This window comes from Paracidobacterium acidisoli (genome assembly GCF_003428625.2).
GTDB lineage: Bacteria > Acidobacteriota > Terriglobia > Terriglobales > Acidobacteriaceae > Paracidobacterium > Paracidobacterium acidisoli.
Genome location: NZ_QVQT02000003.1, coordinates 804,359 through 846,090, shown reverse-complemented (window position 1 = coordinate 846,090; position 41,732 = coordinate 804,359). Strand labels below are relative to the sequence as shown.

The 41,732-nt window shown below is 61.3% G+C and carries 25 protein-coding genes and 3 tRNA genes (1 of these 28 cut by a window edge); 12 read left to right on the top strand and 16 right to left on the bottom strand.

All coding sequences use genetic code 11. From position 1 onward, the window contains the following. The 12 genes from D0Y96_RS11065 to D0Y96_RS11010 form a co-directional block, all read right to left on the bottom strand. Positions 1 to 437, bottom strand: a 437-nt coding sequence (locus D0Y96_RS11065) for a carboxypeptidase-like regulatory domain-containing protein (RefSeq protein ID WP_147325026.1), incomplete at its 3' end; no start/stop codon positions are given. Positions 438 to 449: 12 nt separating this feature from the next. Then, positions 450 to 3,308 carry an RNA polymerase sigma factor gene (locus tag D0Y96_RS11060; protein ID WP_147325025.1) on the bottom strand — a complete coding sequence of 953 codons (2,859 nt, stop codon included), beginning with the start codon at positions 3,306 to 3,308 and terminating at the stop codon, positions 450 to 452. A 305-nt stretch (positions 3,309 to 3,613) separates the two neighbouring features. Next, positions 3,614 to 4,951, bottom strand: coding sequence for a hypothetical protein (locus D0Y96_RS11055; protein WP_117299650.1), 1,338 nt, complete (start codon positions 4,949 to 4,951; stop codon positions 3,614 to 3,616). An 84-nt stretch (positions 4,952 to 5,035) separates the two neighbouring features. After that, positions 5,036 to 9,184, bottom strand: coding sequence for a TonB-dependent receptor (locus D0Y96_RS11050; protein WP_117299648.1), 4,149 nt, complete (start codon positions 9,182 to 9,184; stop codon positions 5,036 to 5,038). A gap of 71 nt (positions 9,185 to 9,255) precedes the next feature. Continuing rightward, entirely contained in the window at positions 9,256 to 11,154 is a 1,899-nt protein-coding gene (locus D0Y96_RS11045) for a hypothetical protein (protein WP_117299646.1), read from the bottom strand. Between the two features lie 68 nt (positions 11,155 to 11,222). Further along, complete coding sequence (locus D0Y96_RS11040; RefSeq protein ID WP_117299643.1) at positions 11,223 to 13,304, bottom strand: hypothetical protein; 2,082 nt, start codon at positions 13,302 to 13,304, stop codon at positions 11,223 to 11,225. 72 nt (positions 13,305 to 13,376) lie between these two features. Further along, a complete protein-coding gene (locus D0Y96_RS11035; RefSeq protein WP_117299641.1) occupies positions 13,377 to 17,171 on the bottom strand; it encodes a hypothetical protein in 3,795 nt (1,264 codons plus the stop codon). 149 nt (positions 17,172 to 17,320) lie between these two features. Then, positions 17,321 to 19,090 carry an anti-sigma factor family protein gene (locus D0Y96_RS11030; protein ID WP_117299639.1) on the bottom strand — a complete coding sequence of 590 codons (1,770 nt, stop codon included), beginning with the start codon at positions 19,088 to 19,090 and terminating at the stop codon, positions 17,321 to 17,323. Positions 19,091 to 19,094: 4 nt separating this feature from the next. Continuing rightward, positions 19,095 to 19,604, bottom strand: a complete 510-nt coding sequence (locus D0Y96_RS11025) for an RNA polymerase sigma factor (protein WP_158562351.1) — start codon at positions 19,602 to 19,604, stop codon at positions 19,095 to 19,097. Between the two features lie 609 nt (positions 19,605 to 20,213). Next, the gene (locus D0Y96_RS11020) at positions 20,214 to 23,843 is read right to left on the bottom strand and encodes a chitobiase/beta-hexosaminidase C-terminal domain-containing protein (RefSeq protein WP_147325024.1); all 3,630 of its coding nucleotides are present in this window, start codon (positions 23,841 to 23,843) and stop codon (positions 20,214 to 20,216) included. Between the two features lie 855 nt (positions 23,844 to 24,698). Further along, positions 24,699 to 24,775 (bottom strand) — tRNA-Pro (locus D0Y96_RS11015). A gap of 175 nt (positions 24,776 to 24,950) precedes the next feature. Then, positions 24,951 to 25,517 (bottom strand): DUF4112 domain-containing protein, encoded by a 567-nt coding sequence (locus tag D0Y96_RS11010; RefSeq protein ID WP_252263653.1) that lies wholly within the window; start codon positions 25,515 to 25,517, stop codon positions 24,951 to 24,953. A 72-nt stretch (positions 25,518 to 25,589) separates the two neighbouring features. On the opposite strand from D0Y96_RS11010, the gene D0Y96_RS11005 reads away from it, so the two are divergent. From D0Y96_RS11005 to D0Y96_RS10985, 5 genes are all read left to right on the top strand, one after another. After that, positions 25,590 to 25,664: transfer RNA gene (locus D0Y96_RS11005), tRNA-His, on the top strand. Between the two features lie 34 nt (positions 25,665 to 25,698). Beyond that, entirely contained in the window at positions 25,699 to 26,439 is a 741-nt protein-coding gene (locus D0Y96_RS11000; RefSeq protein ID WP_199480238.1) for a DUF72 domain-containing protein, read from the top strand. Next, positions 26,436 to 27,533 carry a YheT family hydrolase gene (locus D0Y96_RS10995; protein ID WP_117299630.1) on the top strand — a complete coding sequence of 366 codons (1,098 nt, stop codon included), beginning with the start codon at positions 26,436 to 26,438 and terminating at the stop codon, positions 27,531 to 27,533. The genes D0Y96_RS11000 and D0Y96_RS10995 overlap by 4 nt, the downstream gene beginning before the upstream one ends. Continuing rightward, complete coding sequence (locus D0Y96_RS10990; RefSeq protein WP_117299628.1) at positions 27,523 to 28,143, top strand: hypothetical protein; 621 nt, start codon at positions 27,523 to 27,525, stop codon at positions 28,141 to 28,143. The genes D0Y96_RS10995 and D0Y96_RS10990 overlap by 11 nt, the downstream gene beginning before the upstream one ends. Further along, a tRNA-Arg gene (locus tag D0Y96_RS10985) sits at positions 28,134 to 28,210 on the top strand. The genes D0Y96_RS10990 and D0Y96_RS10985 overlap by 10 nt, the downstream gene beginning before the upstream one ends. 186 nt (positions 28,211 to 28,396) lie before the next feature. Here D0Y96_RS10985 and D0Y96_RS10980 read toward each other — a convergent pair. Continuing rightward, positions 28,397 to 29,560, bottom strand: coding sequence for a hypothetical protein (locus D0Y96_RS10980; RefSeq protein WP_147325023.1), 1,164 nt, complete (start codon positions 29,558 to 29,560; stop codon positions 28,397 to 28,399). Positions 29,561 to 29,646: 86 nt separating this feature from the next. Between D0Y96_RS10980 and D0Y96_RS10975 the strand changes: the two genes are divergently transcribed. Both D0Y96_RS10975 and D0Y96_RS10970 read left to right on the top strand, forming a co-directional pair. Beyond that, positions 29,647 to 29,877, top strand: coding sequence for a hypothetical protein (locus D0Y96_RS10975; protein WP_147325022.1), 231 nt, complete (start codon positions 29,647 to 29,649; stop codon positions 29,875 to 29,877). A gap of 96 nt (positions 29,878 to 29,973) precedes the next feature. Continuing rightward, entirely contained in the window at positions 29,974 to 30,294 is a 321-nt protein-coding gene (locus tag D0Y96_RS10970) for an RcnB family protein (protein ID WP_117299623.1), read from the top strand. A 113-nt stretch (positions 30,295 to 30,407) separates the two neighbouring features. Here D0Y96_RS10970 and D0Y96_RS10965 read toward each other — a convergent pair whose 3' ends face one another. Beyond that, positions 30,408 to 32,633, bottom strand: a complete 2,226-nt coding sequence (locus tag D0Y96_RS10965) for a beta-galactosidase trimerization domain-containing protein (protein ID WP_117299621.1) — start codon at positions 32,631 to 32,633, stop codon at positions 30,408 to 30,410. A 202-nt stretch (positions 32,634 to 32,835) separates the two neighbouring features. On the opposite strand from D0Y96_RS10965, the gene D0Y96_RS10960 reads away from it, so the two are divergent. Beyond that, positions 32,836 to 33,735, top strand: coding sequence for an NAD(P)-dependent oxidoreductase (locus D0Y96_RS10960; RefSeq protein WP_117299619.1), 900 nt, complete (start codon positions 32,836 to 32,838; stop codon positions 33,733 to 33,735). A gap of 81 nt (positions 33,736 to 33,816) precedes the next feature. Here D0Y96_RS10960 and D0Y96_RS10955 read toward each other — a convergent pair whose 3' ends face one another. Together D0Y96_RS10955 and D0Y96_RS10950 are read right to left on the bottom strand one after the other, a co-directional pair. Then, a complete protein-coding gene (locus tag D0Y96_RS10955; RefSeq protein ID WP_117299617.1) occupies positions 33,817 to 34,140 on the bottom strand; it encodes a hypothetical protein in 324 nt (107 codons plus the stop codon). Between the two features lie 9 nt (positions 34,141 to 34,149). After that, the gene (locus tag D0Y96_RS10950) at positions 34,150 to 35,085 is read right to left on the bottom strand and encodes a hypothetical protein (protein WP_147325021.1); all 936 of its coding nucleotides are present in this window, start codon (positions 35,083 to 35,085) and stop codon (positions 34,150 to 34,152) included. Between the two features lie 230 nt (positions 35,086 to 35,315). On the opposite strand from D0Y96_RS10950, the gene D0Y96_RS10945 reads away from it, so the two are divergent. The 4 genes from D0Y96_RS10945 to D0Y96_RS10930 form a co-directional block, all read left to right on the top strand. Then, positions 35,316 to 35,933 (top strand): nitroreductase family protein, encoded by a 618-nt coding sequence (locus D0Y96_RS10945; protein ID WP_117299612.1) that lies wholly within the window; start codon positions 35,316 to 35,318, stop codon positions 35,931 to 35,933. Positions 35,934 to 36,031: 98 nt separating this feature from the next. Continuing rightward, a complete protein-coding gene (locus D0Y96_RS10940) occupies positions 36,032 to 36,634 on the top strand; it encodes a YdcF family protein (RefSeq protein ID WP_117299609.1) in 603 nt (200 codons plus the stop codon). Between the two features lie 196 nt (positions 36,635 to 36,830). Continuing rightward, complete coding sequence (locus D0Y96_RS10935; RefSeq protein WP_199480237.1) at positions 36,831 to 40,643, top strand: patatin-like phospholipase family protein; 3,813 nt, start codon at positions 36,831 to 36,833, stop codon at positions 40,641 to 40,643. Positions 40,644 to 40,762: 119 nt separating this feature from the next. Further along, positions 40,763 to 41,732, top strand: partial view of a DUF4139 domain-containing protein gene (locus D0Y96_RS10930; protein ID WP_350449037.1) — the 5' portion only. It continues 527 nt past the right edge of the window; the window shows 970 of its 1,497 coding nt (coding positions 1-970); it begins with the start codon at positions 40,763 to 40,765; the stop codon falls past the right edge of the window.

Genomic DNA, 41,732 nt, shown 5'->3' with positions numbered 1-41,732 from the left:
GAGACTTCCTTACCGGTGATCGTGCCGCCGACCTCCGCATTCTCCGTATTCACCTGCGTCACTTCGCTGCCCGCATTCACCGTGACGGTAGATTGAGATTGCCCCACGGTAAGCTGCACGTTGAAGAGGAAGGCCTGTCCCACATTCAGCGAAATCCCGCCATGCACAGCGGTGTTGAAACCCGGTGCCTTCACTTCAATCCTGTAGTGTCCCGCCGGAAGATACGGAATCGTATACGATCCGGTGGCGTCGGTCTTTGTCTGGACCTGAACGAGCGAGTCTTCGTTGACAACCTGAATCTGCGCACCAGGGATGGCTGCATTCTGCTGATCGGTGATCTGGCCGGAAAACCGCGCAGTCTGCGCGAAAGCAGAGAACGCTGCCGCAAAGAACAGCAGAGCGGCACACGTTGCCTGTCGAAGTCTCTGAAAATCCATGTCGCATCATTCCTAATTTTTTTTGTTAGGAGCCGGGGAGCTCGGGGAAGAATCCTGGAGTGGCTGCAAAGCTGGTTGTAAATTGAGCAGATCGGTCCGCAGTTGAGCCACAGAGCCTGCCAGCTCGGGCACGATGGCTTCGACGGAACGGGGTTGTGAGCCGTCGGTTGAAATGAGTTCTTTAGTGAGGCTCACGTTTGCCCGTGCATCCGCGGCGAGTACTTCCAGAGTTTTCAGGGATGCCGGCGGACGCGCCTCGGGGGACGCAGTCAGTCCCACAGCGGCGATGCTGTGTTCCTCCGCGGACAGCGCGTCCAGCAATCGGCTCTTGTGCTCGGAAATCAGTTGTTCGAGCGAATCATCGGCGGCACGGCTCAGCCCGCTTTTCGAGGAGAATCGCTGCAGCAGGTCAGTGATCGTCTGGCTTTCGCGGTCGATGGTCGCGGAGCTGTCGAATATCTGGTGGGAAATCTCGCCAATGTTATCGCGGCTCCAGCCGCGGGTGGCCAGATATTGTTCGAGGGGCGTCGGCTGCGGCACGAAGGAAGACGACTGGATGCTGTTGATTTCGGATGCGGCGCCGCGTCGGTTATCCATGTCGCGGTAGCTGAAGATCGCCGGAATGACATGCGGGACAAGATGCAGCTGCGTCTCCAGCTCCTGCTTACGCTCGTCCGTTTCGACAATCCCTTTGACCTGCACGCCGCTCTCCGTGCGAACAACCTCGATGCGCTCTCCGTTGTCCGCGTCGAGCCGGTTCAGCACCAGGCGCGCCGAGAGTTCCGCCATATCCAGTTGTGCGTCGGTGAGCGGGGCCGGCACATGGATCGACAGCGATGGATGAATGGGAGCTCTTGCGCCGGAGAGAGCAGCCTCCGGTTCAAACAGGCTGTCGTTCACCGCGCTCCATGGCAACACGTCATAGTTCAGTTCGGCGATTTCGATCGTGCCCGCATCCCGCAGCTCGACGGTACGCCCGACGGGGTGAAAATCGCTTTCCCGGACCGTGAAGGTCTCCTGCCTGATCTGCGGATCGGACGGGGCGGTCGTGGTCAGCGTCAGAAGTCCCCGGTCGGCGCGCACAACCACGTCCCTGCTTCCCTGTTCCCGGGCGCGCCACTCTTCATAGCTTGTGGCCGAGAGAGGCTGATCCCAGTTGACGCCGGCGAGGGCAAGCCGGTCTCTGATCTGTCCATCCTCGGGGCTGAGCGGCTGGCGTTTCGGCCTGCGCCTGCCTGCCGAGTCCCTGTAAATCGCTCGCTCAATAGCGCGGCGCGGCGTCTGAATCCGCACCTTCTGATAGATCACTCTGGATTCGCCAGGCTGAGAAGCTGCATCCCATCGCTCGGCATTGTGCAGCAGGGCACTGGCCGTGACCGAAGGAGCGCGGCGCATCCACGCGAAGAAACAAAGAATGGATGCAAGACCAAGAATCAATGCGCTGGCGAGGAGGGGGTTCATAGCCGACGGTATTTCGTTGAGGCGCGACCACAGCCATACCAGTCGTGGCCCCGACTTCGATTTCGACCCGCCCCTGCCGGGGCGGATGGGATGGCTGCCGAATGCCTGATCTTCGTGAACACCTTCCTGAGTGGCCGGCTGATCTTCGACAAGAATCGGCACGGCCTGCTCCTCGGCTTCGAACAGTGTCGCAGTAACAGCCGGCAGCGCCGGATCGAAATAGACGACCTCGGCATTCAATCCCTGTCCATCAATCGTGAGCGCCAGGTCGATCCAGCGGTCATTGCTCAGGCTTGTCCGGTGAATCTGCTGATGCGGCCCATGCGGAGGCTGCTCATTGAGCGAGAGCATAGCGATGCGTAGTCCCTGCTCGCTGAAGACCTCGACAAAACCAGGCTTGTCCGCCAGTGCGACCCGCGCCGCCAGCATGTTGCGCTGCGCCTGAACCTCATGAAGGGCCACAATCCTGCCATCGACAGCGATCGAGAGCGTCTGGGGGCGATGGTCATACACATCGTCACGATGCCTTTGCGCCATGCGCAGCAGGGCACGATGCTCGGAAGCTGATCCTGAAGAAGTCTTTTCGCTGCCTCGCCTGCCCGCCATTCCATCCATGCCGTCAAGCGGCTCGCGGTCCTTCAGGGTCGGACGCCGGAAAATTCCATCGATACGCGCCAGGCACTCCTCGCAGCTGGCAATATGGGAGAGCCTGGAAGTGGATACGGGCTTTGGGGTAAGAGAGCGGTAATGCGCCTGCAGCTCTTTTTCAGACAGGCATGGTCCCGTTTTGCTGTTGAGGATGGAAGCGCGCAACTCCTGCACCAGGCGCTGTGACGATACCGGGCTCCAGCACTGTACTGGTTCAGGGGGCGCGGTGCGGAATGCAGGCTGCATCGTATGTGGCCCTGCGAGATAGGCTCGTACCTCAGTCCGTACCTCGCTCAGCCTGGGCTGGATGGCCGCGATCGGCACGCAGGCAATTTCCGCAATCTCCTGGATGCGATAGCCATGAAAGAAGCGCAGCACGAAATAGCTGGCGCCCCGCACCTGCGGCTTGCGCCACACGGCATAAGAACAGATGCTGCGCAGCTCGTTCTGCTGCTGCAGCATGTCGTGGTTCGGCTTTACCCACAATGCAACCTGAACCGAATCGAAGTCGGCCACGGCGACGGACTGCATCGCCTCCCGCGAGGTGCGGGTCAAAGCCGAGAGGTACATGTGACGCAGGGACTGGTAGAGATAGTTGTCGAGATTCTCAACCCGGCTGAAATCGGGTTTGGTCAGCGCGACGTATAAGTACAAATCGTGAACGATGTCCTCGGATTGGGTGCGATCTCCACGGGTGAGAATAGCGGCCCACTCTCGCAGCTGCGGGTAGTAGCGCTCCAGAACCTTTTCCGGACGCGGCACTGGCGCGAGAGATTTTCTTTTGGACGGCGTAAGCTGCATTCGATCCTGAAGAGAGCAATTCCTTCCAATAGTTCGCTCCTGTCAGGTGAATATCCGATGAAGAATCCTAGAGCGCATGGAAGTGTTGCTTTCGTTCGTGACCTGTCTCGCAACTGCCTGTTCTCAGTGGCTTGAGGATCATGCTCTTGCCGGGCCATCTTTCTGCGCCTCTTCTTTCCGGGATTTTTCACAAAAAAATAATGCCCGGCCAGGCGAAGTTTTACGCCTGTTTTTACTCTCCGTTCACGACGAAACTCAGACGCCGTTCAATTCGATTGCAGAAGATAGATGGCCCACTGCTGGCCGGTATTCGCGCCCAGGACGAAAAGAGCGTATTTGCCATTGAGCTGTCCGGCGACGCCAACGGCAGAAAATGAATTGTTTTTGTTCGAGGTATTTGCGGCATATCCTGCGCCCATCCAGACCGTCGCATTGGGATAGAAGCCGTTGTTCGTCGAGTCCTCTGGGCCAAGGTCGATGGCAAAATCACAGTTGCCGAAGCCATTGGGTGACGCGGAAGGATTGTCGTTCGTGAAGTCGCCGCCGTAGATCAGAGTGGTGGTCTGTGCGGCTACGGAGGAACAATTCGACGGCAGACTGGTAAAGCCGAAGGAAGCGACGTGCGACGACCAGCCGGTGGGAGCGCCAAAGTTTCCGCCAGTCGGGGCTCCAAAGATAAAGCCGAGATACTGCGCGCCAACGACAGTACCCGTGTCCAGTGGCTGAGAGGGCCGCGGCAAACCGATAGCTCCCGTTCCGCCACTGAGCGAAGTTTGATACGTCAGCCCATTGCTGCCGAGGCCATTGTCTTCAACCAAAAGACCGGACGGCCCGATTGCCAGGACGGCTGGCGGCGGAGTTGTCTGACCACCTCCTGGGTTTGTGATGGTAACCGGATAAGGAATGCTGATCGTGTTTCCATAGGAAGTTGTCCCGCAGGCTCCCGTCACGGGTGTCGCGGCCGGTTGTACCTGCGCTCCCGCTCCGCCCGTCGAAGACAGCGTGAATTGCTGAATATTGGTGAGGTTCACGGTGCTGCCGCTGGTGCCGATGTCCACGCTGCCATAGGCAGTTTCGTTTGTACCGGCGGAAGCCCCGTTCGGAATCGTGACGAATTGATAGGTCTGCGGGGTGGCGAAATTCGGGCATTGTGCGGTGGCCGCCACCGGCGCCGCGGGTTGTCCCGGCAGCTGCACAAGCCCCCCGGCCTGCCCTGCCAGCTCGACGGCGAAGCCTCCTGTCTTAGGCGTGCTGTAATCGGTGGTCACCCAGGCGCCGGTGTCGTTGCTGAAGGAGTAGTTTGCGGTTACTCCCAGGCTCAGCAGTCCACGCTGCAAAGCTGTAACCTCCCCGGCGTTGATCACCTGAGCGCCTTCCTGATTTGCATTGAGGAGATAGGTCGTTTGCTTAAAAGCGCCCGCAGAGCCGCTGCCTGCGGGATCGCTGATGGTATAGGTCTGTGGCCCTCCGACAGGCGTACCGCCGTTCGAGGTCCCTTCGACGAAAGGCGCAAAATATGTCTGCGTGCTTTGCTGTTGTGCAGTCGAAGTGCCCGGCCCCGTCTTTCCGCCGCATCCGATCATGGAGACAGCCGGCAGAATCACGCCCAGGAAACAGATCTTCCATGCGAATTTTCGAGACCGGCCTGTTCCTCGTTTAAGGCAATGCATAACCCTCTCCCTGGTCATTCAGAAACTTCCCTTCAGGCCGAATTGCAGAATGCGCGGATCATGCGCATCGACCGGATGCAGAAAGGAGTTGCCCGCCAGACAACCTGACGCTCCCGCTGAGTAAAGCTCGGTCTGCGTACCGTAGCAGTTGATGACGTTGTTGCCGGTGTTTCCGGGGTTCGCCGGATCGGTAATGCGGAACTGGGTATGGTTGAAGACGTTGTATGCTTCGGTACGAAACTCAATATCGAGACGCTCGCGAAAGGGCTTAAAGTGCTTGAAGAGCGACATATTGAAGTTCACGCGTGATGGGTTTCTCAGGTAGTTGCGGCCCGAGTCGCCAAAGGTAAGGCCGCGCGGCGCGGCAAAGGCTCCCGGATTGAGGAGCAGAGGGCCGACGTTACCCCCACCATGCGCGACTAATGGCTTGCCCGCGTGCGCACTGACACCGGGCATGAGATCGGCGTAGGAACCGACACCCAGACCATCCCCGACGCCGGCGTTATCCGCCGCGCCTGTACCATCGGAGCCGCCGCCATTGATAACGCTGAAAGGCGTTCCGGTCTGGAAGGTGGTAATACCGCTGAACTGCCAGCCCGCGAGAAGAGTCTTCCCGATCGGAGCAAGCTGCCCAGGCGTCGTTTTCCTGGTCCCCGCAGAGGCTGAATCATCGTCCGGATCGAAACCGGTCCCCAGCAGATGCGTGAATCCCTCGAGCAGGCGGGGCAGCGGCAGATCGTAGATGTAGTTGACGTTCAGGATATGCCGCTGATCGAAGTCCGAGCTGGCGTGGTTCGAGTGGATGTCAAGCGAGTTGGCGAAGTTGGCCGAAGACCGGTCGGAGGAGTCGTCAAGCGAATGGCTGTAGGTGTAGGCGACGCCGATGGTCAATGAGCCGGTGGTCTGGCGCAGCGTGGCCTGCAGAGCGTTGTATTCGGAATCGGCGACGTTATCGACGGAGATAATGTTGCTGAATCCTGGATAGGGGCGCACCGAGTCGGCGCTGATGCCAAGTTTATGGGGTGGGCTGCCACCCCCCGCAAAGCCGGGATTGCCTGTGCAGGCGACGAACATATTGACATAACCGGGCGAGCCCGGCCCAATGCCTGGCGAGTTTGGAATGGTGACTGGATAGCCGTACACTCCGGAATTTTCGCCATCGACGGAGAAGTAGTTATAGTTCGCTCCGGTCGAACAGACGCCCGCAGTGATTGGCTGCCCAGGACCAAACGGATTGAGAGCATTGCTGAGCGGCGGCAGTTGATTGAGATCGCGGACGGCCGTCAGATGCGTGCCCTTCGTGCCGACATAGGCGATCTGCGCCACCATCTGCTTCCGCACTTCACGCTGCACGCTCAGGCTCCACTGCTGCGTATAGGGGTAGACGGCTTTGGTAGGGATCGAGGTTACGTTCAGAGGAAAGGTCACCCCGCCCGCGGGGCTCACCAGGTTGCCGCACTGCGCGCTTCCCTGCTGGCAGGAGAGACCAATCAGGTTGAAGGGGCTGGAGATGGTGCTGCCGCTGATATGCGATTCAATATTCGATTGGGTCTCGCTCAGGATCAACGGAGCGCTTCCGATCAGCGATCCAACGTTGGCTTCATATCCGGTGCCATGCTCCCAAAAGATGCCGTAGCCAGCGCGGACCGCGGTCCTGCCGTTGCCCCACGGGTCCCACGAGAATCCTATGCGCGGCTCAGGATGAAACAGATGGTTGGTCATGCAGCCTGAAGGTACGCCGCTCTGCCCGCCGCACTGCACCAGACCATTGCTGATTGCGGGATTAAGCGCGTTGGGGCCGCTCAGGCTATACGGTCCTGTTCTGGGCAGCGGAACGGGAACACCGCTGCCGCTCTGCACCAGATACCCATAGGTGGGATCGATGAAGAGAGAGGCTCCGAGCGATGTGTTGTACAGCTCCGGTCTCCAGTTGTACGCAGTGCCTTTGGGGTTGTACCACGCACCGAACAGACTTGCCCGGAGTCCGGCATTCAGCGTGAACCGCGGATGGATGCGCCAGTCGTCCTGCAGGTACAGCTCCGCGATCTTATACCGGTTGTAATATTTCGCCTGGCCGCTGTCCTGTGTGTAGCTCTTGATCGCACCCTGCGTCAGAGCGCCGCTCACATTGTTCACGACGCCCGGGCCGGCCAGAAAATCAGCAAAGGCGTTGCCTGTGGTGTAGATCGATTGCTGATTACTGAAGGTGAGCAATCCCTGCTGGTCGCCTGAGTTCGCGCCGCTTACCGCGCTCAGCTCGTTCTGCTGGACGAAGGTTCCTTCAAAGCCCCATTGCAGGTCGTGCCTGCCCACCGTCATGCTGACGTCGTCACGAATGTTGAAGGTTGGATTCGCCTGGTTCCAGGGAGCGTAACCGGTATCGGCAGCAAAACCGTGTCCTCCATAGGCTCCGTTAGAACCCTGGAAGACGAGACCGGGCAGCTTGTTTCCACCGAAGCGGTTATTAAAGATATAGCCCATCGGGCACTCTGTCAGTTGCCTGCCCGCGCTGCTCGCCGGCGCGCATGGATCTCCCAGAATGTCCGGCCGGTCGAGCGAGCTGACGCCGGAGCCGGGCTGCGGGGTCAGCGTAATATGTTCGACTCCATAGCTGAGGGCCAGACGATTGAGCATGCCATGCGGCAGCGTCTGCGCAAGACTCAGCACCATATTCAGTCCTGGACCGTTGAGCCGGTTTTCCACCGTGGGAAAGCTGTTCTGCACGACGCCCCACTGCGGCGCCAGCGTCACTGTATTCCAGGCGTCGTGAATGTAGCGGAACGACAGCCGCTCGCCGGGCGTCAGATTCTGGTCGATGCGGAACAGCTCCTCGCGCCAGTCAGTAGGCGGCGAAACAGAGGCCACATAGCAGCGGTACAGAGGGGATGGGTTAGTCGTATTGCAGCCATTCACGGAATTCGCCTGAGGAATAAGCCCGCTGTTGAGAACAGCCTCGCTGGTGTAATTCACTTCGACCGCGCTGCCTACGTTCGGCTCCCCGTTACCGCCGGCAGAAATACCTCCCTGCGGGCAATCCGGATACTCCACCGGATTGAAGGTTCCGGAACCGCCGGGCACAAGCGTGGGACAAACGTCTGAGAAGTTCCCCGACCGTTCGGCATTCGTTGGCACGGACTGGTTGTAGTCCACCGGAGTCTTCTCGCGCCGTATCTCTTCTGAGAAGAAAAAGAATGTCTTCTGCTTATCGGTGTTGAAATGGTTCGGAATGAACAGCGGTCCGCCGAGGGTTGCACCGAAGTCCTGGCGGCGATACAACGGTGTCCTGTAGACAGGATTGCCCTGATATCCCAGCGGCTCCGGCTCGGGCTGATCGAAGTAATTGCGGGCGTTGAACATCTCGTTGCGGAGAAACTCGTATACATCGCCGTGCAGTCTGTCTCCGCCGGATTTGGTGCTTACCAGCACGCTTCCCGATGCGCTCTTGCCGTACAGGGCGCTGTAATCGGCGGTAAGCACTTTCATATCCTGGATGGCGTCGATGCTGGGATATACCATCAGCGGCTCGCCCTGCCCGCGGCTGGCGTTGATGCTGGTGTTCAGCACGTCACTGCCGTCCACCTCGAAGGTGTTGTATTCGACCCGTCCCCCGTTCACACTGAACTTCGCGCTTCCGGCGACCCCAACCTTGGCCTCATCCTGGCCGGTCTGATTGCTCACGCCAGGCGCCATGGTGATCAGTTGCGAGAAGTTTCGCCCGTTTAGTCCGTAGCCTGTGACCTCCTTTTCAGACAACGTCGTAGACAGAGAGGCGGTGTCCGACTCCACCAGTGGAGTCCCGCCTCCATTGACCTCGACGCTGGTTTTCACTCCCCCCACGGACATTTTCGCGTTGAAGACGAATGTCTGTTCTGCCGCAAGCGACACGGCCTCGCTCGATATTCGATTGAAGCCGTCCGCGTCGATGATGACCTGATACCTTCCCGGTGGAAGAGAAACCACCGAATAGTTACCCGTGGCATCTGTCTTTGTCTCCCGTTTCACCAGCGTGTCCTGATTGACGACCTGTACCGTCGCTCCCGGGATAACTCCTCCGCCCTGATCGGCAACCTGTCCCGAGAAGCGGCCGGTCTGGGCGGCTGCCGGTACGCTGGCCAGGAGCGTGAGGAGGATCGTCGCGGACAGAAGCCGTTTAAGTGATCGAAGCATCGTTCTCTGTAACTCCAGTTCCCTCGTGCGGACTCAATATTGCGTTTCAGCATCCATGGCAGACCGAATCATTACTGCGGCAGGTAGTAACGGAATGAGGTGAACCACATGTTGTTGATGGCCTTGGGAGAGAATCCAAGCCCGTTCAGGCCGATGCCCTCCCAGGTATGCCGCACCGCGTAGGAGTATTGAATTCCCTGCTGAAAGGTTCCGTGCGCGCCCCTGTAGAGGCGGAACCAGTAGCCGGCAGTGGCCTCCTGGATGTTGCGGTTATCGGCGTTGCAACTGGACGCCGCGCCGGGCACATTGCCGCCGCCGTTGGACGACGAGACAGGCAGCACCTCGGTATAGCAGCCGCTGACGATATTGTTTGGAGCGCCGTAACCTTCAAGAATCGGCTGGCCATCGGTGGGTCCGGCCGTCGTTACGAAATAACCGCTGGGGTAGTAAGCGCGCCTGACATACTCTCCGCCGTAATAGGAGTAGAAATCAAAACGCGGAGCGGCGTGCCACTCAAGGCTTCCGAGCGCCGAGCCGCCCGGCAGCAGTTCCAGGGAGCCGTCTTCGTGGGCCGTCGCATCGGGCAGGGTCGACGTGCTGTAGCGCCCTATGCCGTTACCGGCCAGAACGTGCGCGCCCAGATCGAGCGTCTTCGAGAAAAGGGAGACACGCGCGTTGGCGCCGACTCCGCCGCCCTCGGTCTTCGAGGTAAAGGCGCCAAGCGCCGAAGTTGTGGACGGCTGGGACGCGCCGGCGGGTGCCGGACCGTTCGGGAACACACGGTCACGGAAGAAGCGGCCTATGCCGAACACTTCAAAATGGCCAAAGCCTGGTTCATACGCCACCTTGGCGATCAGGTCCGGCGCATAGTTGAAGCTGTAGTTCGCCGAAGGGTTATAAAGGCCGCTGCCGTTGCCCGCCTGCTGATAGGCGATCGTCGGAAGATTGTGTCCGCCGACGTTGAGAGTCTGCGCCTCTTCCAAAGCACCGCCAATCCAGAACCGGCTTCCAATGCTCTTCACTGCCCGGAAGCCGTACTGGCGCTCCCAGGTAAAGCCGGCGTTGTACTGCGCGTCGATGGTCAGCGGAATCGCTTCCGCCCTGTTTGAGAGACCCGACTTATATTCCGTTGCCAGGGACCACATCTGCCCCGCTGTCAGCGTCCATCCGCTTTGCAGTGCCGCCTGCGCCCATGCCTGGCGGATGCGCATCGTATAGCTGTTGCTCTGGTTGTCATTCGAGGTTGTTCCCGCCGAAAGAAAATCCGATTCGTAATAGCCGCGCAGCGTAGCCGACGGCAGTCTGCCTTCGGCAAGCAGGCTGATTCGAGACTGGCGCCCGCTGGCATTGAATTCCGAAAGCACACCCGCAGTCTGGCCGCCAAAGGGAATACTGGAGAACGGTGTATTCACATCGCTTCCGGTCCCTCGCTGGCGATTCACGGTCTCCCCTGCGACGAATCCGCCCGGCGTTAAGTCGACACCCCTGAAGTGAAGGACATCGGGATTTTCCAGCTTCTTCGTCTCCTTCTGGTTAGCTTCGACCGCGGTGACGAGCGATGAGGATGCGGCCTTAAGGCTCGCGACATCGCTTTGCAGTGCGGCCACGCTGGAGCCGTCCGGTCCTGCCGTCTGATGCGCCGCCGCCAGCTCCTTTTTCGCCTCCGCAGCCGCGGCCTGAGCATCGGCTGCGGCCTGCAGTGCAGCCGCAAGCCTGGCATCGTGCTCCGTCAGCTCCTTCTGCACACTGTCGAGACGCTGTTGCAGCTGGCTGTACTTGTCAGTCAGTTCATCGAGCTTTTCAAACTTCTCGTTCAGCTGCTGCAACAGTATCTGCTCCTGGATCTTCGGCTTTGCCGCGGCGGCCTTTGTCTTTGCCGGCTTCGCGGTCTGCTGATTCGCATTCTGTGCTGAAGCCGCAACACAGCCTGCAAGCGCCAGGACACTCAGAATCTTTTTCACCGTCATCATCCAACCTCTCCTTCGTGTCATTTCAGAATGGTTTGCGCCGTATGGTTGTTTCGGAGTCCGGTGGATCGTCACGGCTGGTTCTCCGTCCCGGCGGCGCGGGGAATCGGCGTGCTCAGATCCGCTGCGCCAGGTGCCGCGCCGACAAATTCTGTTGCACCATTCCCGCCGCTGCGAATCCAGACATTTCCGGCGCTGTCGACGGAGACTGTTCTACCCTCCGGAAGCGCGCCCGGCGGCGCGTTGCTGAAGCTCACCGGAAGAGTCCAGTCGGCCGGCTGCGCTGCGAGCTCCGGTTGGAAGGAGGTATTCGAAACGGCAAGCCGGTGCAGTCCGGCAGCGTCAACAACCCCGGTTCCGCTTCGAGCGAGAGCAAGCGTTGCCTGAAGCGTGTTGATGGGCCGCTCGGCCGGCGTTGCCTTTGGATTGCTGGCCGTGAAGAACTGATCGCAGACACTTCCGTCTCCGGGAACCGAGCCGGCCGTCGAGGCGCAGGCGGCTATGATGTCCGCCAGCGTATCGACCTTCGCCTGCGGGTCAACGCCGATGCCGGAAACGGTGCGCGAGCGAGGCAGCCCTGTCGTGACATCGACGAGGTCCTTTGCCGTTGCGAATGCAGCGGCGACTCCCGCCGGCGATGCATTCTGCGAGCCGATGTGCAGGTAGTCCGTGGTGAAGACGGAGAGGGCGTAAACCGCGGCCACCGTTGTCGCCTCGTTCACGGCAAAGCGCGATGCGTCAAGATTCGAGCAGGAGCCGAGCGCGGCCATGAGCGCGAGATTGTCATTCGTACCCTCGCCGGCATTTCCGCCCGTCGAGACCAGGTACATCTGCGTATCGGGCGTTGGGCACTCATAGCCATACGGAATCGTGAAATTACCATCCTCGTCCGTTGTTGTGGATGTGACAGCGGACGCATCGTCGGCATTGGCCGTGGAATTCAGGACTGTTTCGCTGGTCGTCACCGCATAGAGTGAGACCCGTGCGCCGCGCAGCGGGTGCTGGGCAGCCTGAGCGATGCCGGAGACAAGCTGACCCTTGACGGCAGTAACGGTTGCGGTCGCGCTTTTCGTTGGGTCGGTGCTCGAAGTCGCAGTGATCGCAATGGTGCTGCCCGCTGCGATGTTCGCAAGGGCCGGAGCCGTATAGGTGGTCGAAGCGCCACTGGCTGTATGCTGCGGCGAGACCGAGCCGCACTTTCCGGGATCGACCGGGTTTGTGCAGCTCACGCTCCAGTCGACGCCGCGATTCTCTCCGTCATTCGTCACCACAGCGGTCAGAGCGCCTGTTTCGTTTGTTCCCACGGAAAGCGTTACGGGAGAAATGCTCACGCTGATCGGCAAAATTGTAATCGTCGCGCTTACATATTTAGTTGGGTCGGCAACCGATGTTGCAGTGATCGTCACGGCTCCGCCGGCCGGCACAATGGCCGGCGCGGTGTATGTCGTCATCGCGCCGCTTTCCGTCTGCATCGGGCCGAACGACCCACAGGCGCCGGGACCGGCCTGACAGGCCACCGACCAGGTCGCCCCCCCGGCGTTGTAATCGTTGCTCACCACTGCCGTGAGCTGGACCGTTCCGGCCAGAGCGATCGATGCGGGCGGCTGAGGCGCGAATCCGACGGAAATCGGCAGGCCGGTGATGGGCAGCGTGATGCTGGAGAACCGGGAGGGATCGGCGGTCGAGCTGGCATAGAGTGTGACGACCCCGGCCTTCGGTGGTGCGGCCGGCGCCGTATAGAACGCCACATAACCCGCGCCGCTCGTCGCATAACCCGGCACAGGACCGCTCGCTGTGTGCGTCGGGCTGAACGAGCCGCAGGACAGGTCTTGTGTCTGCCCCGGCGGCAGCGGCGTACCCGGAGGCAATGCGCTCCCGCAGATCACGCTCCAGTCCGCACCCAGCAGCTCCGTGTCGCCGGTCAGCGTCACCATCACATACGCTCCCTGGTTCACGCTCAGCGACGTCACCGGACTTGATACTGATACCGGCTGCCCCTTGATGTTCGTAAACTGAATCGGATCGACTACCAGCTTTCCCGAAGGTCCGGTCCCGCAGCCACCGAGGGTCAGGACTCCCAAAGCAAGCAATGACAGAGGCGTCTTCACGAATCGCAGGCCGCCAGTGACACGCATATCAATGGAGATGTTCATTGCATCCCTTTCTGTAAAGCTATTGAGTGATTCGAAGATGATGGCTTGAGACAGGCATGGCGGAGGACGTGCTCATGGCCTCGCCCCCAGCTTGTTCTTCTGCTCCGCAAGCGCGATGGGCTGGACGACGGGCGCTCCCAGTCCCACATACTCCGTTACCGTGTTGTTTGCCTGCAGGACCCACACGCTGCCGGAGCCGTCGACTGCGGCCTGCAGAGAGCCTGCGGCGACGCCGGGAGAAACAAAATCGGGAGCATTGGAGCTGCCGGCGATGCTCGATACGATCTCCCCCAAAGCCGCCTGCTGTGCTGAATTGCCTCCGGTGCCGGCGACCCAGGCATTCCCCGCTCCATCGATTGCTGTGCCTCGCGGACTGTCGATCAGCACATTCGGAGAATCTGAGCGATTGGTGCTGGCCGTGTAGCAGCTCTGAAGCAGTATCGTGGTTCCGCTGTAGGCAGATACTTTGCAGATTTCGTTATTCCCCGCGTTCCATATATCGCCGGAGCCGTCCGCGGCCAGTTGCGTGTTGGGGCTGATCGAACTGGCCGACCCTTCGAAGATGAGCTGGCCGCCTGCATTGCTGAGCTCAGCCAGTCCGATCGGTACGCCAGTCCCGGCCTGCTGGTTACTGACCCAGATATTGCTGGAGCTGTCGACAGCCACCGATGTCACATTTGTGATTTCGGGGTTGGTGTATCCTGCGCCGGGAGAAAGCTCCACCCCAAAGTTATTGAATTTTGCAACGCCGTCTCCGGAAGTGATCCAGACGTTGCCCTGGGCGTCGATGGCCATGTCCATCCCCCCGCCAGGCACTCCGGTGAACGGGCTTCCGGGAGAGGGCGTGCCGAGATTCGTCAGCTCTGTGAGGCTGCCGTCTCCGGAGATCCAGACGTCGCCCGCGGCATCGATGGCGAGCGGCCCGCCGCCCGCCTCGAAGCCGTTGGACGGAGAAAGAGCAGCACCCTGGCCGTTCCACTCAATCACACTGCCCGCTTTGGTGTCCGTGATCCAGAGATCGCCGGAGGAATCGATCGCAAAAGAACCCACGGCGCTCGAAGCAGACAAGCCGCCGCCCCCGGTGTAGTTGAGCGAAAGCGACCAGTCGTTGGGCTGCGCAGCAAGAATCGGCTGGAACGGAGCCGCAGGTGTGGCGAAAGTGAAGAGATCGTTGAAGTCGAATTCATAGCCAAGCCCTGCGTCCGGATGCTGCGCAATATTGAAAGCAGCCTGAAGCGTGTCCGTGGGCGAAGTTGGATTGAGCGCAGGATTGTAAGAGAGCGGATCGACATAGGAAAGCAGGTTGCCGCAGGGACTTCCGTCTCCCTCCGCGCCGCCGCTTGTTGCCGTGCAGGCATTCAGAATGTCGGCCATAGTATTGATCTCGACGTAAGGCGCGGTTGCATTGCCTGCAGGAACGGTATAGAGCGCCTGGCCCGTTGCAATGTCGATCAGGTTATTGACTGTGGCGAAGGCATTCGCCAGACCCATGACATTTGTGCTGCTTGTGCCGATGTAGAGATAGCTGGTGTTTCCGGTGAGCGCATCGTTCGCCGCGAAGGGCGCCAGCGCCCAGACGGAAGCGACGGTCGTAACTTCGTTCACGATCACCGAAGAGGAGCTGAGAGCGTCACAACTGCCGAGCGCCGTCATCATGGTTAACGCATGGTTCGGATCGTTCGTGCCCACTTGTCCACCGATGGCCACCAGATACACCTGGCTGTTGGGCTGCGCGCAGCTGTATCCGGCGGGTATGGTGAAGTTGCCGTTTTTATCGGTCGTCGCGGCTGGAGGTTCTCCCGGCGCCGAAAGTTCTGAGGAGGCTGACGCGTAACCGCTGGTCCCGGCAGCGTACAGACCCACGGAAGCTCCCGCAACGGGCTGCGCTCCGGCAAACACCCTGCCGTGCAATGCCGGTCCGTCTGAACCGGAAGTAATGGCGATCGTCGCGGAGACAGCCGTCGTGGAATCTGCATGAGCCGCTGCAATGATCGCCACCGGGCCGGATGCGGGCTGCTGAGAGGGCGCGGTGTATGGGATCGGAAGTCCATCCGCCCATGCCGGGACGCTCGTCGCCGTCACTGCCGGGACTGCGGGGACATACGGGGTTGTCGCTGTGGCAGGAATTGCCGGGACGGCCGGCCTGGTCGTGAAGAAGCCGCAGCCGCTGGCACACACCTGCCAGTCCACACCCGCGCCGGTGGAGTCGTTGCTTACCGCTGCATTCAGATTCACCGTGCTGTCGGGTTGCATCTCTGCCGGAGCTGCAGGGATGAAACCAATCGAAAGCGTGGTCGAAGGATGGATGGCAACAGAGGCCGAGCTTATCGTCACGCTGGAATCTGCATTCGAAGTGGCGTGGATCGTCACTATGGTTCCAGCGGCGGTCACAGGAGGCGCGGTATAAGTCGCAGTGGCCCCGCTTGCAGTCTGGTACGGCAGGATCGCACCGCAGCCTCCTGCAACTGTGCTGTTGCACTGCACCGTCCAGGTGACGCCCCCGGGCGGAATGTCGTTCGTAACGGTGGCGCTGACGGGCGCCTGCGCGCCGCCTGTCAACGACGCAGGGGGCGACTGGGAAAATGCGACCGATGGCGGCTGCGTCACGATCGTCGTGGTTCCGATAGCGGGATTGGCGGGCGTCGTGGCCGGAGAAGCCGCGGTGATCGTCACCACATTGCCGCTGGGAATCGCCGCGGGCGCAGTGTAGAGGATGGAGCCGCCACTGACTGTATGCGCCGGGGACACACTGAAGGTTCCACATGCTCCCGCGCTGCCGCAGGTTGCCGTCCAGTTCACGCCAAGATTCTGCGTATCGTTGGCAACGGTTGCGGTGAGACTCGACTGCGAGCCTGCGGGCATGACCGCCGGCAGAGCGTTCGACAGGGTCACCACAATGGGCGCATTCGTGACGATCGTGACGACAGCGGACGCAGATTTGCCTGGATCGGCTGTTGAAGTCGCTGTGATGGTTACGGTCCCACCGGTCGGAATCGCAGTCGGGCCAACAAAGGTACTGACGGTTCCGCTGGCGGTGTGCGCGGGGGAGATTGAGCCACAGGCGGCATTGCCGCACTTCAGTGTCCAGTCCACACCCTGGTTTGCGGAGTCGTTGGCCACCGTGGCCGTGAAGTGCGCTGTTTTTGCCAATCCGATCGTTGCCACATACTGGCTCGCGGGAGAGACGCTGACCGCGATCGGACCAGGCGGCGGCGGGGCCACAATCGTAATGGTCGTGCTCGCGGATTTGGTGGAGTCGGCAATCGACGTCGCGGTGATGGTCACCGTGCCGTTGGCTGGTACAGTCGCGGGTGCGGTATAGGTTGTGCTCGTCGCCGATGTGGCGCTGAATGAGCCGCAGTCGCTCGATCCGCATGACAATGCCCACTGGACACCGGCGTTCGTCGGATCGTTTGTGACCTGAGCAATAAAACCGATTGTCCCGTCTGCCTGGACAGAAGTGACCGCGGGTAACGTCGTAAGCGCAACCGCAACGGGCGGCGGCAGAATGGTCAGTCTGACGCGGCTGGTCTGCGATGGATTGCTGGCGACGCTTGCCGTAATCGTCACCGTGGTTCCGAGCGGGATCAGCCCGGGAGCCGTATAGAGCGCCGCTGCTCCTCCCGGTGTGTGCGTCGGAGCGAGCGTGCCGCAGGCTCCCCCGGTAACACTTCCCGTCACCGGATTGCCGCCGCAGGTTACGGTCCAGTCCACGCCCTCGTTTGCGGGGTCATTGACGGGAGTCGTGCTCACGTTCACCGCCGTCGAGACAGCCAGTGAGCTCACCTGCCCGGTATGGGTCGAGCTGGTAACCGAAATCGGTCCCGCCTTCACCGACGAACCGCTGGAGCAGCCGGCAGCGGCCATGCTCAGAACAACCAGACAGAAAAGGCCGCAGACATCTTCCCGCGTGACCAGCCACCGGGAAGGTCTTGCCTTCCCGGACACACGCCGGAGATGTACAGACCCTGCGGCCAAAAACCGAATGAACGATAAAAACATAACCGGATGAGCCCCTATTGCTTTGCCTTCAGAGCGGCATCGCTCTGAAGATTGCCGTTGACGGCGCGCGCATCAACCGTAAGTTCGTCGAGTGAAACGGACATATCCGCCAGAATCATTTCGGCGGTGCGGGTAGCGCCGCCGCTGGTAGCTGTCAGTTCCCTGCAAAGGTCCATGTTTCTCCGGGCCGCGGCCATCAGCGAGAAGGGTTCCGGCAGCGGAGCGCCCTCTCCGCTCGCCGGCCCGCTCTGCGCTTCGGCCAGCAGTTCCCGCTCCTGATTGAGCGCGGCTCTCAGACGATCGCGATGGCTGAAGATCAGCTCTGTCAGCGTTGCGGACGCAAGCACCGTCTGCTGGCTGTCGGGCGCAAAGCGCGCCTGCAGATCGGCGATCGCCTTGCTCTCCTGGCTGATGGTGAGGGCATTGCTGAACAACTGCTGCGCAAGGCCGTTGATGGTGCTTACGCTGCGTCCGCGCTTCAGAAGAAAGAGCTCCAGCGGCGAAGGCTGATCCGGCATCTCTGCGGTCCTGATGCTGGCCGCCTGTGCGTCGCTGTTATGGCCGTTCTGCAGGTCGGCAACGCACTGGATGGAAGCGGTCACGTGAGGCAGCATGAGCAGATGTTGCTGCAGTTCCCTTTTCTGCTCCTCGGTGTCCACCACGCCCTTCACTTCCACTCCCTGCGGGCTTCGCTCGAACTCGATCTGCTTGCCGGTATCGGCATGGAGCTGGTTCAGAACAAGCCTCGCTCCCAGCTCTGCTTCATCCAGCTGCTCAGGAGTCAGGACTTCGGGCGGCGGCGGAAACGGAATCACGCGCGAGGGCACAGCCGCTGTGTCAAAAACGGCGACCGGCTCAAACACGTTTGGACCGACGGAGCTCCAGGGCAGGATCTTGAAATCCAGCTCCGCAATCTCAACCGTCTCTTTGTTCCGGAATTCGACCGAGCGGCTCACCGGATGGAAATCCGTGTCGCGCACCGTCAGCGTCTCCTCTGCCACATCGCCCACCGGAGTTGTGGTGGTCAGCGTCAGCAGGCGTTTGCCGCTCCGCTTGATCTTGTCCGCGCGGATACGCTGATGGTCGTGCCAGTCCTGATAGCTCGTTGCCAGGAGCGGCGCCTCCCAGTTCACGCCCGCCACGGACAGACGGTTCTTTAATTGCTCTTCGCTCTCGTTCAGCCTGACCGTCTTTGGGCGGCGCCTGCCGCGCGCATCCCGATAGATGGCGCGGTCCAGCGTGACACGCGGCGTGGTGATCCGTACCTCCTGATAGATCACCCCTCCCGACGAAGCCATGCTGGCGTCATCCCAGTTCTCTGCACGCACCAGCAGCGTGTTGGAGGTGATATTTGGCGTGCGCTGGCGCCCCCACACAAAGAGCGACACCACGGCAGCAAAAGCCAGCACGACGCCGATTGCCAGTGTTGGGTCCATAGTCGGCAGCTCCGGCAGCGCAATCATTGGGAAGAGCGGTCTCCATCTCGGGCGAGGCGGCGGAGCCTGCCTGATCTTCTGCCGCAGCCTGCGTGTGAACTCCGCAGCCGGCAACGGCGGTAATACTTCTTCATGCTCCAGTGCTTCGGAGTAGAGGTGCACCATGCGCTCTGTCTGCCAGTCTTCAAGCCGCGTCTGGCGCGCGCGGCATTGCAGGCACCTGGCCAGATGCCGTTGTGCGGCGAGCCGGGCAGGGCGCGTCAGTTCGTCTGAGAACAGGCTCGCCAGCCGATCGTCGGAGAGGTGCTCTTCGCGGCCGCGGGCAAGCAGCCGCCTGAGTTTCTCCATCGCTCTACCCACAGATGGCCGCCAGTCTCAATGCGGCCTTTTTGACCAGCGCGCAGGCTCGTTGCGAGGTGATTCCCAGCGTCAGGCCGATGTCCTTGTAATGAAATCCCTGCGCGCGCATCAGAAAGCAGTGCCGCTGTTTCTCATTCAGGCTCTCGAGCGCAGCCTTCATGCGCAGGAGCCGCTCTTTTTCGAGGTATGCCTGTTCCGGATTCTGCGCGGGGTCGGCCTGCTCGACAGCGCCTCTGCCTGCCGGCGCCACATGCATCTCCCGTCTCATCTTCCGTGACGCATTGATCGCCAGATTATGCGCCACGCGAATGACCCAGCCTTCCAGCGTCTGGATATTCTGTTTCGCCTGCAGCTGATCTGTAAGCCGAAGAAAGGTCTCCTGCACGATCTCGTCTGCCAGGTCACTGGAGATTTCGAGGCTGCAGAGATAGCGGTAAAGCCGGGGGCGGTACTCGCGATAGAAGACGAGAATCTGTTCTTCGAGATTCGAGCCGGCTTCCATCCGTGCAGTCTCTGGCTCCTCTCTCTGGGGCTCCCATGCCTCTGGCGCAAAGAGTGGTGCGCTCACCGCTTCCGGCCCAGGTTCTTCAGCCACGGCGGTTCTGAGCGCGCGGTTGCCGCGGCCTCGCCCACCGGCTGGCGACAGGTTCCCGAAAATGCTCATCCCTGTTGACCTTTCCTGGCACCATGCGGCGCAGCGACCTGCCCTCCTCCCATCCCATCTGGCTCGAAGAGGCGAAATAAACGCCTCTATCCAATCGGCAGGAGAGTTTTCAAGGGAAGGCAGGCCCGCAGCATCGCCGGCGATGACGAATCCGGAAAGATTTTTGGGGCCTGTGCGCCAAGTATCGGAAATGGTCACTAAATCCAGGTCAGTTCTCCGTTGTGTTCCGGTAAATTCTTCAGTGAAACGCAGTAAACGGTCTTGACAAATTGCCTCATTCAGACAGAAACGCTGCTATCGCAAACAGCAAAGAAGTGAACACAACGATCGAATGAAGACATCTGGTAACCAGGCAAAGAATCAGTTCTTCAAAAAAAGTGGGACTGCGTGCATTTCAGGGAGCGAAAACAGAAGGGGGACACGTTATTCCCGTGTCCCCCCTCCCATCTACGGACGTGTTCCCTGTTCCCCGTACTGGACCTGGAGCGTGGCAGGGGTCTGTACCGGTGCGGCGATGCCGACGAACTCCACCACGATGTTCTCGTAAGGTCCGCCGTTATATTCCACTCCGTCGCCCTGCATAAGCCACAGGTTCCCGGAACCGTCCAGGGCCAGGGCCGTGCTTCCGTAATAGTTGCCGGTGATGATCGGTCCCGATGTCTCCCCGGTGCTGGTTCCGGTGTAGCCCGCGTTCGGAGTGATCTGGAGGCCGCTGCCGTTCAGGTTCACTTCGTTGAGCCACCAGGAGTAAGGGTCTCCGGAACCGCCCACATATTGCTCGCTGACCGACCATACGTTGCCGGCTCCGTCCACCGCCTGTTGAAGATTGGAGCAGTTTCCGTTCGGCGGGGTATAGGTACTGACTGGACCGCTGGTGTTTGATGCATTGAAGACCATATAGCCCGTACTGTCGCCGGTACAGCCGTATACATTCCCGGAAGGGCCGGCAACCGGGTTACTGCGACTGACACCGCTGTACTTGGCGGTCAATGTTCCGTTTGCCGGGTTGAAGAGATAGAAGTAGTTGTTGTTGCGTTGCTGTGTCTGGGCCCACAGGTTTCCACTTCCGTCGAAAGCGAGTCCGCTGAACTGTGGGTTGAACAGGCTGATGGGAGGGGTTCCGGGAAACATATAGTCGTTGAGCTCAGAGGTTGCGCCGCTGTTGAGCTCCAGCAGGTCATCGCTTCCTGCCGCCGCCCACAGATCACCGGAAGCATCGAAGGCTATATTGTTATAGCCAATGAGACTGAATGGGTTGCTGGTTGAATACCCGACAATCTGAACAACAGACAGGGTCGGATTCGTGGCTATCTCGAAGCTCATGCCCCCGGGGAGATAGATATTCCCCGAAGCATCCATCGCAATGTAGTTCGGCTGATCGAGGGAATCCGGAGCCACGCCAGGCGTGCTCCCCGGTGGCGTGAACGCTGGATCGTAGCCGCCATAGGTAATGGTGCTGGTGGTTGCGTTGTACGTGGAGGATGGGGTCACCGGCGCACCGAGGTTGCTGAGCTCCACGAGCATGCTGCTGGTGTTTCCTGACGTCTGAGCCTGGTCGAATGCGGGGATGAAGAGGTTCCCGTTGGCGTCGATCGCCAGGCCGTAACCGGCAATGGAATTCTTGCCTCCGTGTCCCAGTCCGCCGCCGGTAAAGGTGAGCGCAAGCGTGAAGTCACCAGGCGCAGCGGTAAGGGCAGGCGTGTAGGGCGGGGTGGCTGCCAGCAGGCCATAGAGCGTAGCTGCGCTGACGCCGTTGCCGCCGGGATTCTGAGCAATCTGCAAAGCCGTCTGCAGGGTGTCCTCGGGGGCCGTGCCGCCGGTGGGTGTGGCTGCGGTAAAGAGCGCGCCGCAACTGCTGCCATCGCTGCTCTCTGCGCAGGAGGCGAGGATGCCGGCCAGCGTATTGATGCGCGCCTGTGGAACAGTGCTGCTGTTGAGATTAGGAACCGTGTTGGAGGCGTAGGCCGGCGTGATGCTGAGCGCCTGCCCGTTCGCGATCGTCACCAGGTTGCCGATGGTGTTAAAGGCGTTCACCAGGCCCTGGTAGTTGGTGCTGCTCGCGCCGATCGTGATTCCGCCGCCCGATGCAGGGCTGGCGAACTGCGCCAGCGCATACGCCGATGCGATGGTGGTGACTTCGTTGAGGGTCACTGCTGTGCCCGAGGCGCTGAGCTTGCCGCACGCGCCCAGCCCGGCCATCAGAGCGATGCTGGTGTTTTTGTTGCTGGTTCCGGCAGTCGTCGCCACCAGATAGAGCTGATCGCCAGGCGCAGCCGGGCAGGGCGAGGGCACAGGAACGGTGAAGGTTCCGTCCGAAGCCGCAGTGACCGAAGCGCCGGCAGCCGTGGCTCCCGCGCCATAGCCCGCAGCCCCGGCAGAGTACAACTGCACGCTGGCCCCGGCGATGGGCGTCGAGCCGCTGACCACAGTTCCATTGATGATCGGACCCGAGAACACGGTGTAAGCCGCGGAAGCCGGCGCGCTGGCCTGGAGTCCGCTGGTTGTATTGATGGCGATGGCGCTGATAGTCTCCGCCGCGGTAACAGGAATAGGTCCGCTATAGGCCGTCGAAGATGCGGTTGCCGTTCCTGTGGTCGAGTAGTAGATCGTCGCGCCGGTGTCCGCGTCAGTGATGGTGACCTTCGCCCCGGGCACAAGTTGTCCCGGAGAGGGCGAGATGGCCGGAGTTGCCTCCGTAAAGGTGAAGGCCTGCGTCGACACCGCGCTGTTGACATAGCCACTGCGGATAGCGATCGCGTTCAGGGTCTCCGTACCGGAGACGGTGATGGCGCCCGTATAAGGCGTGGAAGCGGAGGTTGGCGTGTTTCCGTTCAGCGTGTAGTAGATGCCCGCGCTGCTGTCTGTGTCGGAAAGGGTGACGGAAAGCGTGGCCGGATACGTCGCGCCTGTTCCGCCTGGAGACGAGATGACCGGCTCCGGCTCCTGCCCCTCAATGGTGTAAGCCTGCGACGCCGCCTGGCTGATGCCGTACCCGCCGGCCGTGTCGATGGCGATGGCGCTGACCGTCTCCGCTGCAGAGACGGCAATGGGACCTGTGTACTTCGTCGAAGAGGCCGTAGCTGTTCCGGCGGTCGAGTAATAAATCGCCGCGCCGGGGTCCGCATCGGTGATGGTGACCTGAGAATTGGGCTGGAGCTGACCGGCATTCGGCGCGATGGACGGCGTCGCTTCAGAAAAAGCAAACGCCTGGCTCGCCACCGCGCTGGCGCTGTCGCCGGCCGCCGCGTCCAGAGCTATTGCGTTGACCGTTTGCGTTTTGGCCACGGTAATCGGCGCAGTGTACTTCTTCGAAGACGTGCTCGGAGCGCTGCCGTCTACTGTGTAGTAGATGGTTGCGTTCGCATCGGAATCCGAGATAGAAATCAGCAGCGTGGCGGGATAGGTCGCGCTTGTGCCGCCGGCAGAGGAAATCGCCGGAGTCGGAGTCGGCTGCGCGATCGTGTAGACCGCTGTGGCCACGGCGCTGTTTGCGAAGTTCGAAGCCACGGCGATGGCCTTGATAGTCTCCGTGCCAGCAGCGGTTGTCATCAACTGTCCGCTGTACGCCTGCGTTGTTCCGCCGGCCGGATACGTTGGCGTCGATCCGTCGGTGGTGTAGTAGATGGTCGCGTTGGCCGTAGCGTCCGTGATAATCACCTGCTGAGGCGCGGTGTACGGCACGGAGGGATTGGGAGAGATTGTCGGCGTGGCTGCCTGCGGAAGATTGATCGTATAGGCCGCAGTCGCCACCGCGCTGGGATTGTATCCAGCCGCAACGGCAAGGGCGCTGATGGTCTCGCTCGCGCTCACCGTGATCGGCTCGGGGCACTGCGCGGAAGACGTGGTAGGTTTGCTCCCGTCGGTGGTGCAATAGAGCACCGCGCCTGCGGTGGCGTCGCCGACGGTCACCGTCTGCGACGCAGTGAATGCGCCGGCGCCCGGCGTGAACGTGGGCGTCGCTGTTGTCTGCTTCGTGGCCCCGCCGCCCCCGCAGCCCGCCAGGAAGAGCAGAACCGCGAACATCGCCGTCACTACAGCAGGCTGCCCGCCCTTCATCTTCGATATGCTTTGCCGCACAAACCCTCCGCTACGCACAGGTGAATTCACGATTCCTTGTCCTTTCGGGCGTTGAATTGCCCTGCTCTGCAGCGAACGTCTGACATGCACACGCACCGCTGATCCGATCTCTTGCCGCAACGCTGGAGTTGCGCCTCACGAACTCTGGGAGCTAAGGTGGCCGCAAACCGTGGGGCCAGGAGGAGACACACCGCTTCCGCGATGAAGACAATCGAAAGGGATGGTTATCAACCACCTGTCAAAGATTTTTGGGAAGTTTTTTTAGCAGGGATGTTCCGGCGTGGAAGGCAAAACTATTTCGCGTGCAGCGCGCGTACAGGAGGATCAGTCAGAGACTGAGCTACAGATTTATGCAGATGGAGCTTTTGTACATCGAAGCTCTGAGCGGAATGATTACGTGAGTGTTAAATTTCGGCCGTCCATCATCGGGCATCCGCGCCCGCAGCCCGGCAGAATGCTCAGGTCTTCAGAAAGTCTGTATCAACAGGAAGGGGATAAGAGAGCGGTTCTTAAACTAAACGATACTGCTGTTCAATTTTTCCTGTACCGCCTCCAGTCTTTTTCTAATATCCTGGCCATGCGAAGGGCGGCATCATGGAGCCAGCCCCGTTTTCGGCCCTTCAAACAGAAGGTGTACTCGGAGAATTCGCATGTTGAGCAGGAAAGATTCTTAGTGCTTGTCAGCAGGGAGGAATTCGAAGTTTCGCGAACGAAAGGGACGACCTCAAAGAAATTCGCCGCTTTGTTCTCAATCGAATTTAGTGGAAAATCATATCCATGGCGGGATCTCGATATCCCTTGCAATATCCATGAATTAAGAGATTCATCCAGCTTTTAGATGGTATTGAACTCAGATGGTCGGGGCGGAGGGATTCGAACCCCCGACCCTCTGCTCCCAAAGCAGATGCGCTACCAGACTGCGCTACGCCCCGACATAATCCCGCATCCGCGCCGTTGCAGCGCGCCGGAGACTTCAACTGAAGTAGATTGTATCGCAGCCCTCGCCCGCATCCGCCCTCGCCGCCGCAGTGCTCCGGAACACTCCGCGCACGCGCGCATCTTCTCATTGAACACCGTATGCCGGGGGAAACACAGCATGCCGCGAGCTTATGTTCGGTGCAGCAGCCACGCCGCAATCCACACCAGCACCAGAAGCGGAGTGACAAAAATTACCGCCAGCACCAGGCCGATCAGCGCGAGAAACACATAGTCCTTCCACGTATGCCGGTGCGGCTGGCGAAGGTGCCGCGTCATCAGCGCATAGTTGCGGCGGTTGGCCTTCCATGCAATGTCGAACGCATCGCCCAGGAACGGAATCGCTCCAATCAGCACATCGAGCGCCAGATTCACCAGCATCCTGGCCAGCGCCACATAGGGCACGCCGCGCAGCCACGCCGCAAAAATCAGAATGCACGAGGCCAGCCCGGCCAGCACATCGCCCAGCCCCGGCACCAGTCCGATAAGGCCGTCGAGACCGAAGCGGATCGGCGTCCCCGGAATGCGGAACCAGTCATCCAGCAGATGCGCCAGCAGATCCAGATTCTCATCCGAAAAGAACTGGCCGCCGCCGCGCAGGCGCGCCCGCAGCGGCTCTGCCGCTTCACGCTGCTCCGATGCGGCTGCATCGTCTTCCGGAGGAAGGATCTCAGGCTGAGCCGGTCTCTGCATAGGCATAAATCCTGCCTCAACATAGGATGCGCAAAGGTGCGGACACCTGCTGCAGATGCTACAATCAAGCTCTGGATGGCGGCTATAGTTCAGCGGCAGAACGCCTGACTGTGGCTCAGGATGTCGTGGGTTCGATCCCCACTAGCCGCCCCAATCGGGCACCGGACCCACCTTCCTTATAAAGACCGTGAAGCAGACAGCGCAACACCAGCAAAACGGCCTCATCTGCGTCGGCTGCTCGGGATGGGCGTACACCAGCTGGAAGCCTGATTTCTACCCCGAAAAAGTCTCCGCCAAAAAACTCCTCGAGTACTACGCCACCCGTCTCAACTCCGTCGAGGTCAACTACACCTTTCGCTCGCTCCCGACCGAAACCACCATACAGTCGTGGCTCGCGCAGACCGGCGAAGCCTTCCGCTTCTCGTTTAAGGCGCCGCAGCGCGTCACTCACATTCTGCGGCTTAAAAACTGCGCCGCCGCGCTTGATGATTTCGCCCGCTCCATCCAGCCCGTCGCCGCGGCCGGACGCATGGGGCTGGTGCTCTTTCAGCTTCCGCCGAACATGAAGGCCGACACCGCGCGCCTCGAAGCCTTTCTCGACGACGCCGCATCGCTCGGCCTTCGCATGGCCTTTGAGTTTCGCCACGAGTCCTGGTTCGACGACGCCGTCTATCATCTGCTCGAAAAGCATCACACCGCGCTCTGCGTCGCCGAAAGCGATGAGCTGCAGACGCCGGACATCGTCACCGCGCCCTTCGCCTGTTACCGCCTGCGCAAAAGCGACTACTCGGAAAGCGATCTCACCGCGGTGCGGAAGCTGCTCGTCAAACGCGCCGGCAGCGGCGATGTCTTCGCTTACTTCAAACATGAAGATGCTCCCACCGGAGCCCTGCACGCCGCCGCTGTCCTCGAGGGTCTCAGCCGGTGACGGCCTCTCGTAATCCTGACGACTCTTCCCTTCCCGCGCAGCCATCCGCTGCCCCGCTCGCGGATTTCATCCCGCGCCGCTGGCTGAGCAATGCCCACCTGCAGACCCTCGCCGGCAACTTTCTTCCCCGCCGCCTCACTCTGCCGGAGCCCTCGCCGCTGCTCGTCGAAGTCGAAGGCCCCGTTGCCGGATACGGCCCCACCCAGGTTCTCTGCCACTGCCACTGGCAGCCGGAAGAGGTGCGCCGCGAGCGGCTCACGCTCATCCTCGTGCACGGGCTTGAAGGCTCTTCGAACTCGCAGTATGTCGTCGGCAACACCGCACGCGCGCTCGCCGCCGGGCTCAATGTCGTCCGCATGAACATGCGCAGCTGCGGAGGCACCGACCATCTCTCGCCGACTATCTATCACTCCGGCCGCTCCGGCGACGTGCAGCGCATCCTCGAGACCATCATCCGCGAGCACCAGCTGCAGCGCATCGCGCTCATCGGCTACTCCATGGGCGGCAATCTGGTGCTCCGGCTCGCCGGGCAGCTCGGCTCCTCGGCGCCGCCGCAGCTCAGAGCAGTCATCGGCGTCTCGCCGCTCATGGATCTCGCGCTCTCCTCCGCCGCCCTGCACGAGCCGCGAAACCGCGTCTACGAATGGCACTTCCTGCGCTCCATGGTGGCGCGCGTCCGCCGCCGCATGCAGATGTATCCGCGCATCTACGGCGCAGCAGAGGTCGAAAAGATCCACAGCCTGCGCGACTTCGACGAGTACATCGTGGCGCCCTACGGCGGCTTCGCCGGCGCCGACGACTACTATTACTCCGTCGCCAGCTCGCAGTTTGCCGCCAGCCTGCACGTGCCCACGCTCATCCTGCACTCGATCGACGACCCTTTCATCCGCATGCTGCCCTCCACGCGCGACGCGCTTCTCGCCAATCCGCGCGTCACCTTTCTGGAGACGCAGCACGGCGGCCACTGCGCCTTTCTCGCCGCCGCCAGTGGATACGACGGCTACTGGGCCGAACACACGCTGCTTCGCTTTCTTCTCGGCCTCGCCTCGCCCGCCGTGGAAACCGCCCTCTCCGGACAAACGCATGGAAGCTGACTGGAGCGCGGAGATCGGCGCCGATCTTCCCGTCATCGTTGTTCCGTGGGAGCACTTCATCGACCTGCGCCTTCATCCCGAAGCCGCCGCCACACTTCAGGAGATCGCGCAGCATCCTGCTCTGGCCCTCGCCCTGCAGCGGCTCAACGCGCCCGGCTCTCCACTCCTTACCGCGAAGTGCGATGTATGGACGCTGACGACGGACGAGATCGATCCTATGGAGTTCGATGCCGCGACAGAGGATGCGCAGGCGGGCCTCTCCAGCTACATCGACCTGATCGCCTGCGACCCGTCTCTGTTTGATTCCTTCGAACTGCACAGGGAGTGGGCCACAGCCCTCGCCCACATCCTGCGCAATGCGCCGCAGCCGTGCGGTCTCGTCGATGCGGTCATCCGGCCAGCTCATGCCGCCATCGGCTCACTGCATGGCGAAGGCTTCGGCATCACGCTCTACTGCGCCGGCTGCGGAGCCGATGCCGCATCAGCCACAGACGCATGGCAGTCCGTGCTCGAGACAGCGGTTGCGGCTACAATGAGTGCAGGCATCAGCTCCGCCGGCGGTCCCGGTTCCGCCACCTCTCCGCGGCAGCGCCACCATTCGGGCGAGTAGCTCAATCGGATAGAGCATCAGCCTTCTAAGCTGAGGGTTGTGGGTTCGATTCCCGCCTCGCCCACCACCACTTAAAATCTGGTCCCTTCCATCGAGATACGCGGAGAAACAACTCTTCCTCCGGAAAATTTCGCGAAGCATTTCGCAGCTTTTTTCTGTCTTTCAGTCCTCCGACAAGAAAGCCCCGCTGTTCCATGGGAACGACAGGGCTTTCTCTACGAATGATGAGTAGCTGGCAGGACCAGTTTGTGACTCAGGCCACCTTCAGGCCCAGGCTGTAATCCGCATTGCCATTGCTCGACCGTTTCGGAAGATTCAGGTCGTTGAGGCCCTTGAACTTCTTATAGGCCTCCACTTTTTTGGCATCGCCGGTATCGATAGCGGCCTTGAGCGATCCCGCGGCCTGATCGGCATCGTCACCCGAAATACCGCTGTCCATGGCCACAACACCTTTGCCGCTGGCATCTTTTGTATACGTAACCTTCCCCGTTCCAAAGAGCTTCTCCTGGCTCAGGCTCTGCAGAACCTTATCGAGATTGGCCGTCTGCTGATCGTCGAGATGAGCGACAACATTCCCGTTTTCGGCCTTGAAATGCAGGGTTTTGGCGCTTACCTGCTCCTGCGCCGTCAGATTATCCATCGTTGCATTGACTTTCTGAATCAGCGCGAGCTTCGCCGGGTCGCTCGTGCCAAGGTCTCCATCGGCCGCGCTTGTATGCAAAGAGCTGTACAGTTTGTTGGCGTCGTCGGACTTACCCTCCGCCAGCAACTTGATCACCGGAGCATTCTGCTCGATCGTTCTCAGATCGGATGGATAAAGGTTTGTTCCCTTGAGGTAATGGTCTTTCCCTCCGCCCATCATCTCGTTCAGTTTGGCAATCTTGCCGAAACCGATGCTCTTCTCTTCCATGCTGCCCTTGTTTTCGGGATCGTACGCCGTAAACTTAGGACCGAGTAAGTCAGTGATCGTTAAGCCGCTGGCCCCTTTGGCGTCATTGTTCTTCTTGTGGCCGAACTTTCCCATAATGCCGCCGCCGGTCTTATCGCTGGCAAGTGAATTGTCCAGCCCCGATCCTGTAAGTTTGAGCTGAACGCCCGCGCCATCTTTCGATATCTCAAACTTAATGGGATGCCCCTTCGCATCGGCGCCCAGATCCAGTTGATCCAGCCCCTGCTGCACGCCCTGTGCCTTCAGCCAGTCCGCGCCATTGACCGCGTCTTTGGGCGAAACAACTCTGTTCTGTTCGGCAATGCTGAGCGGTTGAGCCTGAGGGGCAGACGCAGCGGCGCCGGGTTGCGGCATCGCCGCCGGCCCGCCATACAGGGCATGGGCACCGCCGATAAGCATCAGCGGGCTGACCAGTAGTCCCAACAGATATCGCGCCGTTCGCACACGCGCGAACTTGCCAGAGCACATGGAGCATCTCCTTGATAAGTCATATTCGGGGCCGAAGTCTTATTCGGGCCGCAGGACCAGCACGCGGCCTTTTTCACAGGAGGGGGATGCATGATCCTAGCACCCGCAAAGTTTGCGGCGCAAAAGGAAATGATTCGCTCCGGCAGGATTTTTTACAGATTGTAAATCTCGGCGTTTTTGTCTGGCCGATCAGGCTTTTGTCCTGTAAATCAGGAACTTACAGGGGGATTCGTTTCTTCCTCGCTCAGGCAACCCTCTGTTTCACGCCGGATAATTTCGCCCTCGTGCAACTGGCGGCTCACATTCTGCCATCGTAATGGCCCGTACAATGTCATGGTCTCACTGCAGCCCGATCGCAGTGGACTCGGCAGACAACGGACTGCTTTCCCCAAATCGAACACGCAGGAGAATTCATGAGACCCATTCGCACCGCTGTTGCAATCTCGACTCTCACGGTCATGCTCTCCCTCTCAGGCGGACTTGCCTTCGCCCAGGATCATCATGACGACCACCACGCCGACAACCACCACTACGTCGAACATCGGGAATGGCACAAAGGCGCCCGCATCAATCACGACGACTGGAACCGTGGCGAGCGCATCGACTACCGCCACTATCACCTGAACGCGCCGCCGCGCGGCTATGAATGGCGTGAAGTCGACGGCAACTACGTCCTCGCCGCCATTGCCACAGGCATCATCGCCTCCACCATCGTCGCCTCCTCCGTCCACTAAAGCGTCCGACGTTCCTCACTCCGGATACCTGCCGGACCGGGCCCCTTTACCGGCAGGTGCCGCAGCACTGCAAAACAAATCCGCTCCGCTGCACCGCCGGCGCCGTGCTGCCGTCAGGCAAAATCCACGGCTATCACTTCGTTCAGATCGATCGACGGCACTTCCAGCGAGATCCTGTCGTTCTCCCGCCGGTACGCAATCTCTTTCCCTGCCACCAGTAGATGCACCCGCTTCACGCGCCGTGCCTGCGGCGTCCGGAAGGAGACCTTCTGCCCCGAGATTGGAAGAATCTCCCGCACCGGTCCCTTCATCATCATGGGATTCGTCAGATTCACCAGGTGCACCGTCATCGAATCCTTCTGCTCCCACACCGCCACATCCAGCATGCCTCTGCCCTCCACCGTCAGCGGAGCCGCCTCGTTCGTCACCCACTCCACCGCATTCCGCAGCAGCGTCCCGTGGTCCGTATCCAGAACCTCCCAGAAGGTGCGGTCGATATCGCCCGGGAAATAGACCACGCGCCCGCGTCCCGCCTGCCGCACAAATACGCCCGGATCGCGGCTTCCGCCCGCCGGCACAAAGACATACTCCATCGGCAGATCAGGATACGTCGGCACAATGCGCAGCGGCGGCGCCACACTCTCGCCCGCCGCCGTCACGTCCACCTGGTTTACGGCGTTAATGATCCGCGTCGCATCTTCCAGCCCCCGCAGCAGCGGATGATATCCATTCGTCGCCGGATCTTTCTCCAGCATCAGGTACGAGTTCAGCATCTTCTGCTGCACCTTCCCAGTCCACGACGCGCCGAACAGCCCCGCCAGTCCAAAGTCCTTCCGCCGCACGCCCCACTCGTCGTAAAGCGACGTCTCATACGTCGCCACCACTCCCCCGCCGCGCTCCACAAAGGCCTGCAGCTGCCTGCACTGTTCGTCCGACAGCGCCGCGATATTCGGAAGGATCAGCGTCTTGTATTGCGCAAGATGCTCCTCGTCCAGCAGCCGGTCATGCACCATCTCGAACGGAACCCGTCCCTCGATCAGCGCCTGGTAATATCCCAGTCCCGGGTCTTCGATCTTTTCATGCGCCTCTTCGCCGCCGTAGTACCACGCGCTCTGCTGCGAATACACCAGCCCCACCCGCGCCAGCGGCCGAATGTTTCTCAGATAGGCCTCGTTTGCGTACTGCCACTGATAGATCTCCTCCACCACCGGCAGCCAGCGGCGATCGATCGGCTTCGCATTGAACTTCGTGAACCACGGACGCAGACCCTGCGCCATCCCGTCCGCGACCCACATGCGAATCTCATCGCCGTTCAGCACCGAATCCTTCCAGCGGTGCGAATCCTCGAAGCCCACGCTGAAGAGGCCGGCAATGGCCTTCTGTCCCAGCGTCGCGCGATACTCCTTGCCGTTTTTGCCGTTCGTCCACGGCGGCATCAGTCCATTCCGGCTCTGCCGGTCGGCAAACAGCGTCGGCGCCAGCTCGCCGATCGTCTTCATATCCAGATCGCTCAGCGCGCCGCCTCCGGCATTGGCAATATAGCTCGCATCCGGGTGGATCGCACGAATCTTCTCGTTCCACAGCCGCCACAGATCGAAGAGCTGCTTCTGCCGCCACTGAATGTACTGTTTTCTCGCCGGGTCCTGCGGATCGCGGGTGCGGGGCAGGCTCAGTCCTGAAAAGTCGTGAAAGTTCTTCACGCAGTGCTCGCAGTAACACATCCCGCTGCCCGCCCACCGGTTCGTGAAGATCCCGTCCGGCCGGTACTTCTGCATGATCTCCTCATGAACCGAGGTCATGAAGTCGAAGTTGTACGGCCCCAGCGCGCAGGTCAGCCAGAGCGAAGGGTCTGACGGATGCCGCCGCCTGTTCCCGCTCGCATCCACCATGATCCAGTCCGGATGCGCATCATATACATCCTGATGGCAGGCATGCGAGTCCGTCCTCGCAACAATATTCATCTGCATTTTGCGGCATCCTGCCATCAGATCGCCGAAGGTGTCGCGATTGCCCAGCCACGGGCTGCGGTAGTGCAGCGGAATCTCCGTCGGATAAAACGCCACCACTCCGCCCGCGCTCAGACATGCCGCATCCGCGTGCACTCTGCGAAAGTAATCGAGCCAGAAGGCCTGATCGTAATTTCCAGGATCGTCGGCCACAAAGGCCAGCTGCGCCCAGCGCATCGGCCGTCCATACCAGGAGCCCTCGCCCTTCGCTGCCGGCTTCGCTTCAACAGCACTGCTCTCGGCGTATAAACTGTTTCCGGCGCCCGAGCGCAGAAAACTCGCCGCTGTAATGGCCGCCGTCTGTTTTACAAATTCTCTTCTGGTACTGCTCATTGGCTCGCTCTCCTGTATCGATTGCCTTCTCTCATGCCATACCGCCGAGCGGGATTCCGGCTCCGCAGCCTGAGCATGTGCAGCACTTTCGTTTTACGCTTAAAAAGCATAGCGCACCGCGAACCGGCAGCCCGGGCCTTCCCGCTCTGCTCCCAACAAATATCCTTCACTTCCAACACATCTGAGAGGAGCATCGAAACCTATGTCGAAACTGGGATTTATCGGACTGGGCATCATGGGCGGCCCTATGGGGCTGAATCTGATCAAGGCCGGTCACGAGGTCGCCATCTGGTCGCACAGCAAAAACAAGGTCGCCGCCCTGGCGGAAAAGGGCGGCATCGCCTGCGCCACGCCCGCCGAGGTCGCAAAGCACAGTGAGTGTACCTTCCTCTGCGTCGGCAATACGGAGATGTCGCGTGAAGTCATCCTCGGCCAGGACGGCCTGATCGAGGGCGCGGCCGAAGGAACGCTTGTCGTCGACTGCAGCACCATTTCGCCCAGCGCCGCCCGCCGCATCGCCGCAAAGCTCGCGGAAAAAGGCGTCGGCTTCCTCGACGCGCCCTGCACCGGCTCAAAAGCCGGAGCCGAAGGCGCCTCGCTCACCTTTATGGTGGGAGGCCCCAAAGAGACCTTCGAAAAAGTCCGCCCCTGGTTTGAGACCATGGGAAAACTGCTCTACTACTGCGGCGGCATCGGCATGGGCCTGCACGCCAAGCTCTCGCAGAACATGATCCTCGGCAGCCTGCTGCAGGCCTTCAACGAAAGCCTCGTCCTCAGCACCAAAGCCGGCGTCGACCCCGAGCTGATGCTCGACATTCTCAACAACAGCGCCGCGCGCTCCGGCTTTATCTCCATCAAGGCGCCCATGGTCTTCGCGCGCAACTTCACCACCAACTTCTCCGTGAAGTGGCTGGAAAAGGATCTGGAGCTGATGCTCGAATCGGCCGCCGAGCTCAACGTGCCCGCACCGCTCACCGCCATCTCGAAGCAGCTTCTGCAGGCCGCCATCGCCAAAGGCTACGGCGAAGACGATATCTGCGGCTCCATTCGCGTGCTCGAGGACATCACCGGCACCACCGTCGCCGCCAGGCCGAAAGAATAAGCGCCGCGCAGCCATCACAAACAATACAGGCCGGGAGACAGATACGCATCTCTGTCCCCGGCCCTGCTTGTCTGAGACGCTTTATCCGGCCAGGCTGGCCAGAGCCGTCCCCACCTTTACCGCGTCGGTGATGACGCTAATCACCGTGGCAATTTTGCTCAGGTCGGTGACCGCTTTCTTCAGATTTTCCTGCTCCGTCTTCATCTGCTGCACCAGCGCCGCCGCCGCCGGATCGTCATCGTGCAGCGTCTTGTTGATGCAGTTGAAGAAATTGCGCCGCGCCGTCACATACTGCGCCTGCAGCGCATCGCGCTGTGCCTGCGTCTCGCAGGCCGCCAGCATATCCGAAAGGTTCTGCGTCAGAAAAAAGTACTGATCCTGCAGTGCCTGCAGCGAGCTTCCCATGATGCTCTCCTAATTCTGATCCGTTGCGTTCGAACCCACCGCCGACGTCGCCGTATCGATCCACTTCTCCACATCGGCCAGGGTCAGCGGCGTGCTCCGCTTATCCATCGCCTTGTCGCTCGCCAGCTGGTGAATCCGCTCCGACATCTCATCCAGCGCCTTCGTCATGCCGTCCGTCGCCTTCTTCTCCGCGGCCGTCAGTGCCGCCATCTGCGTCGCCAGCTGCTGCTGCGCATACGGCATCAGCTTCTGATGAATCTCCGGCGAAGACTGCGGCGGAGCCAGATGAAACGGCTGCAGGATCGGACTCAGCAGCTCTCCCTCATTGACCCAGCCCCTCTTCAGCAGCTCGGCCGCCAGGCTCTGCGCCAGCACCAGGTTCTGCATAAAGAGCGCATCGTACGCCGGCTGCTCCTGCCGAAAGAGCTCCGAGACCGCCGACGCCGTTGCATCCAGAGCCTTCCCCGCCTCGCGCTCCCTGTGCTCCTGCGCCAGCGCTTCCACCTCTTTGCCTGCGGTCGCGAGCGCGGCAGGCAGGGCCGAGCCGCCCGGCAGCGAGCTGATCGACGACAGCGCCGAGCCCAGCCGGTTGCTCGCCGTCGCAACTTCCTTCGCGCTCGTCGCGCCCGTCAGCTTCGTAAAGCTCGCCGACAGATCCCGCAGATTTCTCGCCAGGTCCTCGCGCTTGCCGATCTCCTGCTCGGTCTGCTTCAGCTGCGCCACATCCTGGTCATTGAATGTGGTTCCCAGCAGCACGCTCTGCAGCCGGTTCAGCTCGATCGTGTCCACCACTACGGTGTCCATCCGCGCGTAGTAGCCGGCAAGGTCCCTGGCCGTCGTGGTCATCTGCGAAGCCGCAGCCGCGGCATCTTCTGATGTTTTGCACGCCGTCGTCAGTGTCAGCGCCGCGGCCAGTCCCAGGACCGGCGCTGCAAGGCGAAACATGCGCGGAATGCTTATCGTGAATACAGCCTCACTCCTGGCGTTCATGAGCGGCTCCTGCTGTTTCGAAGCTCCATCGGCGGAGAAAGCGGCCCGGGGAGCAGGCAAGATAGTATCAGTCTCCATAGTGCCGTCAATAGTCTTTTCGTATCGTATTCACCGTTCTGACGCTGACGCTGCATCCCTCCGCCCTCTAAAATAAAGGTGTCCGATCCATTCACAGGAGCCACCCCATGCCGCTGTCCAGTGACGATATCGAGAAGCTGAAACACGCCCCCGCCATCCCCGGCATTCCCGACCTCATCCTCCGCCGCTGGAGCCCGCGCGCCTTCTCCGGCCGCGACATCTCCTCCGAGGATCTGACGAAAATCTTCGAGGCCGCGCACTGGGCCGCTTCTTCCTTCAACGAGCAGCCCTGGCGCTTCTTCGTCGGCCGCCGCAACGATCCCACCTGGAAGAAGATCTTCGATTCGCTGATGGAGTTCAATCAGTCCTGGACAAAGTCCGCGCCCGTGCTCATCCTCTCCATCGCCAAAAAGACCTTCAGCCACAACGGCGCGCCGAACGCCTTCGCCCTGCACGATACCGGCGCGGCCACCGCCACGCTCGCGCTCGCCGCGACGGCGCTCGGCTTTCACACCCACTCCATGGCCGGATACGACCAGCAGAAGGCCCGCGGCCTCTTTGCCATTCCATCGGACTACGACATGGGCGCCGTCACCGCGGCCGGCTACTTCGGCGATCCCGATCAGCTCCCTGGCCAGATGAAGGAGCGCGAGCTGGCACCGCGCGAGCGCAGGCCGCTCAGCGAATTCGTCTTTGCCGAGTTCGACCATCCGGCCACGCTTTGACCGGGCTCGCTGATCCGGCTCTCTGACCTGCGGGAAGGCGCGCGTGCGCCTTCTCTTCCCCACCGTTCGACAGACAGCTCCGCGGGCAAACGTACACCGTGAAAACCCTGCTGCCACTCTGCTTCTGCGCTGCCGTCATCTCTCTCGCCATCCTGGTGCAGATCGATCGCGGCGTTCCGCTCTCGAACACCCGCCGCACGCACTTCGACGCCATCATCGTCCTCGGCTATACCGCCAACAGCGACGGCTCCATCTCCGACGATGCCCGCTCCCGCGTCCTCGCCGGCATTCGTGAATACCGCGCCGGAGTCGCGCCCCGTCTCCTCTTCACCGGAGGCCCCGCGCACAACCGCTTCGTCGAAGCCGATGTGATGGCCGCCTTCGCCGAATCGCAGGGCATTCCCGCCTCCGCCATTCTCGAAGAGCGCCAGGCGCAGGACACCATTCAGAACGCGTACTACTCCGTGGCCATCCTCCGCGCCCACGGCTGGAGCTCGGCCGAAATTGTAACCGCGCCGTATCATATTCCCCGCTCCGCGCTCATCTTCTCCCACTTCCCCATCGAATGGCGCGCCAAAGCCGGAGCATGGCCGCCCGAATACGACTACGAGCTGCGCTTCATCCTTGCCTTCCGCGAGGTCCTCAAGACCGACAGCCTTCGCCTCTTCGGCTTCAAACCCTCTCCGTTCCTGCCGCGATAAATACGCCCTCCGCGTTACCCTTTCGATCCCTTTTGCCTGTCTCCGTTATGGACCTGATACGTTTTCCCCTCCCCTGTCACAAGTAATTGCCTGCGGTCCGTGCGGAAACAGCTGACATGGCCCCGGTTTCCGAAGCAGCCCCCTGGTACGGATCTCGGCATTGTGGTCGAGAACGAATCTCCGTAAGGACAGGCCCGTGGAAGACCCGTTCGTCGCGCGACTCACCGATGTAACCCTCGAGCAGAGACTCCAGGAGCTTCTCCGCCTGCTGCACGCCGGAAAACCGCCCACCCACACAGTTGAATCCAGAGCGCAGAAGAGAGAAGACCCCTACGACCTCAGCCACAGCCGCTTCCGCGATCTTCCCGGCGAGCTGAAAATCATCCTCAAAAGCTGCGAGGTGCAGACCCTCGCCACCTTTCGCAACGCAGCCGGAGAGCCGCTCTCGCCCCGCGCCCTCGCGCAGGTCTTCACCACAAGCCCGGCATCCTTTATACAGGCGCCCTCCCGCAAAGCTTTGCACCACTATCTGCAGGAGCGCCCGCATCTCCAGGCGCAGCTCTCGGCCATCACGTATTACACGCCGGCACGCTGGCTCCTCGAGCAGGAGATGGCCTCGCGCACGCCGCCGCCGCCCGAGACCCAGCCTCCGCCGTACGATCCCGACTCCTGGTCGCCGGACAAGGGCGATGTCTACGACTACGCCGCCCGCCAGTCGCTGCTCGGTCTCTGCTTCTCCGGTGGAGGCATTCGCAGCGCGACCTTCAATCTCGGCATTCTGCAGGCGCTCGCCGAGCTCAATCTGCTTCCTCACTTCGATTACCTCTCCACCGTCTCCGGCGGCGGCTACATTCATCAGTGGCTCGCCGCCTGGATCAAGCGCAGCAGCGACCTCGAGCATGTCCGCAAGCAGCTCGTTCCGCAGCCGGAAGACAACTGCACGCCAGCCTCCGCCGAGCCCATCCGCTGGCTGCGCCGCTACGCCAGCTACCTCACGCCGCGCCGCGGACTCTTCTCCGCCGACCTCTGGGTCATCGTCGCCGTCTGGTTCCGCAATACGCTTCTGAACCAGATCGTTCTCTTCACCGTCCTGGGCATGATCTTCGCCCTGCCCCATCTGCTCACCATGGGCTTCCAGCCCGGTAAAACCGCCGTGATCCTGCCCATCAGCAGCACCGGCCTCAACACCTTTTTCTATGCGGGCAATGCCGCGGCCTGTCTCATCTTTCTTTTTGTCATCTGGCGCATGGCCGGCAACTTTCGCCGCATGCGCAACACGCCGCCGGCTACGCAGGACGAGCCGAAGCTACTCACCAACGACGCTGTGCGGCGCCAGCTCATCGTGCCTCTGCTCGCCTGCGCCGTCTGGCTCAACTGCTGGCTTGAGACCGATCGCTTCGCGCAGGACGGCTTCTTCAGCCGCAACTGGCTCACCTGGGTCGTCATCGGCGTGCTCTTTTCCATCGCCGCCATCTGGCTCGCCTTCGCCGGCGGCTGCCTCGACTGCCTTCATCTCCGGCTGCCCCGCCACCTGAAATGGAAGGAGCGGCGGCGTCTGTTCACCATCCTCGTCGCCACCTTCCTCATCGTGCCCGCATGCCTGCTCAGCGCCGGAGCCGCCACGCTCCTCGTGCCGCTGCTCTGCAAAGTCAGCCACTGGATCTCCTGCCTGCTGCCGCTCATTCCGCCGCCGCAGAGCTCGCACGCCCGCTGGCTCTGCTGCTTCCCAAAATCCATTCCGCTTATCCTCGATCCCTGGCGCGTCAAGCTGGTCCTGCTGCCGCCGCTCTATCTCGGCACGCCGTACTTCGCGCTGATCTTCCTCAGCGGCTTTCTCGGCGCCGACTACCCCGAGGCCTGCCGCGAATGGCTCGCGCGCTTCCGCGCCTGGAACCTTCTCTTTGCCGGGCTCTGGGTGCTCTTTGCCGGAGCTGCCCTGCTCGGCCCTTACGCCGGCTCTTACCTCTTTCAGAAAGGCCCCGTTACCGCCATCGCCGGCTACGTCGTCTCCCACATCGCCGCGCTCGTCGCCGGCAGCAGCAGCAAAGGAGACGGCAAGCCTTCGCCCGCCAGCTTCTTCGGCCTCAAGCCCATGGACGTTATCGCCTGGATCGCTTCGCCCCTCGCCATCCTCGGCATCCTGCTCGCCTGCTCCACCATCATCGAAAAGGCCGGCAGCCAGCTTGAAATCCTCAGCCGGCAGTGGACATTCCTTCCCGCATGGCTCAGTGCCGTCCTGCTCCTTCTCTTCGCCTGCCTCTTCGTGCAGGCCACGCTCGGCCTTCGCATCGACGTCAACATCTTCTCGATGCACGCCTTCTATCGCAATCGCCTCGCCCGCTGCTATCTGGGAGCCACCAACCCCACGCGCCGCCCCGACCCCTTCACCGGATTCGACAACAACGACGAGCTCATGCCCTCCGCCGCCGAGATCCGCGCCGAGTCCACCGAGGGCAGCATCTACCAGAACAGAAAGCCGCTCTACGTCCGCAATCTCCTGCCCGAGCGCTGGAAGCCGCTCCCCGGCCACTCCCTCACCACGCGCGAAAACACGCGGCCCTATCAGGGACCATTCCCCATCTTCTGCAGCACCATCAACCTCACCTTCGGCCAGGACCTCGCCTGGCAGGAGCGCAAAGGCGCCAGCTTCGCCTTCACCCCGCTCTACTCCGGCTATCACGTCGGCTGGACCGCCGCCCGCACCCAGCAGCACCTCCGCTTCAACGGCTACACCGACTCGTGGAAGTACACCGGCGACCGCGGCGTCTCTCTCGAAACCGCCGTGGCCGTCTCCGGCGCCGCCATGAATCCCAACCAGGGCTACAACACCCTCCCCGCCGTCGCCTTCCTTATGACGCTCTTCAACGTCCGCCTCGGCTGGTGGATCTGGAACCCGCGCCATACCCGCGAGCAGGAGCGCCGCTGGAAGCTCTTCCCCTGGATTCGCATCACCCGTCCCAGCCCCGTCTGCGCCATGAGCTCGCTCGTCCGCGAGCTCGTCGGAGCCGTCGACGACACCTCGCAGTTCGTGCTGCTCACCGACGGCGGCCACTTCGAAAACATGGGCCTCTATGAGCTGGTGCGCCGCCGCTGCAAGTTCATCGTCATCTGCGATGCCGAACAGGACGAGAACATGCACTTCTCCGGCATCGGCCGCGCAATTCGTAACTGCCGCATTGACTTTGGAGCCGAGATCGATCTCGATTTGCGACCGCTGCAGTTACAAAAGGACACCGCCTTCTCCGCAACGCACTGCGTCGTCGGCACCATCCGCTATCCACCGCCCGCAACCACTGCGCCCGGAGCCGCCTCGCCCGACTGCCGCGACAATCCCACCGGCGACGACGGCTACTGCGGCGTCATCGTCTATATCAAGGCCAGCCTCGTCGGCGACGAGCCCGGCGACCTGCTCGCCTATAAAAACGCAAACCAGGCCTTCCCGCAGGACCCGACCTCCAACCAGTGGTTCACCGAATCGCAGTTCGAGAGCTATCGCCGCCTCGGCCACCACATCGGCGTCTCCGTGCTCAACCCGGCCATGTCCTGCACCTCGCCCTGCCGCGCAGACATGAAGCAGCTCTTCAACAACCTTCTGCAGATCTGGTATCCGCCCACGCCCGAGATGCAGGCCCACTTCAGCGAGCACGTCCAGCGCTACGAGCTCATCCTCAGCGAGCTCCGCACCCGCTCCGAGCTGCAGGGCCTCGCCGACGTGCTCTTCTCCGCCAATGCCGCCGGCATGCAGCTCGCCTGGAACGCGCAAAGCCCCGCCGCCGCCGAATACGCCCGCCAGTTCGCCAACTCGCTCATCGATTTCATGTGGATGGTCTACAACAATCTGCAGCTCGCCTTCTCCGACAACCGGACCTCGCCCCACGCCACCCGCTGGATCGAAGTCTTCCGCCGCTGGAGCCGCGTCAGCCTCGTCCGCGACGCCTGGACACAGTACAAAACCAGCTACGTCGACGAGTTCCGTCTCTTCGCACAGAACACCCTGCACATCGAATAGAGGCCGGCAGATCGGCCGCAGGCGATGCTGACCAATCGCTCCCGCCTGCGTCTCTCCCTGCATGCGCTCTGGACGGACCGCCGTCTCAGCCGCACAATACTTCTGCAGGAGGACTTCCCGTGCGTCCGTCGAAACAACCTCTCATGCGCAGCATCTTCGTCACTCTGCTGGCCTGCACACTGAGCACCGCTCTCGCCTCGGCGCAGTCTGACACACCGGGCGCCGAAGCCACTCCCACCCAGCTCACCATCTACAACGGAGACTTCGCCGTCGCCCGCACCACCGTCGATCTGAGCCTGAATCCCGGCTCGACCGAGATCACCACCACCGACGTCACCCGCCAGCTCGAGCCCGACTCCGTCGTCCTCCGCGATCCCTCCGGCAAACATGCCTTCACCGTCTCCGAGCAGAACTACGATGCCGCCGTCGTCAATCAGCAGTGGCTGCTCCAGAAGTACGAAGGCAGAACCATCGACTTCCAGGCCGGAAGTTACATCGATAAGGACACAGGAAAGTTCTTCGACCGGATCGTCTCCGGCAAAATCATCCGCGCCGGCGATCAGCCGCTGATCGAGGTCAACGGAAAGATGCAGTTCCAGCTCCCCGGCACGCCGCTCTTTCCCGCGACCACCGACGGACTGCTGCTGAAGCCGACCCTCCGCTGGCAGATTCACTCCGAAAGGGCCGAGCACTTCCCCGCCGAGCTCGACTACATCACCCACGGCCTCAACTGGGAGGCAACCTACAACATCGTCGTTCCCGAAAGCACCGGCGCCGGCACCGAAGACCAGGCCGACGTCCTCGGCTGGATCACCATCCACAACAACAGCGGCACCGAATTTCCCCAGGCTGCCATCAAGCTCATGGCAGGCGATGTCGCCAAACTAACGCCGCCGGAGTATCCGCGAGCCAGAGCATTTGCCATGAATCAGATGGTTGCTGTTAGTGCCGCGCCCGAGGTCACCCAGAAGGCCTTCGACGACTTCCACCTCTACGACCTGCACCGCACCGTCACTCTGCGCGACGGCGAAACCAAACAGGTTCAGTTCCTCGAAGCCTCTGACGTGACCGTGAAACGCACGTATGAGT

Bases quoted from the DNA above. Each gene is read 5' to 3' on its own strand.
- D0Y96_RS11040 (WP_117299643.1), bottom strand. From the start codon at position 13,304: ATGAACATCTCCATTGATATGCGTGTCACTGGCGGCCTGCGATTCGTG.
- D0Y96_RS10980 (WP_147325023.1), bottom strand. From the start codon at position 29,560: ATGTGCTCTGGCAAGTTCGCGCGTGTGCGAACGGCGCGATATCTGTTG.
- D0Y96_RS11045 (WP_117299646.1), bottom strand. From the start codon at position 11,154: ATGATGACGGTGAAAAAGATTCTGAGTGTCCTGGCGCTTGCAGGCTGT.
- D0Y96_RS10945 (WP_117299612.1), top strand. From the start codon at position 35,316: ATGCCGCTGTCCAGTGACGATATCGAGAAGCTGAAACACGCCCCCGCC.
- D0Y96_RS11050 (WP_117299648.1), bottom strand. From the start codon at position 9,184: ATGCTTCGATCACTTAAACGGCTTCTGTCCGCGACGATCCTCCTCACG.
- D0Y96_RS10955 (WP_117299617.1), bottom strand. From the start codon at position 34,140: ATGGGAAGCTCGCTGCAGGCACTGCAGGATCAGTACTTTTTTCTGACG.
- D0Y96_RS11035 (WP_117299641.1), bottom strand. From the start codon at position 17,171: ATGGCCGCTGCCGGCTGCTCCAGCGGTTCGTCGGTGAAGGCGGGACCG.
- D0Y96_RS10975 (WP_147325022.1), top strand. From the start codon at position 29,647: ATGCATGATCCTAGCACCCGCAAAGTTTGCGGCGCAAAAGGAAATGAT.
- D0Y96_RS11025 (WP_158562351.1), bottom strand. From the start codon at position 19,604: ATGGAAGCCGGCTCGAATCTCGAAGAACAGATTCTCGTCTTCTATCGC.
- D0Y96_RS10960 (WP_117299619.1), top strand. From the start codon at position 32,836: ATGTCGAAACTGGGATTTATCGGACTGGGCATCATGGGCGGCCCTATG.
- D0Y96_RS10970 (WP_117299623.1), top strand. From the start codon at position 29,974: ATGAGACCCATTCGCACCGCTGTTGCAATCTCGACTCTCACGGTCATG.
- D0Y96_RS11030 (WP_117299639.1), bottom strand. From the start codon at position 19,090: ATGGAGAAACTCAGGCGGCTGCTTGCCCGCGGCCGCGAAGAGCACCTC.
- D0Y96_RS10965 (WP_117299621.1), bottom strand. From the start codon at position 32,633: ATGAGCAGTACCAGAAGAGAATTTGTAAAACAGACGGCGGCCATTACA.
- D0Y96_RS10990 (WP_117299628.1), top strand. From the start codon at position 27,523: ATGGAAGCTGACTGGAGCGCGGAGATCGGCGCCGATCTTCCCGTCATC.
- D0Y96_RS11010 (WP_252263653.1), bottom strand. From the start codon at position 25,517: ATGCCTATGCAGAGACCGGCTCAGCCTGAGATCCTTCCTCCGGAAGAC.
- D0Y96_RS10950 (WP_147325021.1), bottom strand. From the start codon at position 35,085: ATGTTTCGCCTTGCAGCGCCGGTCCTGGGACTGGCCGCGGCGCTGACA.